At 36.5% G+C, this 57671-nt stretch carries 62 protein-coding genes and 2 pseudogenes; 61 read left to right on the top strand and 3 right to left on the bottom strand.

The genetic code is table 11. The features are described 5' to 3' along the window. Positions 1-11: 11 nt before the first annotated feature. From KI343_RS11130 to KI343_RS11055, 17 genes are all read left to right on the top strand, one after another. The gene (locus KI343_RS11130) at positions 12-263 is read left to right on the top strand and encodes an EsaB/YukD family protein (protein WP_212926497.1); all 252 of its coding nucleotides are present in this window, start codon (positions 12-14) and stop codon (positions 261-263) included. A gap of 64 nt (positions 264-327) precedes the next feature. Continuing rightward, positions 328-1557: a type VII secretion protein EssB gene (gene essB, locus KI343_RS11125; RefSeq protein WP_212926496.1), complete on the top strand. Its 1230-nt coding sequence runs from the start codon at positions 328-330 to the stop codon at positions 1555-1557. Positions 1558-1595: 38 nt separating this feature from the next. Next, complete coding sequence (gene essC, locus KI343_RS11120; protein ID WP_212926495.1) at positions 1596-6050, top strand: type VII secretion protein EssC; 4455 nt, start codon at positions 1596-1598, stop codon at positions 6048-6050. A 12-nt stretch (positions 6051-6062) separates the two neighbouring features. Beyond that, positions 6063-6485, top strand: coding sequence for a YwqH-like family protein (locus KI343_RS11115; protein WP_212926494.1), 423 nt, complete (start codon positions 6063-6065; stop codon positions 6483-6485). Between the two features lie 5 nt (positions 6486-6490). After that, the gene (locus KI343_RS11110; protein ID WP_212926493.1) at positions 6491-6781 is read left to right on the top strand and encodes a TIGR04197 family type VII secretion effector; all 291 of its coding nucleotides are present in this window, start codon (positions 6491-6493) and stop codon (positions 6779-6781) included. Positions 6782-6794: 13 nt separating this feature from the next. Continuing rightward, positions 6795-8483, top strand: a complete 1689-nt coding sequence (locus tag KI343_RS11105; protein WP_212926492.1) for a T7SS effector LXG polymorphic toxin — start codon at positions 6795-6797, stop codon at positions 8481-8483. A gap of 125 nt (positions 8484-8608) precedes the next feature. After that, positions 8609-8917, top strand: coding sequence for a DUF4176 domain-containing protein (locus KI343_RS11100; RefSeq protein ID WP_212926491.1), 309 nt, complete (start codon positions 8609-8611; stop codon positions 8915-8917). A gap of 36 nt (positions 8918-8953) precedes the next feature. Beyond that, a complete protein-coding gene (locus KI343_RS11095) occupies positions 8954-9520 on the top strand; it encodes a hypothetical protein (RefSeq protein ID WP_212926490.1) in 567 nt (188 codons plus the stop codon). A 335-nt stretch (positions 9521-9855) separates the two neighbouring features. Beyond that, positions 9856-10365 (top strand): STM3941 family protein, encoded by a 510-nt coding sequence (locus tag KI343_RS11090; protein ID WP_212926489.1) that lies wholly within the window; start codon positions 9856-9858, stop codon positions 10363-10365. 176 nt (positions 10366-10541) lie between these two features. Beyond that, the gene (locus KI343_RS11085; protein ID WP_212926488.1) at positions 10542-11096 is read left to right on the top strand and encodes a hypothetical protein; all 555 of its coding nucleotides are present in this window, start codon (positions 10542-10544) and stop codon (positions 11094-11096) included. Between the two features lie 462 nt (positions 11097-11558). Then, positions 11559-11810, top strand: coding sequence for a hypothetical protein (locus KI343_RS11080; RefSeq protein WP_212926487.1), 252 nt, complete (start codon positions 11559-11561; stop codon positions 11808-11810). Positions 11811-12016: 206 nt separating this feature from the next. Beyond that, positions 12017-12211: a hypothetical protein gene (locus KI343_RS11075; protein WP_212926486.1), complete on the top strand. Its 195-nt coding sequence runs from the start codon at positions 12017-12019 to the stop codon at positions 12209-12211. Positions 12212-12224: 13 nt separating this feature from the next. Further along, on the top strand, positions 12225-12752 hold the full coding sequence (locus KI343_RS11070; protein ID WP_212926485.1) for a hypothetical protein: 528 nt from the start codon (positions 12225-12227) through the stop codon (positions 12750-12752). 4 nt (positions 12753-12756) lie between these two features. After that, complete coding sequence (locus KI343_RS11065; protein WP_212926484.1) at positions 12757-12900, top strand: DUF4176 domain-containing protein; 144 nt, start codon at positions 12757-12759, stop codon at positions 12898-12900. A gap of 221 nt (positions 12901-13121) precedes the next feature. After that, complete coding sequence (locus tag KI343_RS20610) at positions 13122-13253, top strand: hypothetical protein (protein ID WP_374705431.1); 132 nt, start codon at positions 13122-13124, stop codon at positions 13251-13253. Between the two features lie 98 nt (positions 13254-13351). Then, complete coding sequence (locus KI343_RS11060; RefSeq protein ID WP_212926483.1) at positions 13352-14005, top strand: DUF443 domain-containing protein; 654 nt, start codon at positions 13352-13354, stop codon at positions 14003-14005. A gap of 165 nt (positions 14006-14170) precedes the next feature. Beyond that, a complete protein-coding gene (locus KI343_RS11055; protein ID WP_212926482.1) occupies positions 14171-14710 on the top strand; it encodes a hypothetical protein in 540 nt (179 codons plus the stop codon). A gap of 126 nt (positions 14711-14836) precedes the next feature. Here the strand turns inward: KI343_RS11055 and KI343_RS20705 are convergent. Next, a pseudogene (locus KI343_RS20705) lies at positions 14837-15178 on the bottom strand (IS3 family transposase); the annotation flags it as partial. Positions 15179-15383: 205 nt separating this feature from the next. On the opposite strand from KI343_RS20705, the gene KI343_RS11050 reads away from it, so the two are divergent. From KI343_RS11050 to KI343_RS10995, 11 genes and pseudogenes are all read left to right on the top strand, one after another. Beyond that, a complete protein-coding gene (locus KI343_RS11050; protein ID WP_212926481.1) occupies positions 15384-15809 on the top strand; it encodes a hypothetical protein in 426 nt (141 codons plus the stop codon). Between the two features lie 459 nt (positions 15810-16268). Further along, positions 16269-16654: pseudogene (locus KI343_RS20605) on the top strand (DUF443 family protein). After that, a complete protein-coding gene (locus tag KI343_RS20600; protein WP_212926479.1) occupies positions 16629-16853 on the top strand; it encodes a DUF443 family protein in 225 nt (74 codons plus the stop codon). Before KI343_RS20605 ends, KI343_RS20600 begins: the two are co-directional and overlap by 26 nt. A gap of 276 nt (positions 16854-17129) precedes the next feature. After that, complete coding sequence (locus KI343_RS11030; RefSeq protein WP_212926478.1) at positions 17130-17411, top strand: hypothetical protein; 282 nt, start codon at positions 17130-17132, stop codon at positions 17409-17411. A 26-nt stretch (positions 17412-17437) separates the two neighbouring features. Beyond that, the gene (locus KI343_RS11025; RefSeq protein ID WP_212926477.1) at positions 17438-18046 is read left to right on the top strand and encodes a hypothetical protein; all 609 of its coding nucleotides are present in this window, start codon (positions 17438-17440) and stop codon (positions 18044-18046) included. Further along, positions 18034-18723 carry a DUF443 family protein gene (locus KI343_RS11020; RefSeq protein ID WP_306432568.1) on the top strand — a complete coding sequence of 230 codons (690 nt, stop codon included), beginning with the start codon at positions 18034-18036 and terminating at the stop codon, positions 18721-18723. Before KI343_RS11025 ends, KI343_RS11020 begins: the two co-directional genes overlap by 13 nt. Positions 18724-19024: 301 nt before the next feature. Further along, entirely contained in the window at positions 19025-19678 is a 654-nt protein-coding gene (locus KI343_RS11015; protein ID WP_212926475.1) for a DUF443 family protein, read from the top strand. A gap of 186 nt (positions 19679-19864) precedes the next feature. Beyond that, a complete protein-coding gene (locus KI343_RS11010; RefSeq protein WP_212926474.1) occupies positions 19865-20644 on the top strand; it encodes a hypothetical protein in 780 nt (259 codons plus the stop codon). A 208-nt stretch (positions 20645-20852) separates the two neighbouring features. Then, positions 20853-22436: an ATP-binding protein gene (locus KI343_RS11005; RefSeq protein ID WP_212926473.1), complete on the top strand. Its 1584-nt coding sequence runs from the start codon at positions 20853-20855 to the stop codon at positions 22434-22436. A gap of 20 nt (positions 22437-22456) precedes the next feature. Further along, positions 22457-23155, top strand: a complete 699-nt coding sequence (locus KI343_RS11000) for a response regulator (protein ID WP_212926472.1) — start codon at positions 22457-22459, stop codon at positions 23153-23155. Between the two features lie 99 nt (positions 23156-23254). Beyond that, positions 23255-24931 (top strand): SLC13 family permease, encoded by a 1677-nt coding sequence (locus tag KI343_RS10995; RefSeq protein ID WP_212926471.1) that lies wholly within the window; start codon positions 23255-23257, stop codon positions 24929-24931. Positions 24932-25036: 105 nt separating this feature from the next. Here KI343_RS10995 and KI343_RS10990 read toward each other — a convergent pair whose 3' ends face one another. After that, a complete protein-coding gene (locus KI343_RS10990; protein WP_212926470.1) occupies positions 25037-25435 on the bottom strand; it encodes a hypothetical protein in 399 nt (132 codons plus the stop codon). Positions 25436-26108: 673 nt separating this feature from the next. Between KI343_RS10990 and KI343_RS10985 the strand changes: the two genes are divergently transcribed. From KI343_RS10985 to KI343_RS10830, 32 genes are all read left to right on the top strand, one after another. Next, positions 26109-26780 (top strand): GntR family transcriptional regulator, encoded by a 672-nt coding sequence (locus tag KI343_RS10985; RefSeq protein ID WP_212926469.1) that lies wholly within the window; start codon positions 26109-26111, stop codon positions 26778-26780. A gap of 121 nt (positions 26781-26901) precedes the next feature. Further along, positions 26902-27312, top strand: a complete 411-nt coding sequence (locus KI343_RS10980) for a thioesterase family protein (protein ID WP_212926468.1) — start codon at positions 26902-26904, stop codon at positions 27310-27312. 140 nt (positions 27313-27452) lie between these two features. After that, positions 27453-28589 (top strand): dihydrolipoamide acetyltransferase family protein, encoded by a 1137-nt coding sequence (locus tag KI343_RS10975; protein WP_244856891.1) that lies wholly within the window; start codon positions 27453-27455, stop codon positions 28587-28589. Between the two features lie 202 nt (positions 28590-28791). Continuing rightward, positions 28792-29937, top strand: a complete 1146-nt coding sequence (locus tag KI343_RS10970; RefSeq protein WP_212926466.1) for a Leu/Phe/Val dehydrogenase — start codon at positions 28792-28794, stop codon at positions 29935-29937. Positions 29938-29957: 20 nt separating this feature from the next. Next, positions 29958-31013, top strand: a complete 1056-nt coding sequence (gene pdhA / locus KI343_RS10965; protein WP_212926465.1) for a pyruvate dehydrogenase (acetyl-transferring) E1 component subunit alpha — start codon at positions 29958-29960, stop codon at positions 31011-31013. A gap of 1 nt (position 31014) precedes the next feature. Next, a complete protein-coding gene (locus KI343_RS10960; RefSeq protein WP_244856887.1) occupies positions 31015-32040 on the top strand; it encodes an alpha-ketoacid dehydrogenase subunit beta in 1026 nt (341 codons plus the stop codon). 13 nt (positions 32041-32053) lie between these two features. Further along, positions 32054-33271, top strand: coding sequence for a dihydrolipoamide acetyltransferase family protein (locus KI343_RS10955; protein WP_212926464.1), 1218 nt, complete (start codon positions 32054-32056; stop codon positions 33269-33271). Between the two features lie 85 nt (positions 33272-33356). After that, positions 33357-34331, top strand: a complete 975-nt coding sequence (locus KI343_RS10950) for an ABC transporter substrate-binding protein (RefSeq protein WP_212926463.1) — start codon at positions 33357-33359, stop codon at positions 34329-34331. 72 nt (positions 34332-34403) lie between these two features. Then, on the top strand, positions 34404-35324 hold the full coding sequence (locus KI343_RS10945) for an ABC transporter permease (RefSeq protein WP_212926462.1): 921 nt from the start codon (positions 34404-34406) through the stop codon (positions 35322-35324). 1 nt (position 35325) lies between these two features. Then, positions 35326-36120 (top strand): ABC transporter ATP-binding protein, encoded by a 795-nt coding sequence (locus KI343_RS10940; protein ID WP_212926461.1) that lies wholly within the window; start codon positions 35326-35328, stop codon positions 36118-36120. 400 nt (positions 36121-36520) lie between these two features. After that, a complete protein-coding gene (locus tag KI343_RS10935) occupies positions 36521-37399 on the top strand; it encodes a branched-chain amino acid ABC transporter permease (protein ID WP_212926460.1) in 879 nt (292 codons plus the stop codon). Further along, positions 37400-38407 (top strand): branched-chain amino acid ABC transporter permease, encoded by a 1008-nt coding sequence (locus tag KI343_RS10930; RefSeq protein WP_244856886.1) that lies wholly within the window; start codon positions 37400-37402, stop codon positions 38405-38407. It abuts the gene before it with no gap. A gap of 39 nt (positions 38408-38446) precedes the next feature. Beyond that, complete coding sequence (locus KI343_RS10925) at positions 38447-39226, top strand: ABC transporter ATP-binding protein (protein ID WP_212926459.1); 780 nt, start codon at positions 38447-38449, stop codon at positions 39224-39226. Between the two features lie 27 nt (positions 39227-39253). Continuing rightward, complete coding sequence (locus KI343_RS10920) at positions 39254-40000, top strand: ABC transporter ATP-binding protein (protein WP_212926458.1); 747 nt, start codon at positions 39254-39256, stop codon at positions 39998-40000. 62 nt (positions 40001-40062) lie between these two features. Beyond that, positions 40063-41229: an ABC transporter substrate-binding protein gene (locus tag KI343_RS10915; RefSeq protein ID WP_212926457.1), complete on the top strand. Its 1167-nt coding sequence runs from the start codon at positions 40063-40065 to the stop codon at positions 41227-41229. 456 nt (positions 41230-41685) lie between these two features. Beyond that, the gene (locus tag KI343_RS10910; RefSeq protein ID WP_212926456.1) at positions 41686-42684 is read left to right on the top strand and encodes an NAD(P)/FAD-dependent oxidoreductase; all 999 of its coding nucleotides are present in this window, start codon (positions 41686-41688) and stop codon (positions 42682-42684) included. 19 nt (positions 42685-42703) lie between these two features. After that, positions 42704-42946, top strand: a complete 243-nt coding sequence (locus KI343_RS10905; protein WP_212926455.1) for a DUF362 domain-containing protein — start codon at positions 42704-42706, stop codon at positions 42944-42946. 67 nt (positions 42947-43013) lie between these two features. After that, positions 43014-44339, top strand: coding sequence for a phenylacetate--CoA ligase family protein (locus KI343_RS10900; protein ID WP_212926550.1), 1326 nt, complete (start codon positions 43014-43016; stop codon positions 44337-44339). Between the two features lie 43 nt (positions 44340-44382). Continuing rightward, positions 44383-45363 (top strand): 1,2-phenylacetyl-CoA epoxidase subunit PaaA, encoded by a 981-nt coding sequence (paaA, locus tag KI343_RS10895; protein ID WP_212926454.1) that lies wholly within the window; start codon positions 44383-44385, stop codon positions 45361-45363. A gap of 15 nt (positions 45364-45378) precedes the next feature. After that, a complete protein-coding gene (gene paaB / locus KI343_RS10890; protein WP_212926453.1) occupies positions 45379-45684 on the top strand; it encodes a 1,2-phenylacetyl-CoA epoxidase subunit PaaB in 306 nt (101 codons plus the stop codon). A gap of 11 nt (positions 45685-45695) precedes the next feature. Beyond that, positions 45696-46487: a 1,2-phenylacetyl-CoA epoxidase subunit PaaC gene (gene paaC, locus KI343_RS10885; protein WP_212926452.1), complete on the top strand. Its 792-nt coding sequence runs from the start codon at positions 45696-45698 to the stop codon at positions 46485-46487. Between the two features lie 25 nt (positions 46488-46512). Further along, positions 46513-47037, top strand: coding sequence for a 1,2-phenylacetyl-CoA epoxidase subunit PaaD (gene paaD, locus KI343_RS10880; protein WP_212926451.1), 525 nt, complete (start codon positions 46513-46515; stop codon positions 47035-47037). Further along, entirely contained in the window at positions 47037-47339 is a 303-nt protein-coding gene (locus KI343_RS10875; RefSeq protein WP_212926450.1) for an EthD family reductase, read from the top strand. The genes paaD and KI343_RS10875 overlap by 1 nt, the downstream gene beginning before the upstream one ends. After that, positions 47332-48111, top strand: a complete 780-nt coding sequence (locus tag KI343_RS10870) for an enoyl-CoA hydratase/isomerase family protein (protein ID WP_212926449.1) — start codon at positions 47332-47334, stop codon at positions 48109-48111. The genes KI343_RS10875 and KI343_RS10870 overlap by 8 nt, the downstream gene beginning before the upstream one ends. A gap of 13 nt (positions 48112-48124) precedes the next feature. Next, on the top strand, positions 48125-48898 hold the full coding sequence (locus KI343_RS10865; RefSeq protein ID WP_212926448.1) for an enoyl-CoA hydratase-related protein: 774 nt from the start codon (positions 48125-48127) through the stop codon (positions 48896-48898). Between the two features lie 21 nt (positions 48899-48919). Further along, positions 48920-50434: an aldehyde dehydrogenase family protein gene (locus KI343_RS10860; protein WP_212926447.1), complete on the top strand. Its 1515-nt coding sequence runs from the start codon at positions 48920-48922 to the stop codon at positions 50432-50434. A 105-nt stretch (positions 50435-50539) separates the two neighbouring features. Then, on the top strand, positions 50540-51400 hold the full coding sequence (locus KI343_RS10855; protein ID WP_212926446.1) for a 3-hydroxyacyl-CoA dehydrogenase: 861 nt from the start codon (positions 50540-50542) through the stop codon (positions 51398-51400). Positions 51401-51405: 5 nt separating this feature from the next. Further along, a complete protein-coding gene (locus KI343_RS10850) occupies positions 51406-52602 on the top strand; it encodes a thiolase family protein (protein WP_212926445.1) in 1197 nt (398 codons plus the stop codon). Positions 52603-52621: 19 nt separating this feature from the next. Further along, entirely contained in the window at positions 52622-53398 is a 777-nt protein-coding gene (locus KI343_RS10845) for an enoyl-CoA hydratase-related protein (protein ID WP_212926444.1), read from the top strand. A 22-nt stretch (positions 53399-53420) separates the two neighbouring features. Beyond that, positions 53421-54275, top strand: coding sequence for a phenylacetic acid degradation operon negative regulatory protein PaaX (paaX, locus tag KI343_RS10840; RefSeq protein WP_244856885.1), 855 nt, complete (start codon positions 53421-53423; stop codon positions 54273-54275). Positions 54276-54332: 57 nt separating this feature from the next. Continuing rightward, on the top strand, positions 54333-55304 hold the full coding sequence (locus KI343_RS10835; RefSeq protein ID WP_374705430.1) for an NAD(P)H-dependent flavin oxidoreductase: 972 nt from the start codon (positions 54333-54335) through the stop codon (positions 55302-55304). Next, complete coding sequence (locus KI343_RS10830; protein WP_212926442.1) at positions 55297-55743, top strand: hotdog fold thioesterase; 447 nt, start codon at positions 55297-55299, stop codon at positions 55741-55743. The genes KI343_RS10835 and KI343_RS10830 overlap by 8 nt, the downstream gene beginning before the upstream one ends. 112 nt (positions 55744-55855) lie before the next feature. Here KI343_RS10830 and KI343_RS10825 read toward each other — a convergent pair whose 3' ends face one another. Continuing rightward, complete coding sequence (locus KI343_RS10825) at positions 55856-56386, bottom strand: gamma carbonic anhydrase family protein (RefSeq protein ID WP_212926441.1); 531 nt, start codon at positions 56384-56386, stop codon at positions 55856-55858. Between the two features lie 729 nt (positions 56387-57115). On the opposite strand from KI343_RS10825, the gene KI343_RS10820 reads away from it, so the two are divergent. Continuing rightward, a complete protein-coding gene (locus tag KI343_RS10820) occupies positions 57116-57448 on the top strand; it encodes a helix-turn-helix domain-containing protein (RefSeq protein ID WP_212926440.1) in 333 nt (110 codons plus the stop codon). Positions 57449-57671 lie beyond the last annotated feature (223 nt).

Below are 57671 nucleotides of genomic sequence, written 5' to 3'. Positions count from 1 at the left end.
AGAGATGGGAAATGACGCATAATACGCATGTTAATGTAACAGTAGATTTTACAAAATGGGGGGAGAATACGTATGATTTACGTATTCCCCTCCAAATATCAGTGAAGCAATTATTACTGAATCTCACGGAAACATTAAAAATTGAGCGAAGAGACAGAACCCTTTCTGCATTGAAAATAACAACAAAAGACATATTGTTGACAGATGATGACAGTCTGATAGATTATCCGGTTTCGAATGGTGATATATTAAAGGTTTTATAGACACGTTTACATAACAGATCGACATGTTTCTAAATTGTGAGAAATTACGAAGGAGTCAATGGATATGAAGGAAAAATTAATACAAATGGAAGAACTTTCCCTCCAGTTCACTATAGAAGAGAACAATTGGCAATTACAGTTACCGAAATCACAAACACGTGTAAAAGACATACGCCAATTGGGGCTGATTACTGAGGATAAGGATTTCTTTGTCCCGATGACAGTTGAAGAGGCAGAGGATATGTTTACCTTCATATTTGCTGTTGATCAGGATATGAAAAAATGGGAGGACCTGAAAAGACTTGGACGTAATGATAAATTGCGTTTGTTGTGCAATATTGCCCGTTTGAAAGAATATCTGCCTACAAGAACAACCTTTTTCCTTCATCCAGATAATCTTGTATTTGACGATAACTTAATGCCTGCTATTATTTACCGCGGGATGCGTGACCTTCTTCCACCATATGAAATGGGAGAAGAGAAATTTTTAAAGCAATATAAATGTTTGGTAATAGCCCTATTTTCCAAAACGTATACCTTTGATCAGCTATATCAGGGGTCCCTGCAAAATGCGGATGAAACTGAATTTCAACGCCAAGTGCGAGAGATGGATGACCTTTCCCATTTAATAAGCCTTCTTGAAGACAGCTACAAGAAAGAACAAAAGAAAACAGAAGCAACGATGCAACTTGTACCGGCAAAGCGATTCCGACTATTTAAGGGGCTTTCCATTGGTATGGTCATACTGTCTGTTCTATTGATTATTCCGCTCGCATATTTCGTATTTATAAAACTACCGTATCAAGATAAATTGCATACTTCCCATCATGAATATCTGGCATCTGATTACGGAGATGTTATTTCGACACTACAAGGAGAAGATCCGGAAAAACTCCCTTTTGTAAATAAATATATTTTGGCCGTTTCCTATATTCATGTTGAAACGTTATCTGACGAGGATAAAAAGGTTATTATGCGAAATGTTAGTTTGAATAGCGATGAGAATTATTTATTGTATTGGATTTATAATGGCCGGGGCAATTTTGAAGAATCTGTTGATATTGCGAAGTATATAAATGACCCGAGTCTGATTATGTATGGTTTAATCAAACAGATAGAACAGGCAAGTAATGACCCCGAATTAACTGGTACTGAGCGGGAAGAAAAGATTACTGAGCTGGAAAAAGAGTTAGAGGATTACAGAGAAGAGCATGATTTATTACCTGATGAAAAAGAAACAGATAATGTAACAGAAGATGCTGAGGCAGATGAATCAACAGATGATAAAGAATAAGAGATAAGAAGAGCAGTACTTGTTTGGAGGATAGAAAGATGGCAGAAAATAAACTGACGGTGAGCTACGAGAATGAATTACATACATGCCGTTTGCCATTGGGCGAAGAAAAGGAAATAACAATTGGAAAGGATTGGGCAGATACGATAACATTTTTGCCGTTGAAACAATGTCTTTCGATAGCTTGGAATGGTGAGGCATGTATCATTGCAGATGACGTGCTGTACGCAAATGAACAAAAAATGGTGCATATAGAAGGACGTCCGATGCATTTTTACCTATCGGATGTAAAAGGCGGAGATGCATATGACATAGCAGCAAAGCGTAGTATAACCTTCAGTTCTAACCAATATGATGATGTATGCGTGTCCGGTACATCCGTTGATTTTGTGCTGTTACGCGAGCGTATAGAACGATTATTTAAATTAGAAGTTCATCAAGGAGAAGTTTTCCATAATTACGTACGTATAAGCGGAGATGTAGTTATTGAACCTGGTGATCAACTTTTCTTTGATGGGGTTACGGTTATCATGGGAGAGGAAGATATGCATATTATAGCTCCCGGGGACGGAATTTCATCGAAGCTGGTCTCCTTGGTAGAAGCAGATCATCGTTATAATGCAGAGTATCCCGATTATCACCGTTCGCCAAGAATCATTTACAGAGAACCAACAGATAAACGCATTATTGCGAAACCGGCTAATAAACCGTCCAAGCCGAGTGAACAGCTGGCACGTACCATTGTGCCACCGCTTGTGATGATTGCTGCACTTGTAATTGTATCCATCATTCATCCAAGAGGAATCTTTATTATCGTCATGCTCGCAATGACAGTTACGACCATTATATTTGCAATCACATCATATATAAAAAGTGTGAAAAAGTATAAAGCGAATATGAAAGAGCGTGATAAGACATATAGGGAATATTTACAACGTAAGACAAAAGAACTGTATCATGTAAGTGAAGAACAGCGACATGCTCTAAATTACCATTATCCGAATGTAGCACAAATCCGCCAAATGGCGAAGAATGTAGATGCCAGGATATACGAAAAGACATTATTTCACCATGATTTTCTAAATTATCGTGTCGGTCTGGGAAAGGTTGATTTGAGTTTTGAAATCGACTTTAAGGACGAAGAGTTCGATAAAGAGAAGGATGAACTTATTGATGCAGCACGTGAACTCTATTCCCAATATAGAGAAATCGAACAAGTACCTGTTGTGACATCTCTTATGAATGGGCCAGTTGGCTACATTGGTCCGCGTCACCTCGTCCTGGAGCAGTTGCAATTATTCGTCATGCAGACAGCGTTATTCCACAGCTATCATGATTTACAATTCATTACGGTTTTTCCAGAAGAGGAAAAGAATGAATGGAACTGGATGCGCTGGTTACCACACGCAAGCATGCAGGGTGTAAATGTCCGTGGTTTTGTTTACCATGAACGATCCCGTGATCAAGTGCTCCATTCGCTGTATCAAATTTTAAAAGAGCGCAAACTCGTTTTGGATGAAAAAACAAATAAAAATGAAAAAACATATTTCACACCCCATTATGTCGTTTTGATTACTGACGAAAAAATTATTTTAGATCATACGATAATGGAATTTTTCAATGAGGATCCCAGCGAGCTTGGTGTTTCTCTAGTATTCGTCCAGGATGTGATGCAATCATTGCCGGAACATGTGACAACCGTCATTGATCTTCGGGATGTAAAAAGCGGGAATATTTTACTGGAAGAAGGGGAACTGGTAAATAAGCATTTTGCATTGGACCACTTTCCAAGCGGGTTTAATAAAGAAGATGTCTCCCGTGCACTAGCACCATTAAATCACTTACAAAGCTTGAAAAACTCCATCCCGGAAAGCGTGACATTTCTTGAAATGTATGGGGTAGAAAAAGTGGAGGAACTCGCTATCGCTAGGCGTTGGCAGGTGAATGAGACCTATAAGAGCTTAGCTGTTCCATTAGGCTTGCGAGGAAAAGACGACATTGTAAACTTGAATTTGCATGAAAAAGCACATGGGCCTCACGGTTTAATCGCAGGTACGACTGGCTCCGGTAAATCGGAAATCATACAGTCATACATTATCTCACTCGCGGTGAATTTCCACCCGTATGAAGTTGCCTTTTTACTTATTGACTATAAAGGTGGCGGAATGGCAAATTTATTTAAAAATATGCCGCATTTACTAGGAACCATTACGAATTTAGACCGTACACAATCTATGAGAGCCCTTGCTTCGATCAAAGCAGAATTAAAAAAACGCCAGCGCCTATTTGGAGAGCATGACGTGAACCACATTAACCAATATCAAAAACTCTATAACAAAGGTGAGGCAAGTGAAGCAATGCCACATCTCTTCCTGATTTCCGATGAATTCGCTGAGTTGAAAGCAGAACAACCTGATTTTATGAAAGAGCTTGTTTCTACTGCCCGAATCGGTCGTTCACTTGGTATTCACCTAATCCTGGCGACACAAAAACCAAGCGGTGTGGTAGATGACCAAATTTGGTCGAACTCGAAATTTAAACTGGCACTGAAGGTCCAAAACGCAAGCGACTCCAACGAAATTTTAAAAACACCGGATGCAGCGGAAATCACATTACCTGGACGCTCTTATTTACAGGTCGGTAATAATGAAATCTACGAACTGTTCCAAAGTGCGTGGAGCGGAGCAGACTATGTGCTCGATAAAAATGATCATGAGCTGGTAGACACCACGATTTACGCCATTAATGATTTGGGTCAGTATGATATTTTAACAGAAGACTTGAGCGGATTAGACAAAAAAGAAGAAATTGAAAAAGTACCAACAGAACTTGATGCGGTGATTGATTATATTCATGATTATGCGGAGGAGCAACAGATTGAGCCTTTGCCGAGACCATGGTTACCGCCACTTCCTGAGCGTATCTTTGCCGAAGATTTGCATCCGGTAAATTTTGAAGAAGCCTGGTCAGAGCCGAAGAAACCATTATGTACCACCATCGGTTTGCTGGATCAACCGGAATTACAGGCACAGGAGCCGCTTACACTTAACTTAACTAAAGATGGGCATATTGCGGTCTTCTCCAGCCCCGGTTACGGGAAATCAACGTTCTTACAGACAGTCATCATGGATTTGGTGAAGCAGCATCATCCGGAACACTTGCATGTTTATTTATTAGATTTTGGCACAAATGGACTGTTGCCATTGAAAGACATTCCGCATGTAGCAGATACTATGTTAATGGATGAAGTGGAGAAAATAGGTAAGTGGGTACGTCTTATATCTAATACAATTAAGGAACGTAAAAAGAAGTTAAGCTTACATGGCGTTGCCAATATGGAAATGTATGAAAAGGCGAGTGGAGAAACGGTGCCGAACATTTTTATCGCTATTGATAACTATGACCCCGTTCGTGAAGCGGACTTTGGAGAGGAATTCGATAAGTTAATTACACAAATCGCGCGTGAAGGGGCAAGTATCGGGTTGCATCTCGCTATCAGCGCTGGAAGACAAGGAGCAATGAAAATGCCGCTTGTTACCAACATAAAATTGCAAGTCGCTCTATACTTAATTGAAATATCAGAGATGCGATCGATTATTGGAAGAACAGATTTGGAAACAGAGGAGATTCCAGGTCGAGGGTTGATTAAACTGGAAGAGCCAACTCTGTTCCAGGTCATGCTCCCAGCAGAAGGAACAGAAGCGCTTGATATTATTGATGCTATTCAGGATACTGCGAAACAAATGGATGAACATTGGAAAGGGGAACGTCCAGAGTCTATTCCAATGATGCCTGAAGGAGCAATTGATTTTGAACAGTTTAAAAAGACGAAGAAAACCAGGGAACTTGTTGAGAATCAGCAGCTTCCGCTTGGGCTTGAATTTGAGGAAGTGACGCCGCTCGCGTTTGATCCGGCAAAATTTAGTTTTCTAACTGTCGTCAGTGACCGGAAAGACGGGCTTGATAAATTGACACACGCATTAGCTAAGAACATGACAATGTTAAATGATGCTTACTATACGATGTTAATCGATACGAATGACCAGCCGCTTGCAGACACAGGGAATCAATTAGATGCCTATTTTTCAAATGCAGAGGATATGCGTACAGTAAAAGAAAAGATTACAACAGAAATCCGCAACCGTATGCAAGGAGAAGCAGATCAAACAAAATGGCTAATTATGATCAAGGATTTGAAAGACTTTTCAACCCGAAGCAATTTGGATGATGATGAGCCATTGTTATTATGGGAAGAAGGACCATCTGTCGGTATTCATTTTATTGTGTGCGGTGATAACGGCTTTATCGGCAGCAGTATTGACTCGGCAGCCAAATATATCCGCAGACAGTCAACCATAGGTTTATTCGCAATGAAAATTGGTGATCAGGACATCTTAAACCAGCCGTTTATCCGAAAAGAAAAATATCCAAACGAATATGAATGTTATTACGCAATGGATTATGAGCATATGAAAATAAAAATTCCGAAATGAGGTGGAGTGTAGATGGGAGCAGAAAAATCACTTAGTAGTTTGAAAAAGCAGAAGGAACAAGTCGAGCTAGGAATGGAAAATTCAAGGGACATGATAGCAGATGCAGCAGACAAGGTTCAACGTTTACTAGATGCGTCAAACGCACTGGATACTAAGATTCAGAGTTTAAGAAGCGTCAAGGAAACCATTGATGGTTTTGAAGTGACAAAAGCAAAATGGGAGGGAGAGATAGAGAAACAGTTTGAAGCAAGGTATAATTCCTATGGGGGCTATGTAGGAATCTATGACACGGATACTAGTAATGCAAAACAACAAATTGATGAAGACCTTGAGACGGCAAGACAAGAAAAGGCTCTAGCGGTAGAGGGGTATAAGAATCTTCTAATCCTCATGGACAACATAGAATCTGATATCAAATTAGCGAAGGAGGATTGATGAGGATGGCTGAAGAAGTAAGTATCAACCTAACTGAATTTACCTCGAATATTAACAGTTTGCGGTCAGCTGTTTCCAGTATTAGCAGCAGTATGAAAATAAGCCGGGAATTAGAAAAAACAAACATTGAACCATTTACTAAGGATTTGGAAACAGCCATTGAAGCTATCAAATTGCTAGAAAGATATAAACAGATGTTGGACACCGACATTAATGCATTAGATAATGTCGGAAAAGAAATGGTGGAAAATGATGAACAACTTGCTAGAGTAAGCGGACCACAAATGATGACATAAAGGAGGGTAACAAATGGCGAATAAAGTGGATATATCGGAAGTAACCGATTTTCAAAGTGACCTGCAGGAAGCATCCACCGGTTTTCGATCTCAATTAGACAAGGTAAAAGAAAATATTGAAGCGATTAATGGCATGAGCTCCTTTTCTGGAAAAGCGGCAAAGGAAGCAAAGCAATATTTTAGCGAATTGCATGTCACGATATTAGAATCGTTCAAAGGATTGTTTGATGATCTGGAAGCAAATTTGCAGCAACATATCGAGGCATTCGCGTCCGAAGTAGATAGCAGCGATTCTGCCGTTATTAGGAGTACTTATCTGGAGGAAATAAAAGAAGATATTAATGAGGTATTCGAGGATCTAGAGAAACTAGATGAAGACATCTATGATACAATTCAGGAGGTATCTGATATTTCTTCCGCCACTTCTCCATCTTTTTCGGATGTAGCCGATTATAAAAAACAGACTATCAAGAAAATAAAGGAGTTGGAAGAAGATTTAGATTCCTTCACCAGTAAAGGCGATGAAACAGACGTAAAAGCAATCATGAACCAGATTGAGACAGTAATGAATAATGCGAAATCAAGTGAAGGAGAAGCACGGTTTGCGGATTTTAAAGGAGCGTCTCAAAGCAGTGAATTAGTGAAGTTGCAGGAATATAGTCAAGCCAAAAAAGAGGAACAGATGGAAAAGGCCAAGGATACCAGAGATAGCGTACTTCGGGACCAGGATAAACCCTCGTCAAAAGATGTTATAAATAAAGCTTATCAGGAATTTGAAGATGGGGATATATCGTATGATCAATATATTGCTATAGTCGAAGCGGTTAAAAATACTAGTGGAAATATGAGCGAAGAAAAGATAAAAGAGTATACGACAGAGAGTTTCATAGAATATTTGGAAGACCGTGGCATGCTGGAAGCTTATTTAGAGGAGCATGAAGTAGTTGCGAAAGATGTAGTAGAAAGTATGCCTTCGATGCTTACAAAATACGATAAAGGAAATATTCCTAATTTCCTTAAAAAATTAGTCTATAATGAGCTAAAGACAGCCGAAGCCTTGACGGAAGAAGAACAAAACAAATTATTTAATCAAATTATAGGTGATCTATTAAATAATTTTAAAAATACTACTATAAGCGATGGGATAGCCAACGGCCTGGAAGCTGGAGGAAAACAAGTAAAAAATCTAACTGAGTTAATTAGATACCATGCAGCGACGTGGGGGCCAAATACAGAAAATAGCTTTGTGATGTATTCAAAAAATGCTGCTGACAAGTCTTCGCAGATTATAAAAGGAGCAAACGCTGTTTCAAAGGTTGGGAAGTTTGGGGTCCCTATCATTGGGGGTATAATTGACTTTTCTTTAATGAAAGCACGAGGAGAAGATACCGGTGATGCTGCAATTAAATCGGGTGTACATGTAGGTATAGGATTTGGTGGCGCGGCTGTAGGTGCAACTATGGGTTCTCTAGTCCCTGGTGTAGGTACAGTTGTCGGCGGAGTAATTGGCTTTGTTGGAGGTGCTCTATTAACAGCCGGAGGTAATACATTGTTCGACACCATTTATGATAATCGCGAACAAATTTACGACACTATCTCAGACGTTGGAGAAAATATTATGGATGCAGCGGAACAAAGAGTTAAATCTGTAGGAAATGCTGTAAGTGGGTTTATAAATGGATTGGGAACGGTTTTTAGTTAATAGAAGAGTGTACGAAAAATTTATTTTGTGAAATGATTTATTGAAATAAAAACTTATTAAAAAAAGTGTTTTTGTGGATTGACTAAAATTTTATTAGGTTAACTATAAGGATTGGAGTTGTTAGTATGGAATTATTACCATTAGGTTCAGTAGTTAAATTGAAAAATGGAGAACAGAAAGTCATGATCACGGTTAGATTACCATTGTTTAATAACAATGGAACAATCGGATATTTCCATTATGGATCTTGTCTTTTTCCAAATGGTCAGATTGACCAAAAAACTTACTTTTTTAATAACCCTGATATTGAGGAAATATTTTTTGAAGGATATATCGATGAATCGGAAGAGGATTTTCAAAAGAAATATCGAGAGGAGATAAAGAACATTCAATATCCGCAATTAGAGTTAGTACAGCAAGAAGCAGAAAATTGATATATAATTCTATATTACTTGAAGGGATGTGCGAGAGTGTCAAGATCCTATGTAGCGATTTATCAAAACAAAGAATCAAATTACTTTTTATACTTTGATTTTAAAAAACATGAGTTTTTTTCAGTTGCAGAACGACAAAACCAATCAAAGATACTTTTAATAAGCTTTGTTTCGATTGTTTTCTATGCATTAATGAAAAATGTGTCATTTGGTATGGCCATAAATCCATTGAAAATATTACTTATTGTTAGTATTTTGGGAATAATGCTAGGTTATATAAGTATAAAATTAACAAACAGGGGAATCGAAAAAGGATTAGAACACAGAAAAGAAGTGGTACATCCAACGAATCAGGAGTTGCGTGAATATCTCTTCGAAGGAAAAAAACAATTCAATGTGCTAGTTTTTATCATACTATTTTTATTCCTTTGTGTTTTCTTAAGCGCGGTCTTTCTATATTTTATGCCACAAAGTGTATTAATGTTCCTTGTTAACATCGGGTTCTGGGCGATTAGTATTTTAGTTACCTGGTTAATAAGACCAATAAAGCGAAGTCAAGCCCATAAACAATTGGAGGAAAAACTGGAGAAACACTCAGGTTGAATATGATATACTCCCTTCATAGTAGACAGAGAAATAATAAAAATTCTCTCCTACTATGAAGGGAGTATTTGTTATGTCTAAAAGGACAACGAAGCACACATTGGATGAACTTATTTTTCTGAAACAATTAACTGAAAAGGAAACCTAATAGGGACTAGTTTGTTGCTTGAAATTTAGTTACAATACTTGGAAAGTAATATGGAAGTAAGTCTGATAATTTATAAAAATGTTTCATACAATTACATGTGATGAATTGTTCCAGAATTGAGCCGTTATATTGAATAAGAGGTATATTAATGACAAAAAAGTATTTCTAATTGTAAGGGGTTTTTAATTTGATAGAAAATAAAATAGAGTTTTATCATTCAAAAGGGAAGCTTTTTCTCGGAATCATTTTTTCATTATTACTTGTCGTTTTTGGCACCTTAATAATGTATATTGCATATATAGAAGAAGCTATACTAATTATCGCTTTGGCATTGTTTATTATTGTTTTGTCTAGTTTCTTTACCATTGCTAATATATTGAAAATTATCCGGGGTTATCCTTATATCACGATAACGGATGAATATCTCCAATTAGATTCATCTACGAAAAGTGAAGTAACCATTTATTTTACGGATATTGAATACATAAAGGTATCTGAAGTTTCCTTTCAAAGCATCTTCGAGATTGTTTTATATGACGAAGGTGATTATTTTGCTCAATTGTCCTTTCATAATAAAGCGAGATTATGTATGAATCGAGTAACTGGTTTTTCTCTATTCACGATTAACCCAAAAGCTACACGAAAACAAGATCGCTCTCGATTACTAGAGACGTTAGATCTGATTATGCAACAATAATTTAACAACGAAGCTTCAATCTTTGAAACTACACTGAAGAAGATCTGAAAAAAATGAAAATGATCGCAATAAGCAGAATTATATTTTTGATGGAGGAAACAAGCCAACTGATTAATGATTGAGTATAAAATAGTTATCATGGTAGACAATCAATATTTTAATGAGGAGAGACCTATATGAAGAGAGTCATCAGTTCAATGCTCGTTGTTTTTGCTTTGTCTTTACTTGTATCTTGTAGCAATAAGGATGAAGTGGCAGATGAGATTGTCCAATATTATAATGAAGAGTGGGTTCCTATTAATGCAATGGAGGAAGAAGAAATGCGTCATTTCTTCAATAGTATGTATGAATTGGAAAAAAATAAAAAAGATGAGATTATTTCCCTAATTAAGAATGAACCTTTACCGGTTGTAGAGGAGTCTCTAAAGCGACTTGAGTCTCTAGAACCAAAAAATAAGCAGATTGATAAATTAAATGAAATGCAGATTAACATTGAACATCATGAGCGAGATGGGTTAGAAGCTATTATTGATTATTATGAAGGAGATAAGTCGGAGGATGAGATAGAAAAATTGAGAGAAGAATTAAATGAAAAATACGATGAAATTATCGATTATAGGAACGACTTGATGGAAAAATATAATCTGGAGCAAGATAAAGTTGAGGAAAAAATAGGCGATTTTTATAAACTTAAGCGTGCAGAAGATAATACAGATACTTTAAAAAGATAGATTTGTAAAAATGTAAAATCTGTCTTATCTTTCTACGTTGTCTTAAAACCAGGTTAAAGTTGTTGGGAGAAAATAGATTGAAATACCAAGGTACATAAATTTTTTGAGGTTAAGAGTGGGTTTCATTTATTAATGATATAGTAGGGAGCATATTGCCTAAGCATGATGTTGGCATATATATCATTAACTCTTTCAATAATGACAGAATAGTAAGCTTTCTGTAATTTAAAGCGAAGGGTAGGCAGACAATTGACTTTAACACAAGGAGAAGTCTATGAAGAAAATTATTCGTTGTCTTTGCCTTATTTATACTTGTTTCTTGCAGCAAAAAGGATGAAGTGGTAGCCATGATTCTTCTTTATTACAATGAAGAGTGGGTGGCAGCTATTATTAAAATAAAGAAATGCATCTTTTTCGGATGTAGCCGATTATAAAAAACAGACGATCGAGAAAATACAGGAGTTGAAAGAAGACTTAGCTTCCTTCACAGTAAAGACAAGAACGGACCACGAAAAAGGCGTTCTAGATGGGCAAGCTATGAATCTCTTTTTTCAGGACTTATTCATGGTGGAAAAAAACTATGTTCCAAATCTAGTGAAAAGTAAGTTTAGCAATGAAATTTCGGTAATAGCTACTACAAGTCTTGTAAATTGGTGGAAGCAAAATACAACCTATTTTGTAGATAGAGGACTGACTGACATTATCATTTATTAATGGCGCAGACGTAGCATTACGGGAGGCCCCATCAAAATTAGCAAGTGTACTTGGGACTGGGGCAGAGTATTCTCCAAAGTTTATTGGTGCGGTGCTTGAGTTTTGTTCGCAAGTTCTTAGTGGAGAGGATGTAGGAGAGGCAGCCATTAAAACTGAAGGACATCTTCTTGGTTCTGCAATTGGGACTGGAGTAGTCGCATTAGCGGTTGCAACTGCTCTCTTCTCCATTTCACCTGCTATTTGTGAGCGGTGCTAGTTTTGCAGCTGTTGCCTTGGAATCGATGACATTTGATTGGGCTTATGAAAGTGGCCTGAAAGATGGTATAGAAAAGGTCGGTGATGCAGTTTCAGGTTTCTTCGGTAAATTAGGTTCCGTTTTAGTTAGTAAAATGTCAGATTAACAGGAGTGAAAAGGTGAGAAAAAAACTATTCCCCATCTACCGAGAAGTGGATCAAAAAGCAGAGGGATTTACATTATTATTAGATACCCAGTCTCAACATGTATATAAGGTAACTCATGAGAAGAAAAGTGATTATAAATTTTGGATTGCGTGGGCTTTAGTATTAGCACTTCTCAAGGGTATTGAATCCTTGCATTTATCGATGGGAAGTCCCTTAAATATACTGATTGTAATAGTGCTATTAATAATAAGCGCTGGTATGGGTGTATACAAATATAAAGAAACACATAAGGGAGGAAGAGAAGTATATTATACACAAGATATGTTAGAAGAATATATTGAAAAAGGAAAGAGTACTCTAAAAGGCGATGTTATAGTATCAATCATTGCGTTTTTGGTATTTAGCGCTTTTATGGCATTATTCTTGATTTATCAATGGTTGATATGGTTATTGTTTGCTTTATTTATATTCTATTTGTTTAGTTTACAATTATGCCACTTGTCGCCGGAACGAATTAGACTTTACAGAAGAAGGAGTTAAATTTATGGATATTCTACCATTAGGAAGTGTTGTAAAACTGAAGAATGGAGATGTAAAACTAATGATTATCAGCAGAGTTCCTTTATATGAGCAAGAAGGAAGAATAGGTTATTTTGATTACTCTGCATGCATTTATCCTACAGGTTAAGTAGAGGAACCGACGTATTTCTTCAATAAGGAGAATATAGAAACGGAAAATATTTAAGGGAAGAATCAGGATGGAACAATATTGAAGAAGCATATTAGTGATATGCTGTCTTTTGTATATCAGAAGTACATAAAACGAATGGCGGATATATTGAAATAATAAGGGGTATGAGATCCTTTTCAGGAAAAGCGGCCAAAGAAGCAAAATAGTATTTTAGCGAATTGCATCTGACGTTATTGGGATCGTTCAAAGCATTGTTTGACGACCTGGAAGCCATTCTGGAACAGCATCTCGAGGAGTTCCAATCTGAAGTAGATGTGAGCGATACTGCTATTATCAGAGTGATTTTTTAAATGGAAATATTGCCCGTTGGAAGCGTGTCGTATAATTAAAAGATGGAGATATAAAATTAAAGTACAAATTAGCAAGTTTAAAGAGGAGAGTTTATTTAATGAATTGTGAAGTACGACATTTAGCTAAAAATATGCGGTATCGAATTCTAATTATTGACGGCGAACAATACATCCTGGATATGGAGAGATCATTATGGAAGATTATATTTCCATTTCTCTTTTGGCTGGTACCTAGTCAAATATTTAAAATTGAAGACCAGTCCATTGTTGAACAATTGAAGACGACAAAAAAGGAAAAGGTGGGCAGTTCATCGGTAATATCTTTAGGGGGATTTGCCTATGCAATCGGCATCCTTTTAACACCATTAATGGATTATTTCGAAATTCCAAGTTCACCAGTGGTCAACATTGTACTTCTTATACTTGCGTTAGCATCCGTGGCTTTTTTGTATTTTTCTATCAGTCATAGACGAAAAAAGGCATTGAATAATGTTGTTGAACTTGAAGCACTTCCACGGAATAAGTTATGGATTCAACCAAGCTCAACGAAGCTAGTTATTAAGTTTTTTACGGCTTATATTTTTATTTTAGGATTTATACTATTTGGATTTTTGATGTATATTCAGACGGGGAATATCATGGTATTAATTATTGCATCAGGTTTTTTCTTCGTTTTATTTATTGCCAATCGTGTTACGGTTGATGAAGGTCATACTACTGTGAAATTTAAAGACGAAAAAAAGGCAGTTTAGCCCTCCAAATAAGAAAATGTCGAAAAAGAAAGGAATGTCAAGCTATAAGTTAACAATCAAATATATGGGGATGGTATGACCCGCTGTCAAATGCAGCAAAACAAATATGATAACAAGTTGTCTACAATGTAACAGCTGGCAAGCGTTAATAGAAAGGAGAAGATTATGAAGAAAATTATCAGTATAATACTGGTTATTTTTGCTTTATTTTTACTTGTTTCCTGTAGCAATAAAGATGAAGTGGCAGACGAGATTATTCAGTATTATAATGAAGAATGGATACCTATTAATGATATGAAGGAAAAAGAATTGCGTGACCTTCCCTTTCACTTGAATGAGTTAGAAGAACACCAGCAGTATGAAGAAGCCATTGCTCTAATTAAGGATGAAATGATCCCTGTTGCTGATGAAGTTATCAAGAGACTACAAGCAGTAGAACCAGAAAACGGAAAAGTCAAGAAATTGAATGATCTAGAGATAGAAGCGGAACAATTTGCGAAAGAAGGACTAAACGCTGTTATAATTTATTATGAAGGTGGAGATATTTCAGAAAGTGATGTTAATCAATATAATGAAGATATGCAAGAGAAATATCAGGATTTCTTTGACTATCGGGATAAACTAATGGATAAATATAATCTTGAACAGTTTGATGAAGAAGAAAAAGGTAGCAAGTTTTATAAGATAAAACGTGCGGAAGATTAATACACATACTTTTGGAAGGCAGATTTTCATAGATATGGAATCTGTCTTTATAATCCACTCAACCTTCAAACAAGTTTAAAGGATGACTGAAATACGGAAGTACATAAATATTTGACGTTAAAACAGGCTACCATATCTTCCTTTTGATTCAACAGAAACATGTTTTATTTCTCGAGTAAGCACTTTTTTCTTTTTCTTTTGTTCTCTTTTAGGGCCTTTACGCCAATAGTAATAACCGCTTTTTGTAACACATAATACTTGATACATCTTCACTACACGAAATTCGTGTCGTTATTTTCAGTGAAATCTAGATTACTTCAGTTTTTTGCGAAGATGCCCATAGTCTTTTTTAATGACATTTTCCTCTTCTAGGTAACGTAATCGCTTTTGAAGATTATGCATTTTCCTATCTTCTGACATTAGATTGCCACTACCAACGAAACCTGTCCCGGCTTCATCACGATATTTTTACCTAATTGTACATCGATTGGAGGTCCTATTGGGATATTTATTGGAGCAGGAATTGGTACTGTTGGTAGTTGGGCATTCGACAAGGTTTATGATAATAAAGAGGAAATATTTGAAGGAGCAAAAAATTTCATAGGCGATGCGGTATCAGGGATATCTGATGGGTTAGGTACGATTTTTGGGTGAAATATGTAGGGAGGAAATTATGGAATATAAATTAATACCACTATATAGAGAACAGGAACGTTACACGTTATTTTATGATCAAGAAAATAACCATTTTTATAAGTTTCAGCACAGAAATAAATCCTTTGCGGTATTTTTCCTAGTTATGTTAGCTATTATATATGGTTCAAAGTTTCTTGATAGTATTTATCAAGAATATCAGAGTACATTGCCAAACATTATTCTAATTATTATTGGATTAGGGATAACTTATTATGTCTCTAAAAAATTTTATCGCTCTTATTATCTTACAGAAACAAAACAAGAGATAATTTTAGATAAATATAATTTGAAAAAATATGCCATCAAAGGAATGAAGCAGTTTCGTATTGAATTTTACAGTTCTATTGCTTCATTGCCAATAGGAATTATCTTTTTCATAATTTTTTTGTCACAGGCGAGATAAGGCCTTTGGTTATTGGTTGTATATTTGTAGGAGCAGTCTTTATTATCATTTTTATGAAGCCTCTGGATCGAAAAAGAGTACTAAGAGGTTTTAGAGAAAAAATAATAGATTTAGAGTGAGAGAAAACTGTAATTGCTAAACTATAATAGACCATTTTTGCTAGATAAGAATGGACACTTTTTGCTAATTTTAGAGCGAACACTTTTTTGGAAATTAAGGAATGCCAAGTTACTTTACTTTGAGCTTCTGCAGGAAGGAATAAGAGATTCTATGAATAGGGAAGACCCGATAATATACCTGACTTAAAATTGCAAATGCATAAAGTATATGAAGAAGCTGGGTTGTCGGTTGAGAATAGCGAGTTATATAGTCATCTTACTTAGATTTTTAACTTTGCTATGATAATAATTTCCTTGGCTTACAAAATAGCTTAGATGCAATTAATCCAATGAATTGGGAATGGGGATAGTCATGCAATGTAAAGTACAACGAGTATATAAAAATACAAGATTCCGAGTTTTAAAGGTTGGAGGAGAAGCGTATATCTTGGATTTAAGTCAATCAATATGGGGATTATTCTTTCCGTTTTTAACATGGATTACTCCTAATACAGTTTATAAAGTAGATGAAGAGGAAGCTAACAAATTAGTGCAGGCCAAAAAAAGGCGCAAACAAAAGGTGGAATAGGTATAATTGCAGCAGCTGGCATAGGGATTGTTTTTGCAAATATGATTCGTGCTTTCAATGATTATTTTGATATTCCAAGTACCATATTTGTGAATAGTATTATTGCAGGAATAGCGATGGCATTAGCTATTTTTGTGCGATTTTATTTCAGCTATTAGAAATAAAAAGAAGTTTTATAACTTCCTTTCCAATATAACGAAGACAAAGCGACTTTGGATCAGACCGCAATCATTTAAAAATATTTTGACTACATTTGGTTGTTATTTTATTCTTTTAATGTTTTTTCTTGCAGCATTTATAATGTTTATTATGTATGGTAATGTACTTTCGCTAGTGTGGGCAGTAGTTTTTTCTTAGCTTTATCTATTACTAATTCTACAACAGCAATGGTAGGAAAGACCGCAGTAAAGTTTAAAGAATAAAATATAATGATTAGAATTATTAGATAAATATTATTAAATGATTATTTAACAGCATCTTGAATCTGCACTGAATAATGCAGGGGCTGTGGAAGGGCAAGCGCGTTTTACAGACTTTCAAGGTGCAGGGGGGAGCAATTGGCTGCACTAAATCCGTTTAATAGTGATATAGGTAAGTCGAGGGAAAAATGGTGACAATATTGAACATGTAACTTTGAGTGAGATTGAACAATCGAAGGATCAGATAATACAAGACTTGAATGAGACGGAACAAAAAATCTTAAATGGGGCTTTTGATTCTCTAATCAATGGTGACATTGACCGTACGGAATATTTTGAAGTTGTTTCCCTAGCTCGAAAAGCTAAGGAAGAAAATAGTGAAGTAGAAATATCTGATAATATTTTTCAATATTTATATGATAATAAAGAAAAATTTGGTATTGATGTATCAGTTAATGGTACAGCAACTGCTGGAAAAGTTTTGGTTATGAGCTAGAAGGACTTGGAAAAACATTCAGAGAAATGTCCAAACTAATGGAAGGTACAGGACAAGCCTTAAGTTCTTATAGATCAGGTTTTAAAATTTTTGATACAATATTTAAACCATTTAATATGGCAGGGCATGTTATTCAGTTTACCGGGAAAGTTGGAACAGTAGCATCAAATTTCATAACTAAAACAGGAAAAGCAGTAGGTTGGGCTAGTAAAGCTTTAGGTGGTACATTTTTAGCTGTCAGTTCGGTTGCTGGATTTTTTGAAGATAAGAAAAATGGTAAAACTGTAGGAGAAGCTGTAGCACATAATGGAGCGAGCTTGATAACAGGACTAGGAAGTAGTGCGCTGTTTGGCGCTGCAGGAAAAGCAGCAGCAGGGGCATTAGCATTATCTAATCCAGTGGGATGGGGTGCACTTGCAGGTTTTGCAGTAGGTACAGCGGCTACTTGGACGTTTAATTATATGTATGATAACAATAAATTTGGATTCCAAAGTGGACTAGATAAAGCTGGTAAAGTTTTGAGCAATATCGGGGAGAGTGCATGGAACTTTGGTAAAGATACTTTTAAAAAAGCAGGTCAAGGAGTTATGACTACATTAAATAACACACTTAACCCGATGAAATGGGGATGGTGAAATTAATGAGATGCAAAGTACAGTATATATATAAAAATCCAAGATATAGACTCCTAATAATTGATGGGGATACTTATATCATGGATATAAGCCCATCAATTTGGAAGATATTTATTCCATTTTTAATATGGTTGTTACCGAACACTATTTATAAAATAGATGAAAGAGATATCGAAGAGAAAATAAATACATTTTCGAAACAGTCAACGGAGGGGATGCAACAATCAAAGGAAAAAAATAATAGAGGTACATTGATAATAGGATTGGCAAGTGTATCTACAGGAAGTTTATTGGCTTCTTTGTCCTACTATTTTGAATCAGGACTTTCATCATTGACTAGTTTCTGTCTGAGTCTAAGTGTAATTATATTATTAATTAGTCTCCGTCTCTATTTAAGTAGCCAAAATAAGAAAAAGTTTTATAAGAATATAACCTTAGATAAAGCATCAACAAAATCAATTTGGATAAGGCCAAATACAATTAAGTCGGGTTTTGTTTGTCTGGGAGCTTATTTATTTTCATTGATTGGCGGTATAGTTAGTTCCCTAGTATTTATAGAATCAGGGAATCTATCAATGTTAATTTGTTCAACAGTGTTTTTTGTTTTTTTGGTAATGATTAATATAATTGCAGTGCTAGAAGGAACTACGAAAGTTAAATTTAAAGAAAAAATATAGAGTGTATATTCAAATCCACACAACTAAAAGTATTAAAGAAGATGTAAATATGTTACCAATTGGATATCATGTCTATTTAAATATAATATAATGGATAGCAAAATAGATATAGAATAATTACAACAATCTTTGCGGAAGTTTTTTGGAGGTCTGGTCTGCAATTAATAATATTGAAGATATAACCAGTGCTCCCGTACCAAATTTACGAATCGTTTATGATGCGAAAATGATAGCTGGTGATGCAGTTATGTAGGCTAAGGAGTTAAGCTTAAAGAATAAAATATATGGTTTGGTGAGTTCAATGCAATGTAAAGTACAAAAAATATATAAAAATACTAGATATAGAATTTTATCAATAGAAGGACAAACTTATATATTAGATATGAGCCAGTCGATATGGAAAATATTATTCCCTTTCTTAACATGGTTGCTGCCTAATACCGTTTATAGAGTGGATGAAAAAGAATTTAATGAGAAGATACGAATTTTTCAAGATGAGTCTACCGAAAAACGTAGCCCATTGATAATTGGATTAGCAAGTGTATCTGCAGGCAGCCTATTAACACCATTGTCGATTTATTTAGAATTAGGAACTCCGCCTTTAATTAACTTTTTTCTTAATATAACCGCAATACTATTACTGTTTATATTACGTTCTTATTTAAGTAATCAAAATAAACAAAAACTTAAAGATAAATTGCAGCTTAATAAATCTGCAGAGAAACGTATTTGGATCAGACCAAACACGTTTAAGTCTTGTATGGGCTGTTTAATGTCGTATCTGTTTTTACTATTTATTGGTATATTTAGTTTTCTAGCATTTATGGAATATGGGAATTTAATATTGTTAATTTGCTCTAGTATGATGTTTGGTTTTGTTTTTATAGCTAATGCCGCAACAGTGGTAGAGGGAACTACAAAGATAAAATTTAAAAAAGATGGGTTTTATGGTTGAAGTTTCGATAAAATTTCAAATAAGATACAAGTTAGTTAATAAGAAGACATTGCCGGGAGTTACAAGAGGTTGCAACTCTGCGGGGGCATCCAGAAGCTATCTATCATAGCACAAAGAGAGCGGAGTCAAAAAAAAGGGTTTGAAAAAGTAAAAGGTTGGTTTGGCTATTTGAGAAGGAGAGTAAACATGCTATTAAGTAAGTTAGAGGAAAAAGACTTTCAAGTATTAAGGGGCCCTCTAGAGTCTGGAAGACAGAGTCCAAAATTGAATGGAGTAATGTTATTATTTGCAATTCCTCTTGAAATTTTAACATTTTTCTTAGCCCATGCAGCATTAATGTGGAATTCGAGCCATCCTTATAAAGAACAAATATTTTATATTCATTTAATTGTGGAGATCATAATTATTTTTTTATCCATTATCTATGCTATACCGGCAGTGTATAAAAGAAATGAAAAACTTCAATACTTAATGATTATTATCGTGTCTCAAAATTTATTTGGTATAACCGCGTATTTATTTACACTATATATTGTAGGAAAAAGTAATGCATCAGAAGGATCGTTACTAATGTTCACCTTTATTACATTGTTATTAGGGATATTTGTATTTATTGGAACCTGTGTGCGATTTAATATTTTATTGAAAAAAGGCCAATATAGAAAGGGTTCAAAGAAGGATGAATTAAGAGGCTATTTTGAAAAGAATTCATTTGTATCATTAGGAGTATTTGGAGGTTTAGGAGCATTATATATTATACAATATATAGGAAGAAATTTTGATGGTCTTTCATTGGATTCTATCTTTATAGCTATTCTATGTATGGGAATATTTTATACGATGATATTTGTCTTGCCGGAGCAATTAGTTATCCTGTATTGCAAATACCGGTTTGATAGTCTTAATTTTGAACAAAATGGTAGGATAAAGCCATTTCGAGATGAAAATGGAAATATTATACGATGATTCACTTTTTAGATTTAAATCTAACAGTGCAATAATATTTTACCCGCTTCATTTTGTTATTTTCTTTTTTCTATTTTACAGTTGAGCATTTATCATAGACGGTAATATATTGTTACTTTTTTGCTGCAATGGTATTTGTAACATGGACTGATAATAATGCCATAACGGTGATAGCAGGAAATATGATCAAGAGGGGGGATTAGCCGACATGCGAAAAAAGGACTTGCCTTTCATGTTTCAAATGATGTTGTTCACGAGCGGCTTAATCTGCTTAACATTACTTGTTACAGGCCTGCTGATTGGATATAATCAAGCAGCGGAAACAAAGAAAACGCTCGCTGATAAGGCGATTTTAAGTGCAAGTCATTTTGCTCGTATGCCTATTGTTGGGGAGGCACTTGAAAAAGGAGAGGCTGATGAAAATCTTCGTGCAATTGCTGCAGAGATTCGTGAGGATAATGATTTACAATATATTGTGTTGATGAATATGGAAGGAATTCGCCTGATGCATCCTGTAGCTGAGCGAATTGGAGAGCATTTTGTTGGCGGGGATGTTGATGATGTATTTGAAGGAAAACGGTACACTTCTGAGGCTGTTGGTACGTTGGGTCCGTCGATGCGTGCTTTTGAACCGGTTTATAATCAAGATGGAATTCAGATTGGGGCAGTTTCTGTAGGGATTTCCACAGAGGTGATTCATAAAGCGGTATGGAATAGTGTGAAGGTAACCGTTTTGGGGACAGTTTTAAGCCTTTTCCTTGGTTTAGTTGGATCTTATTTTTTAGCAAGACGATTGAAGAAAACCCTGTTTGATTTAGAGCCTCAAGAGATTGCATATATGATGGAAGAACGGGAAGCAATGCTTGATAGTGTTAGTGAAGGGGTTATTGCAATCGATGCAGACTACAAAATTATAATTGCTAATCCATCAGCAGAGATTAAGCTGAATCGTGCAGGCTATCATGGAGAGATTATCGGTAAGAGAATAATAGATGTTTGGCCTGAACTGTCAGCAGAGGAGTTATTAAATGGTGAAAAGGCAGTATATAATCAATCTATTCGCTTTGCTAATTTGGAAATGATTACAAATAGTGTTTCTTTTAAGGTCAATAAAAATGATGTTGGCGCACTTATCACTTTTCGGGATCGAAATGAATTGGACGCTATGATGAAAAAATTATCCGGGGTAGAGTCCTATGCACACACGTTACGGATGCAGACACACGAGTTTATGAATAAACTACATATTATAGGGGCAATGGTTCAAACGGAATCCTATGAGGAGCTTGCAGAATATGTGGACAGCCTTTCGAGGATTTATCAGCGAGAAACAGGAGTCATTTCCGCGCATATGGAGGATGCAGCTATTGCTGGGTATTTATTGACAAAATTAGAACGTTTGGAACAGCTTCAAATCGATGTTGATATCCGAGGGGAAAATCAGTGGCCAAGCCTTGCTGATCCAATTGTTGTGGACCGCTGGATTACGATTATTGGAAACAGCTTAGAAAATGCAGTGGAGGCAATGATTGGCCAGGAAGAAAAAAAGATAACACTTATTTTTGATGTTGTTGACGGACAGCTATTTTATGAAATTCGCGACAATGGAATGGGCTTTGACGTGAAAGAACTACCTTCTTTATTAGAGAAAGGTTTTTCGACAAAAGGTTTAAACCGTGGATATGGAATGACAATTATGATGAATGCGATAAAAGCAGGAAATGGTAGATATGATATTCAATCGGAAATCGGTGCAGGCACCAGGTTACAAGTGAAGATGCCAAATGAGTGATGAAGAGGGGAATAAAACACATGATACATATAGCCATTATTGAAGACGAACCGCTTATTTCTAAATTTCATCAGAAGTATATCGAAAAAATAGATGGATTTTGCTGCGCAGGAAGTGCGGAAACGGTCGAGGAAGGTTTCGAGCTGGCCCAGCAGCCTAATGTTGATTTGATTTTACTTGATGTGTATTTACAGCATCAAAATGGCCTGGATTTATTAAAACAAATCCGGGCAGAAGAAATTAATGTGGATGTTATTTTAATCACATCTGCCAATGACCGGCAATCATTGAAGACGGGCTATCGCTATGGTGTAATCGACTATCTTTTGAAGCCATTTACTTTTGAACGTTTTCAAGCGTCGCTTCTAGGGTATAAAGAAACAGTGAGAGTGACAGAGGGGAAGGTGCACCAAGCTGCAGTGGATCGTTTATTTCACCCGCATGAACAGCCTATTATAATACCTGAGGACTTGCCAAAAGGAATTACGAGAGAAACTTGCCGTCATATCTTAAATGTGATGAAAGAGCATGAGGATTGGCTGTCTGCGGCAGATTTAAGCTCCCATGCAAAAATTTCACATGTTTCTTTACGTAAATATTTGCGTTTTTTTGAAGAAAAGCAGCTTATTGAAAAAAATGTGGTTTATCATAGCTTCGGACGCCCATTACAACAGTATAAACTCTCCCAAGCAGGAAGAAACAATCTTAGTCAATTTTAGTTTCATTTAGTTAAAAAAACTATACAAACAAAACAAAATAAATGAAAATAAGAATGAATATTATCGGTAAGCGTTTTCAAGGGGAAAGGAGTATGATCGATGAACAATGTGACGTTAGCATGGCACGAGCTTTGGAAGCAACATAAGCGCACAAAGAATTTATTAAATATTTTTGCCATTCATAAAAATGTTGCTGAAAAAGCCAATGATACAAATAATCATAAGGAAGCTTTTGTGGGAAATAAAAAAGGTCAGAAACAGTCTGGAAAAGCAGGGAAAGATCCGGAAAAAGTACCTTATTCCAAGGCGCAAATTGTTGGTTTGATTTTGGGACCGTTATTGTTTGTTCTAACGATGCTGTTTTTTCAGCCAGAAGGATTATCATTTGAAGGAAAAGCTGTCCTTGCGTCTACACTGTGGATTGCGACATGGTGGATTACAGAAGCATTGCCTATTCCGGCTACTTCGCTCTTGCCGCTGATACTTTTACCAATTACAGGAGCAATGGAAGGCGGAGATGTGGCTTCTGCTTATGGGAATGATATTATTTTTCTATTTTTAGGCGGATTTTTTATTGCTACAGCAATGGAAAAATGGAATCTACATAAACGTATTGCTCTCTTCATTATTTCGGTAATTGGAACAAGTATACAGCGGATTTTACTTGGGTTTATGGCGGCAACAGGATTCCTGTCCATGTGGGTTTCCAATACAGCAGCGGTTATGATGATGGTTCCAATGGGACTTGCGATTACTGTTCAGGTAGCAAGTGTTTTAAAAGGAACTCCAGAGGAAAAAGAATTACCAAAGTTTGAAAAATCACTTATATTTGGTATTGGATACGCTGGAACCATCGGCGGTCTTGGAACATTAATTGGAACACCTCCGAATATTATCTTGGCAGGACAGCTTAATGAATTATTCGGTGTAAGTCTTTCTTTTGCAACTTGGATGTTATTTGCCTTCCCGGTTGTGATTCTTATGACTGTCTTAACCTGGCTATATTTAGGGAAGATTGCATTTAAAACGAGTATTAAGCAGCTCCCGGGCGGAAAAGAATTGATTCAAAATGAAAGAAGGAAACTGGGCAAGACAGGACATGAAGAGAAAATGGTTGCCGTTGTGTTTTTCTTTGCCGCTTTTATGTGGATTACCAGAGATTTCTTATGGACAGGCGGAATTATTAATATTCCAGGAATATCTGATGGAATGATTGCGGTAATTGCTGCCATATTATTATTTGCTATTCCAGCTAAGCAAGAAGCACGTATCCTGTCCTGGAAAGATTCCCGTGATATTCCTTGGGGCGTACTCTTACTGTTTGGAGGCGGACTGGCGATTGCAGCAGGCTTTACGCAGACAGGTCTATCTGACTGGCTGGGGCAGCAGCTAACCGTTTTAGATGGTTTACATTTACTTATTATTATTGCAGCATCTACTTTGCTGATTATGGCTTTAACCGAGCTTACGTCCAATACGGCAACAGCAACCATGATTTTACCGGTAGTTGGAGCATTGGCAGTTGCTTTAAACATCCATCCATTTGCCTTGATGATCCCATGTGCGATGGCAGCAAACTGTGCCTTTATGCTGCCGGTTGGAACGCCGCCCAATGCCATTATTTTCGGTACTGGGAAGCTGAAAATTATCGAGATGATTAAAACGGGATTCTGGGTGAATATTGTAGCGACAGTTATTATTATTCTAGGTGTCTATTATTTTGTTCCGTTAGTTTGGGGTATTGATTTAACTTCTGTTCCGAGCGGATTTTTGTAGGAATAAGGATGACATTGCTTTAGCAGTCTATTTGATTTTTACACGTCTATAGGCAATCTAATCAAAAAGCCTCTTGGGAAGATATAATCCCTAAGAGGCTTTAATTCACAATCCAAATTCAGCAGGATAGTCATCACGGTTCATGGTATAGACAACTTCTCCTGCCATATCTTCAAAATCATCTGCAATGTTGGTTTGTTTTACAAGGTGTGCATTCTTTTCGTCATCTTTATCCTCAAAAATGACATAATAATTTGATCCATCAACGACAACTCTATAGTATCTGGTAGAATTCATAATGCCAGCAACATTCTGATTGATTTCAAATGTTTCTTCATTGCCGCTCTCATCAGTGAAGGTCATCGTTTTTTCTTTTGAAAAGTGAATCATTGCCTGCTCCCCTGTATCAGAAAGAGCATACCAATCGCCAGCATACTTATCTGATGGTTTACAGCTTGCTAATAGAATAAGTCCAAATAAAATGATTGCTGCCTTGCTTGTCATGTGTATGTTGACCACCTTATTAAATGTTATTATTAGCAGTTCTTTCTATTATAGGTAATGTTTTCACACGGAACAAGGAAAAGTAGAAATTAAGGTTAGGAGATTATTGTTGAGCATCTTTGTGAATCGTATTTTGGTATAATTAGATAAAACTAGCTGAAAAGAGGCATGGGGAGCTATCCGTACTCATCATTGGAAAGAGGGACAAATGAGTACGTCACTGTGGTCGGAAATTTGTTGAATGCACTTCCGCGAAAACATTAGATTTAAGCCCTATATAAATGAACCACGTTGGGGCTGCATTTACTATTGCGATTTAAATAACTATTCAGATTAACGTGATAACTATCTTTTGAAACTTAAGAATTTTTTGTGTACAATACAAAAAACAGTTCTTATTTTTCACAATAAAATGTGTGCGATGAAGGGAAAAAATAATTGAAGAAGCAGATGTGTGTGAAATCGTGGGTTAACCGACGAGAAATACTATTGAGAAAGCATTGATAGATATGAAATAACAATAGGATAATAAGGAAACGAATTTTTCTTTAGATGCTACTTATTGAACATCTACTATAAGTAAGGTGCTATACATTTTATCAGTTTTACTGCTTTGCATCTTTCGTTTAGAAGAGAAGTGGCTATCATAGAAGATAAAAAGGAGTATTTGATAATGGGAAGAATTATAAAAACGGAATCACTTCATTTGCAAGCGTATAATTTAATCAAAGAATCAATCATGGAGGGTGAACTCCAACCGAATGAACGGGTGATTGAAGCGAAAATTGCAGCAAAGCTGGGGGTTAGTAGAGGAACAATTAGGGAAGCTATTCGTATGCTTATCCAGGATGGATTATTGATATATAATAATGGATTAGTTCGGGTTTATCAACCTACTGTCCAGGATATTGTGGATATTTTCCAGTGCCGTGAAAGTCTGGAAACTTTAGCTGCCCGTCTTGCTTTAAGAAACTTTTCGGAAGATATAAAAAATCAATTAGCTGAGAATCTAAAAGAAACAAAAGAAGTAGAAAAAGATTCTCGAAAATTAGGACAACTTGATCAACAGTTTCATACCATTATTATTGAAGCTTCAAAAAATAAACAGCTTATCGAACTCCTAGAAACAATAAAGTCGAAAATACATTATATGCGTAAAAGTATGGTGGGCGGGGAGTTTTATCCTGCTTTTATTGAAGAGCATGAACGGATTTATATGGCACTTATAGAAGGAGACGAAGAACGATTGCTGCGAATTATAAGCCGTCATATAAAGAGAGCGTTAGGAGGAGTGATGAGACATATTAATTCTAAATCCAAAGAAGAATACAGATTTTTATTTTAATACATGGTTGACAGTCAACAATATGCAGAATATAATGTAAATGAATTATTATCAAAATATTCAAAAGGTGTGTTGTTGTAGAAACTAAATCCGAATTTATGATGGAAAGGAGAAAATATAGATGAAGGATGGGTTAAAAGTTGGTAATTCCACCTCATTTTCAGTAGAAGTAACCAAAAATATGTTTGCGCAATTCGAAGGGGATGTAATTCATCCAGCTTATTCAACTGTTTCAATGGTTTATCACATGGAATGGATATCAAGGCAGCTGCTTGTCCCATATTTAGAGGATGATGAAGAAGGGATGGGGTCTGCTGTAACCATTAAACATATCGCTCCATCCGGTTTGGGGACAACAATCGAAGTAAAAGCTGTTGTCACGGAGGTAAGTAAGAGGGAGTTGATTACAGAAGTAAAGTTGAGTAATAAATACGGCTTAATTGGAATTGGAGAAGTCAAACAAACGATTTTACCTAAAGAACTCATTAAAGAAAATCTAAAAAAGGTAAGTGTAAGCACCAATCTTACTTAATTGGAAGCAGTTTTGACATATGAAAGAATCAAATGAATATATTCTATATACCCCTTGATAAATTTACTTAGGATAGTCTTCGTTTTCCATTAATAACTTATATAGTGTTCTAGTCTGGGAGGCTGATTATATTGGTTGAAGTGAAACTTCATGATACTGGGGAAGGAATGTCAGAAGGAGTTATACAGTCTTACTTTATTAAAGAGGGTGATTTTGTTGATGCAAATCAACGGATTGCTGTTGTACAAACAGAAAAGATGCCTGTGGAGATAACAGCGCCTGTTCAAGGTGTGGTGAGAGAAATTCTGATTCAAAAAGATAGAACCTTTCCAGTAGGTACTGCCATTTTAATAATAGATGAACAATTAAAAGCAAAAGGGCCCCAACGGATCAAAGCTGCTCCATCAGTACGAAAGATTGCAAGAAAAGAGAATGTGGACCTTACTTTAGTGATAGGAACTGGGGTTTCTGGACGGATTACACGAGAAGACGTGTACTATTATTCTAAAAATAAAAGAGTAGATAAGACTCCTGCGCTGGACGCTATAAGCAACAGTCTACAAACAGATGTGAATAAAACGAAGATTGATTCAGATAGCCAAAAAGAAGTTCTCCCCTTAAGAGAAAAATACAAACAGATTACAGCTTCCAGATATACTATACCGCTCGTATCTCATTTTGAAGAAATTGATGTAACGAATTTATTAAGGTTTCAACAAGAAATGACCTCAAATGTAAGCGCATCCATAACTGCATATTTAATAAAAGCACTTGGTATAGCATTGAAAGATTACCCAATATTCAATGCTCATTTAGGTGAAGAAGGAGATAGAATTAAACTTATAAAAAAGATTAATATCGGCTTGAAAAATGACTCAGATAACGGAACAACTGTTGCAGTATTAAAAAATGTAGTGGAAAAGTCTTTAAAGGAAATTGATGCAGAAATGAAAGAATTGAGAAAAAAAGCTTTGGAAAATACATTACAGCCAAATGAAATGCAAGGTAGTACCTTTACAATAAGTAATCTAGAACAAGTCGGGAGTACGAGCTCGAATACAATGATTAATTATCCAGAAACCGGGTTTATGACGTTTCATAAAATGAAAAAGATACCCGTGGTGAACGAAGATGATGAGATAGTAATCCGTTCAATTATGAAAATTAGCTTAAGTTTTGATCATCGTGTAACTGATGGAGGGAACGCTGTAGCTTTTACAAATCATCTTAAATCATTAATAGAAAACCCACACCAGTTACTGTTTTGTTTAGCTTGAAAAAGTTTCTACCTGATTTCATATTTATGGAAAGTACTGCAGTAGATGGTTGACTGTCTACTGTTTACATTGTTCAGTTTGAAATAACCCGCAATAACAAAATGTAAGCGAATACATTTGTTGTTTTGCGATGATTTTTAGTAGTAAATGGATTCCGTGGTTTAATAAAATTGTTTACTCAAAATTTTTAGGAGGCGGAAAAATGGAGCGTTTTAAAGAGTCTACTATCCAAATAAATAATGATTTTGAAATAATGGATAGAATGTTAGAACATGAGCAAGTAATATTTTGTAGCGACCCTTCTACAGGGTTGCGGGCAATTATAGCTATCCATGACACTACCCTTGGTCCAGCTCTTGGCGGTTGCCGAATGAAGCTGTATGAAACCTTCGATGACGCACTTGATGATGCATTGCGCTTATCTAAAGCTATGACTTATAAATGTGCAGCTTCTAATGTTGACTTTGGAGGGGGAAAAGCGGTAATCATAGGCGACCCGATGAAAGACAAAACGCCCGAACTATTCCGTTCATTCGGCCAGTTTATAGAATCGCTTGGTGGAAGGTTTTATACTGGCACAGACATGGGAACCACAATGGATGACTTTATCCATGCATCAAGAGAAACGTCTAATATTGTAGGCATTCCGGAAGAATACGGAGGAGGTGGAGATTCTTCTTACCCTACCTCGATGGGCGTAATATACGGTATCAAAGCGACAAATAAAATACTTTTTGGTACGGAGGACATTAGAGGTGTCACGTATGCTGTGCAGGGGTTAGGAAAAGTAGGATTTAAAGTAGCAGAATCTTTACTCAATGAAGGGGCGGACGTATACGTATCTGATCTTGATTCTAATAATATATTAGCTCTTCAGGAGAAAGCAAAAACAGCACTTGGTTCAGTAAAATCAGTGGAAAGCAATGATATCTACTCGCAGGAGGCAGATATATTTGTTCCATGTGCTGCAGGAGGCGTTATCAATGATGAGACGATTCAGCAGCTAAAGGTAAAAGCAGTAGCCGGCTCTGCAAATAATCAGCTGCAAGCAGATGAACATGGCGACAAGTTAGCAGAGCTAGGGATTCTTTACGCACCGGACTATATTATTAATTTTGGCGGACTTATTCAAGTTGCAGATGAGCTATATGGGTTTAATAAAAATAGAGTACTGCGTAAGACAAAAGAAATCTATCATACGTTATTAAAAGTATATCAGCTGGCGGAATTGAACCAAATATCTACGGTGAAGGCTGCAAACCAGATGTGTGAACAAATCATATCAGACAGGCAAAAAAGAAACAGTTTTTACACTCGTTCAATGAAGCCGAAGTGGGATATACGTTAAAAAAGTTGGGAGGTACTTAAATGGAAAACAAATTTCCTGTGAAAAAGGTAATGGATGATGAGGGGAACTTTGTGGATAATTCATATGAAAAAGCTATTAATACAGAGCTTGTTTGGAAATTATACTATCATATGCACAGAATAAGGTCCTTTGATAGAAAAGCAATCAATTTACAGCGTCAGGGGCGTATAGGCACTTATGCACCATTCGAAGGTCAAGAAGCATCCCAAGTTGGAAGTGCACTTGTATTTGAAGAGGATGACTGGATTTTCCCAACTTATCGCGACCATGGCGCAACTTTAACATTTGGAGCAGATATGGTAGAAACATTGCTATATTGGAATGGAAGAGTAGAAGGAAGTCTTCCGTCCAAAAGTAAAAATATATTTCCCCCGGCAGTGCCAATTGCAAGCCAGATTCCGCATGCGGTAGGTGCATCATGGGGGGAGAAAAGAAAAGGGAATTCCAATATTGCAATTGCTTACTTTGGGGATGGGGCAACATCAGAGGGTGACTTTCATGAAGGTCTCAATTTTGCAAGTGTATTTCAGACACCAACCATATTTTTTAATCAGAATAATGGATATGCCATATCAGTTCCAATCGAAAAGCAGATGAATTCGAAAACCATTGCCCAAAAAGCCCTTGGCTATGATATTCCAAGTAAACGGGTCGATGGAAATGATTGCTTCAGTGTCTATTTTGAAACAAAGAAGGCAGTAGATCGGGCACGAAAAGGAAAAGGGCCATCGCTTATCGAAGCAGTAACTTGGAGAAAAGGGGCGCATACAACTGCTGATGATCCTTCGAAATATCGGCCTGAAAATCAAGGGAAAAACATCATAGATCCTATTACTCGTCTCGAGCGTTTTATGAAGAATTATGGGTATTGGCAGGAAGAAAAGGTATCTGCTATGCAAAAAGATATCATTACTGAATTAGAGACTGCTGTGAAGGAGATGGAAGCATATAAACATTCGAGTGTAGAAGATTTATTTGATCATGTTTATTCAGAACTGCCTGCACACTTAACGGAACAAAAAGTAAATTACTTTGAACATATAAGGGGGGTATAAGATGACTATTGATATTGAAATGCAAAGCTTATCTAAAAAAAGAACTGGTTACAAAATTTTAACGATGGTTCAAGCTATTAATGATGGAATGAAAACGATGTTAGAGGAAGATGATACAACGATTATTATGGGAGAGGATGTCGGGAAAAACGGAGGTGTTTTCCGGGCGACAGAAGGACTTCAAGAGCAATTTGGTGAGGAACGGGTAGTAGACACCCCACTTGCTGAGTCTGGGATTGTTGGTACAGCTCTCGGTCTTGCGGTAAATGGATTTAAACCTATTGTAGAAATTCAATTTATGGGTTTCATTTATCCAGCTTATAATCAAATAATGACACATGTATCCCGTATTCGAATGAAAACAATGGGCAGATTCAACGCCCCAATGGTAATAAGAGCCCCATATGGTGCTGGCATTCGTGCACCGGAGATTCACTCTGACAGTGTTGAAGCAATTTTCACGCATATGCCAGGATTGAAGGTTGTTTGCCCATCGAATCCATACGATGCGAAAGGAATGTTGATTTCAGCTATCCAAGATCCAGACCCTGTGTTATTTATGGAACCAATGCGGATTTACCGGTCGATGAGAGGAGAGGTGCCAGATGAAAAATATTCGGTAGAACTGGGAAAAGGCGTAAGGGTGCAAGAAGGGGGCGATATGTCTATTTTTGCGTGGGGAGCAATGGTTTCCATTGCAGAAATAGCAGCAGAGCAGGCTAAACAAAAAGGAATTCAGTGTGATGTGATCGATTTACGTACACTATATCCTTTGGACAGGCAGATAATTGCTGCGTCAGTTCAGAAGACAGGAAGAGCTGTTGTAGTACATGAAGCCCATTCTACCGGAGGGCTAGGGAATGACATTGTTTCAACGATAAATGATACTTCATTTCTTTATTTAAGAGCTCCAATTGAGCGAGTTACTGGCTTTGATGTTCCTGTACCTCACTTTGCATTGGAGGAACACTATTTGCCAACACCTAAGAGAGTATTAGAAGCTATTCTAAAAGCAGTTCAATTTTAGGAGGTGATCCGGATTGTTAGAAGTAAAACTTCATGATATTGGGGAAGGAATGTCAGAAGCGGAAGTAATCAGTTATCTTGTAAGAGAAGGCGATCAGGTTATGGAGGATCAGCCGCTTGTCGAAGTGCAGACAGACAAAATGGTGGCCGAGCTTCCCTCACCGGGAACTGGGAAAATCAAAGAAATTGTTGTTCAAACAGGTGAAACGGTTTCGGTGGGAACCACATTAATGTACATTGATTCAGCAGTAGAAACTATTAAAAATAATAAACAGAATAAAGATAATTCAGTTCCCGTTCTCCCATCTGAGAAAAGGAATGGAGAATCTGTATCTACTATTGAGCGGGTTCTAGCAACTCCATATACTAGAAAGATTGCCCGTGACCATCAAATTGATATTGAAAAAGTAAGGACTACAGATCCTTCTGGCAGAGTAAGAGAAGAAGACGTATATATGTATATAGAGAAGAATGAGAAGCCGAATTTAGAAAAACAACCCAAAACAGATAATGTATCCACATCAGTAACGAATCATTTAGATTTTGAAGAAGTGCCTTTTCAAGGTATCCGTAAACAAATTGCTAAAAAGATGACCAAGTCTTTGTTTACGATTCCGCATGTTACTCATTTTGATGAAGTAGACATGACAAATCTTTTTAAACTCCATGATAATCTTAAAAAAGAAGATATTTCAGTATCCGTAGTTGCCTTCTTTATTAAGGCACTCACCATTACTTTAAAAGATTTTCCGGTCTTCAACGCAACTTTAGATGAGGAAAGAGAGAAAATCATTTTAAAAAAGTACTATAATATCGGCATTGCTGCAGATACACCTGAAGGACTAATAGTACCCGTTGTACAAGATGCTGATAAAAAATCAATTCAAACAATTCATGATGAAGTGAAAAGCCTTACAAATAAAGCCCAAAATAATAAGTTGAAACCATCCGATATAAAAAACAGTACTTTTACTGTAAGTAATGTTGGACCGCTTGGAAGTACAGGAGCTACACCAATTATAAATTATCCGGAAACAGCAATTATCGCCTTTCATAAAACAAAGAAAATGCCAGTGGTTACTGAAAAAGATGAAGTAGTCATACGTCGTATCATGTCGATATCCATGGCTTTCGATCATCGAGTTGCTGATGGTTCAAGTGCTGTAAGATTTACAAACCAATTTGCGGACCTGATCGAGAATCCTGAAAAACTGATGTTGAAGATGGTATAATTAACAAGGAAATCATAAGAATTATTTGAAAAAAATGAATAGTTTTAGTAATATTTATCTAACAAATCGAAAAGGAGTGAATAAAATGAAAAAATGGTTTCGAATGGTGGTCGCTTTCACTGTTTTAAGTGTGTTAGCGGCGTGTGGGTCGGAGAATGCTTCTTCGGAAGAATCTGCCACAGAAGGATATCGAATAGGTGCTACACAAATTGTTGAACATCCATCATTAGATCAAGCATATGAGGGGTTCAAGGATGCTTTGGAAGATTTGGGATTAGATGTTGAATATGATTTTCAAAGCGCGCAAAATGATCAAAATAATGTAAAACCTATTTCTGATGGTTTTGTTTCTGATGACGTTGATTTGATTTTTGCAAATTCAACGCCGAGTGCACTTGGGGCGCTACAGGCAACAAATGATATTCCAATTGTTTTCACATCTGTAACAGATGCGGAGGAGGCAGGATTAGTAGAAGCTGGTGATAATATTACTGGTGTACTTGACCTTCATCCGGATGCAATTAAAAAAACAGTAGAGTTTATCGATACTAATTTCCCAGATGCTGTTGTGGGCACAGTCTATAATTCTGGAGAACAAAATTCCGTTAAACAAGTAGAAGCGGTAGAGCAAGCGATGGAAGGTACAAGCTTGAGTTTAGCCGAGCGGACAGTAGGTAATTCATCAGAGGTACAACAAGCTGTAACAACATTAAGCGGGGAAGCAGATGTTCTCTATATTTTAACAGATAATACAGTTGTATCTGCCATTGATAGCGTTATAGGTGTTGCCAATGAACAAGGTATACCTTTAATGGTTGGAGAGCCTGAATCTTTGGAGAAGGGTGCATTTATGACCTATGGTATTGACTACCACACGATTGGTTATCGAGCGGGCGAAATGGCTGCGGAAATATTAGAAGGAAAAAAAGCCGTAAATGATATCCCAATCGAGGATCCTCCTGAAATTCAATTATTTATCAATAAGCAAGCGGCTGAAGAACAAGGTGTTGAATGGGACGACTCTTGGAACGAAGAGACAGAATTTATTGAAACGGAATAAGGAATGGGAAGAATTTTAATTTTAAAGCCATCAACGTTTCATTAAAAGTAGTCCTACAAAAGGAGGTTAGTCATGCTTATATCATTATTTGGAGCTTTTGAATCGGGAATAATTTATGCCATCATGGCGCTTGGCGTCTATTTGTCCTTTCGTATTCTAGATTTCCCGGATTTAACAGTTGATGGAAGTTTTGTTACCGGTGCGGCTGTTGGAGCTATTGCAATAATAAATGGAGTTCCTCCGATTATCGCATCTATTATGGCTGGTGCTGCTGGTTTCATAGCAGGATGTTTGACAGGTTTTCTGCATACAAAAGGAAAAATTAACGCTTTATTAGCGGGGATTATTATGATGACTGCGCTCTATTCCATTAATCTACGAATATTAGGGCAACCAACAGCATCAATGTTAAATGAATCTACTCTATTTACACAGTTGAAAAGTTTACCATCAACATGGGCTATTGTTCTTGTTATGATTTTAGTTATACTTTTCATCAAGTTTTTAATTGATTATTATTTGAAAACAGAAGTTGGCCTAGCATTAAGGGCAACAGGTAATAATAAAATAATGATTCGAAGTCTATCGGCTAATACGGATTTCCTGATCATTACAGGTATGGGGGTGTCGAATGCCCTTGTAGCCTTTTCAGGAGGACTGATTGCCCAATATGGCGGTTTTGCTGATGTGAATATGGGAATAGGAATGATTATTATTGGTTTGGCCTCTGTTATTATTGGAGAGTCGCTATTTGGTACAAAGACGATTGTTAGAGCAACGTTTGCTGTTATCGGCGGGGCGATTATTTATCGTATTTTTGTGACCATGGCGCTCCGTGTAGATTTCTTAGATACTGGTGATATGAAACTCATTACAGCGATACTTGTAATAACAGCATTGGTTGCTCCAAGAATGATAAATGCACGTAAAGAGAAAAAACGTAAAATAAGAAAACGTTCCGAATTAATGCAGCGGAAAGCAGGGGAGGCTTAAAATGCTTCAGTTACAAGATATATCGATTACGTTTAATGAAAATACCCCCGATGAAAAGAAGGCGTTACAATCGATCAATTTTGAATTGCAAAAAGGAGAATTTGTAACGGTTATTGGAAGTAATGGCGCGGGTAAATCTACGTTAATGAATATTATTTCAGGAAATTTGATTCCAGATGTAGGCAATGTCATCATAAACGACAAAGAAGTTGTAGACTTACCTGAATATAATCGTTCCAAATTCATAGGCAGGGTGTTTCAAGATCCAATGGCTGGAACGGCTCCCTCTATGACGATAGAAGAAAATTTAGCAATGGCATATGCAAGGAACAAAAAAAGAAAATTAAAACCCGGGGTAACGAAAAAGCGAAGAATCATTTTTAAAGAGTATTTAGAAACGCTGAATTTAGGACTTGAAAATCGTTTGAGCGCAAAGGTAGGCCTGCTTTCTGGGGGAGAACGTCAGGCGCTTTCTTTACTGATGGCTACTTTTACAGAGCCAGATATTTTATTACTGGATGAACATACGGCAGCATTGGATCCATCACGCGCTGAATTGATTATTGATATTACTCGCGATGTAGTAAATAAATATAATCTTACCACACTCATGGTTACACATAATATGCAACAGGCATTAGATTTAGGAGATAGGTTGTTTATGATGGATAAAGGAGAAATTATTCTTAATGTCTTCCAAGAAGAAAAAGATAATCTTACCATTAAGGATTTAATGAATGAATTCCAGAAGAAAAGTGGTAGTCAATTTGAAAGTGACCGGGCAGTTTTGGTATAAAATATTTCATATAAAAAAATTCTATAAGATGACAGCGATTATAATTAGGTTTGGTCGTGATAGAACTAAAGAACCTGTACTCGAATAGAGAGTGCAGGTTCTTTAGCTTTCGAGAAATATTTTAAATTTAAAAATATTAAAAAATATTCATGCTGCCATATTGATAATAGGAAGATAGTTATATAGTATATAATTAATTATCGTATTGCGTAATTTTATTGTTATACTTTTTTGTGTAATGCCCTTAGGGAGTAGCGATTGGAGGTGAAACAATACGTAAAATCTGATATTCACAGGATATTTCCGTCAATATTTTTCGCAATATTAAATATTATTTAAAAATTTTGTTTGGTTTTAATAGTAAAATATTTCGTTAATTTTAGGGATCGGGAGGTTACTGATGGGAGATTTACTTCAATTTTTAGTTACTGGTATAACGATTGGGAGTATATACGCAATTGTTGCTCTAGGGTTAGTTACAATATATAGCGTGACAAAAGTAATTAATCTTGCTCAGGGTGAATTTGTTATGCTTGGCGGTATGTTAATGTTTACTTTCCTAAACTTCAATATTCCATATTGGTTCGCTATTCTATTTACGTTAGTATTGATAATTATTGTAGGTTGGATGATGGAATTAACTTTAATTCGACCGGCTAAAGGAGCTAATCCTATTAGTTTAATTATTCTAACCCTTGGTGCTTCTTTGTTTATACGGGGGATTGCTAGTATGATATGGGGAAAAGATTCGGTAAGAGTGGAACCATTTACAGCAAATGATCCAATTAATATAGCTGGTGCTGCGATAACACCACAATCTATTTGGGTTATTCTGCTTATGGTTTTGATAGTTTTTGGTTTATATATATTAATTGATAAGACAATTATAGGGAAAGGCTTTCAAGCGTCTTCTGCAAATCCCAATGCTGCTAGATTAATGGGCATAAGTCCTAAAAAGATGTCATCGTTCTCCTTTGTTTTAAGTGCAGGTTTAGGTGCTTTGGCAGGGATGGCTATTGCCCCTATAATGTTTCCAGCTTATGACACTGGCCTTATGTTAGGAGTTAAGGGGCTTTCGGTAGCAATTCTGGGTGGATTAGGAAGCGCTCCAGGAGCAGTTCTTGGAGGATTGATTCTAGGACTCATTGAATCATTAGGAGCAGGTTACGTTAGTTCAGGATTTAAAGATGCTATCGCATTTGGATTTGTACTCCTAATTCTCTTCATTCGTCCTAGTGGTTTACTTGGTGAAAAAAGCGTGGGGAAAGGAGGTTTATAAGTGAGAGGTGTAAAAAAAACAAATTGGTGGGGAGTAGCCAGTTTCATTGTAATAATGCTATTCTTTCCTTTAATTATCAATGGTTCCTATTATGTAACTCAAGGTACTTTTGCAGGTATATATACCATTGCAGCGATAGGTTTAGGGTTACTAATGGGTTATGCGGGACTTATCTCGCTAGGACAAGCAGCTTTTTATGGTGTTGGAGCATATACAACGGCTATACTAACTACGTCCTTTGGATTTAGTCCCTGGCTAGGTTTAATCTTTTCTATTTTAGTTTCTGCTCTATTGGCCCTCATTATGGGTTATACAATGGCAAAGCTAAGCGGCTATTATTTAGCAATGGCTACATTGGCTTTGGGAATGATCGTCAACGTAATATTCGTTGAATGGAAATCAGTAACTCAGGGTGCACAAGGTTTATATGGTATACCAAATCCGGAGTTGTTTGGTTTTCAAATAACTCAAGGTGTCCCTTACTATTATTTAGTTTGGGGAATTGCTACCTTAGTAATTATTGTCTCAATGAACATTGTCCATTCTCGTGTAGGTAGAGCATTACGATCGATTCATGATAGCGAGACTGCAGCCAGTTCAATGGGAGTAGAGACAGGAAAATATAAAATGCAAATTTTTATATTTAGTGCAATATTAGCTGGTATTGCTGGTTGGCTATTTGCTCATATGAATTATAGTATTTCTCCTTCTTCCTTTACTTTTGATACTTCTATTTTATTTTTAGCGATGGTAGTACTAGGGGGAGCAACGAGTATTTGGGGGGCGGTTTTTGGTACGATTCTTATTACGGCAATTAGTGTAACTGTGCATGAATTGGGGCAATCTTTTTCATTTATTACAACAGATTTTGAACATGTTCTATATGGATTTATCTTGATGATGGTGGTTATTTTTCTTCCGCGTGGATTATTCCCTAGTTTTGTCAGTTTTTTAAAGAATTTTATTTCTTCTAATAAGAAATCTAATTCAAAACGTATCGTCTCCTGATAAAGATCTAAGAGAAGTTAAAGAGAGGGGAGAATAAATATGCTTGTAATTAACAATGTTACAAAATTATTTGGCGGTATTATAGCAAATCATGATATTTCATTTCGTTTTGAAAAGGGAAATATTGTTGGATTAATTGGTCCTAATGGGGCCGGAAAAAGTACCCTTTTAAATATGGTCTCTTCCGTTTTTCCACCTAGTAAAGGAGAAATTTTATTTGAAGGAGAACGTATTGATCAATTGCCTGCTTTTCGTATGGCTCCTTTAGGTATCTCACGTACATTTCAAAATTTGCAAATTTTTAAACAAATGTCGGTGCTTGAAAATGTAATGGTAGGGCACCATGCTAAAAAAAAATCAGGAATATTTCAAGCTGCTTTAAGACTTTCTCAGTCAAGAAAAGACGAAAAAGATATCTATGAACAAGCAATAAAACATATAAAATTTGTTGGGCTAGAGAATGAGATGGAATTACAAGCAGGAAATCTTTCGCTTGGAAAACTTCGACTTTTAGAATTGGCGAGAGCCTTGTGTTCAGAACCTAAACTCTTATTATTAGATGAAATAGCAGCGGGGCTAAATCATAAAGAAACTCGTGAGATGAGTGATTTAATTCAAAAAGTGAAAGATATAGGTATTGCTGTACTTTTAGTAGAACATGACATGGATATGGTAATGAAAATTTGTGACCATATTATTGTACTTGATCAAGGAGAAAAAATTGCAGAAGGGACACCTGAGGAAGTTCAAAATAATGAGCGAGTGATTACTGCTTATTTAGGAGAGGAGGTAGAAGAAACAGCTGAAGAAGCTTCATAATTTTCAGATATATATGGGAGGGGCAATATGGTAAATCAGGCTGAAGTTCAACTTAGTATTAATAATTTATCTGTAAGCTATGGACCGATACGTGCACTTAAAGGTGTATCGATAGAAGTAAGAAAAGGAGAAATTGTTGCTTTACTGGGTGCTAACGGTGCTGGTAAAACGACATTGTTACAAACGATTTCTGGATTGTTGAAGCCGATATCAGGTAATGTTTATTTTAAACACTTAGAGATAACACGTAAAGAGCCAGAAAAGATTGTTAGGGAAAAAATCATTCATGTACCAGAGCATCGCCAAATTTTTGGAACACTAACTGTCTTGGATAATCTTTACTTAGGGGCATACCACCACTATAGAAAATCAGGTAAGAAAAAATTAGAAGAACAGATTATACAAGTATTTGAATTGTTTCCTATTCTTCAAGAAAGACAGAAACAATTAGCTGGAACATTATCTGGAGGCCAACAACAAATGTTGGCAATTGCTCGCGGGGTAATGGCTAATCCGCAAGTATTACTACTGGATGAACCGACATTAGGTTTAGCTCCTATTATTGGAAAGGAAGTTTTGGAATTGGTTACAGAATTAAATAAAACATTAGGAACGACAGTCCTTTTAGTAGAACAAAATGTAATCGCTTCCTTAAAGGCTGCTGATAGAGGTTATGTAATATCTAACGGAGAAGTAGTCAAAGAAGGCAGTTCGAAAGATCTACTACTAGACGATGAAATTAAGGAAGCATATCTAGGCCAAGCAATATCTTAACGTCTGCAATTATGATACAAAAGCTAAATAAACTTTTAATAAAACTAAGGGGGAAAGGTTTTATGAAAAAATGGTTAATCATTTTAGTAATATTGAGTATAGGGGTATTCCTTACTGCTTGTGGCAAAGAAGAGGCATCTGGTGATGAGCCAGTTTATAAAATTGGAGCAATTTATTCTAGTACTGGACATAATAGTCCTTTAGGTGAACCTCAGTCGAATGCTACACAAATGTTGGTAGATGAAATTAATGATAATGGTGGAATAAACGGAACACCGTTAGAGATTGTTTTAGCTGATGATGAGTCATCTCAGGAAAAGGCAACGCAAGAAATGAACCGTTTGATTAATGACGAAAATGTTTTGGCGGTACTAGGTACGTCAGGAACGGGAGAAAGTATGGCAATGAAAGGGATAGCAACACAAAACGAAGTACCAATGGTTGCTGCTGCTGCAAGTGCACAACTTGTAGAACCAGTTGAAGATTCTCATTGGGTGTTTAAAACACCTCAATCAGACGTACTGGCTGTTGAAAAAGTTTACACGTATCTTCAAAGTGAGGGGATTACCAAAGTAGCTACATTAACGGATTCGAATGCATTTGGAGAAACAGGCCTGGAACAGTTGGAAGAAGTTCAAGGGAATTATGATATAGAAATCGTAGCAAAAGAAGTTTATAACACAGAAGATACAGATATGAGTTCACAACTGACTAAAATAGATAGTTCTGAGGCAGAAGCTCTTATTGTTTGGGGGACCAATCCAGGTCCTGCAAATATCGCCGTTAATATGCAAGTACTTGGAATGGATATACCTTATATTGGAAGCCATGGAATAGCAAATCAGACCTTTATAGATTTAGCCGGTGACGCTGCAGAAGGTATTGTTATACCTACTGGGAGATTGTTATTTCCTGATGAAATTCCAGAAGATGATGCAAATTATGAGGCTTTGGATAGTTTTTATACAAATTATACAGAACAATTCGATGGCGAACCAGGAAACTTTGGATCATATGGACATGATAATCTGATGCTGGTGGTTGAAGCTTTAGAAAATGGTGCTACGGATCGGGAATCCATCCGTGATTATTTGGAAAATGAAATTAATGATTGGGTAGGAACTACTGGAACTTTTAATATGAGTCCAGAAGATCATAATGGATTAGATATAGATAGTTTAGTAATGGCAGAAGTTAAAGAGGGAGAATGGGTGCTATTAGAAGATTAACAGTGGATTTCTTAAGAGAATTTTTTTCGATTAAAGGGTAGAGCACTTTCTATGGGCTAGGGTAAAATCTAGCCCTTGATCAGCAAATCAATTAAACGACAAGATAATATTTTGAAAACTTTTGTGTATTTAACTAACTGAAATATTGAAAGACTAATAATAGGGTCAATTTAACGCTTCTCTGCCACTAAACAGAAAAATCTGCTTAGTGGCAGAGAAGCGTTTGTTTTGTACCATTAAAATTTATTGATGTTTTAAAATATCACATTTAAGTAATTTGGCAGTAAACAACGGTTAATACAATGAATTTTTAATTTTAGATAAATTTAATAAGTTTTAATGTTGACATAATTGTAACCACCTGATACTATACATATAACGAAATAATAACAACCGTTTAAATAACGTAATATTATAATTTGTCATATGGTGGATTGAAAGTGGAGGTGTTGCAAAATGGAAAAAGAAATGTATGACGTAACAATTATCGGTGGAGGACCTATTGGGCTCTTTGCTGCGTTCTATGGAGGTATGAGGCAGTTAAAAGTGAAGATAATTGAAAGTTTGCCACAGCTCGGCGGGCAGCTTACAGCACTTTATCCTGAAAAGTATATTTATGATGTAGCTGGATTCCCAAAAGTAAAGGCGCAGGATATGGTTGACCAGCTGGTTATACAAGCAGAACAATTTAACCCAACTGTGGTGTTGAACCAAACTGTAGAAAACTTGGTTAAAGTGAATGATGAATATTTTCAAATTGTTTCGGATAAAGAAATACATTATTCCAAAACAGTCCTTATAACTGCAGGAAATGGAGCTTTTAAACCTCGCAAACTCAATCATGAAAACGCTAAAATGTATGAGGGGAAAAATCTACACTATTTTATCAACGACCTAGAGTATTTTGCTAAAAAGGAAATCTGTATCTTGGGCGGTGGAGATTCTGCAGTGGATTGGGCCTTAATGATGGAGCCAATTGCAAAGAAAGTAAACATTATTCATCGCAGAGATAAATTTAGAGCGCATGAAGCTAGTGTGAAAAACATGGAGGATTCGGCTATTAACGTATTTACCACTTGTAACATTGTTGATATTAATGGAAACGAGGATAGAATTCATTCCATTAGTATAAAAAAAGATAATGATGAAATCGTCCAATTAGAATTAGATGAATTAATTACCAACTACGGTTTCGTATCTTCACTAGGACCAATTAAAGAATGGGGGTTAGAATTTTCGAAGAACTCGATTGTTGTTGATTCTAAAATGCGCACTAATATTGAAGGAGTTTATTCAGCAGGAGATATTGTAACTTTTGATGGGAAAGTAAAATTGATCGCTACCGGTTTCAGCGATGCTGCTACTGCAATAAGCAGTATAAAAACATATGTTGATCCTAAATCACGTCAGCAGCCACAACACAGTACTACTTTATTTGAAAAAATAAAAATTTAAAAGGAAAAGGAGTGAAACGATGGCATTTGTCATAACGTCACCTTGTCATAATGAAAAATCTGCTGAATGCGTAGAAGTATGTCCTGTAGATGCTATCCATCCTGGAAAAGATATGTACTATATAGACCCAGACGTTTGCATAGACTGTGCGGCATGTGAAACAGCGTGTCCTGTGCGGGCAATTTATCCAGAGGAAGAAGTACCTGAAGGGGAAGAAAAGTATACTTTATTGAATAAGGAGTTTTTCAGTCAAACATTTTAACCAAAGGACGTTCCTAGTAAAAGTTGAAATAACCAAATCATTATCGTAGGGGGGCACTAAAAACGTGATATTTAATGAGGAAATGGAAACCTTATCAATTGGTGAGAAAGAAAACTTACAATTAAAACGCCTGCAACAAACAGCTAAATTAGTATATGAAAATGTCCCATTTTACAAAAACAAATTTAATACGAATCATGTTGAACCAAAGGATATTAAATCCCTGGGAGATATTCAAAAACTTCCTTTTACTGTCAAGAAAGACCTTCGTGATAATTATCCATTTGGTTTATTTGCAAAACCTGTTGGAGAAACGAAACGAATACATGCTTCCAGTGGAACAAGCGGAAAGCCTACAGTTGTTGGATTTACAGGGAACGACCTTGGAGTATGGCAGGAAATTGTAGCAAGAGCGATTGCTGCTTGCGGTGGGGAGCCCGGAGGAATATTGCATAACGCGTATGGATACGGACTTTTTACTGGCGGTCTAGGCATTCATTATGGTTCTGAAAAACTTGGTATGGTCACTGTTCCTATTTCTGGCGGGAATACCGATCGTCAGATTACTTTAATTGAAGATTTCCGGCCAACTGTCATTACAGCAACACCGTCTTATGTCTTAAATATTATCGAACAAATGGAGAAAATGGGTAAGAACCCACGGGAAACAAGTTTGAAATACGGGATTTTTGGTGCTGAAACTTGGTCAGAAGAAATGCGCAAAACCTTGGAAACGCGTTTAGGGATCAAAGCGATGGATATTTACGGTTTAAGTGAAGTAATGGGTCCTGGAATTGCTATCGAGTGTAAAGAAGCACAAGATGGTTTGCATATTGCGGACGATCATTTCTTGGTAGAGGTTATTGATCCAGATACATTAGAACCTGTTCGTGAAGGCGAAGAAGGGGAACTTGTTTTTACCAGCTTAACCAAAGAAGCTTTACCAATCATCCGGTATCGAACAGGAGATATTGCGTCTATTTCGAAAGATCCGTGCTCGTGTGGAAGAACTTCCATCCGTATGTCCAGGGTGAAAGGGCGTATTGATGACATGTTAATAATAAGAGGGGTAAATGTTTTTCCTTCCGAAATTGAAAGCGCTTTATTGGAAGTTCCAGAACTTGTGCCACACTATCAACTAGTTATAAAAAATAACGGGGCAATGGATCAAGTAACATTGAAAGTAGAAATTAATGATCAATTTTACCAATCCATTAATGAAAATATGGAGCACGAACATATAAGATTTCTTTCAGAGAAAATCTGTAAAAAATTAAAAAATAGCTGCCTCGTTACGATAGATGCTGAATTTGCAGCTCCTGGAAAGATACATCGATCGGAAGGAAAAGCAATTCGTATTGTAAGAGAAACTGAGGTTTCTCTTAGTCATTAAATATGATTATTGCCTTGTAATTAATAAAAGGAGGGGTTATAGAATGGTAACTGTTCGTTTTTCCGAACTTACGGAAGAGGAAAAATATAATCATTTTATGGAAAGGATAGAAAACGACGAAAAAATTGAAGCGGATGATTGGATGCCGGACGAATATAGAAATGCTTTAATAAAACTGATTTCTTCCCATGGTATTAGTGAAATTATGGGAGCATTACCTGAAAAAGAGTGGGTTCCTAAAGCTCCAACAATAAACAGGAAATTATCCATTATGGCAAAAGTTCAAGATGAGATGGGTCATGGACAATTGCTTCTAAGGGTAAATGAAGATTTAATAAAGCCACTTGGCAGGAACCGCGAGAATGTGATGAATGATTTATTTACAAAGAAACTAAAGTTTCACAACGTGTTTCATATGCCATCACCCACTTGGGCAGATGCAGCTATCATTGCATGGCTGGTAGATGGAGCTGCTATTCTTACGCAAACAATGATGTTAAAAACTTCGTATGGTCCATACGGAAGAGCGCTAAAAAGGATTTGTCAAGAGGAGTCATTCCATGCCAAACATGGAGAAAGTTTGACTTTAGCACTGGCATCAGGGACTTCGAATCAAAAGCAAATGTTACAAGAGTCCTTGAACAGGTGGTGGGAATCTCTATTAATGTTCTTTGGTCCTAAATCAAAAAAAGATATAGGCAGTTCTAGTGTAGATATAAATATCAAATATAAACTTAGAACAAAGACAAATGAGCAATTGCGTCAGGAGTTTTTAACCAAATATGTTCCAAAAATCAAACTTCTTGGCCTAACGATTCCAGATGAAACATTACGTTTTGACGAAGAAAAAGAAGAATGGATTTACAGAGAACCAGATTGGAAAAAGTTCAAGCAGGTTGTATCCGGAAATGGACCAAAATCAGAGGAAAGAATCGCTTTAAGAAGAGATTCTTATAAAAATAATGAATGGGTCCGTAACGCACTAGCAGCATATCATCAAAAAAATAGAGTATTTGCAGGTTAATAAGGGGGCATTTAAATGTCTGAAGAAAAATTTTATGAAGAATTTGAAGTATTCAGCAGAAAAAAAGATGGGCTTGCATTGGAGCATAAGTTTAGTCTATTAGCTCCAAATAGGGAAATGGCTTTTGTTATGGCAAAAGAAAACTTTTTTCGCCGCGAGCCTATCAAAGAACTTTGGGTTGTGAAACGTTCAGAAATTAGAATGATGGGGCAAGAAGAAAGAGAAGGGTTTAAAAAATTGGATAATAAACATTATCGTGAAACAAAAGGATATACAGATTTACCCAAAAAGTGGAAGAAGTTCCAAGAGAAAGCGAAATAGGAGGGGCGTCCATGACCAAAGACAATAAATACATTTCTGAATTAATCTACCAATTAGCAGATGATAATTTCATCCATTCTTATCGTGGTTCTGAATGGCTTGGATTAGCCCCTCATATAGAGGAAGATGTAGCTTTTTCTTCAATCAATCAGGACACAATGGGCCATGCATCGATGTATTTTGAACTCCTGGAAACGTTAGGAGAAGGATCCGTAGATGAACTTTCTCACAATAGAAAGCCAAAAGACTTTAGAAACGCCATTATTTTAGAAGAAGCAAATGGTTCTGGAACATATTTGGATCAACCCGAATACGATTGGGCCTTCACTGTTATTCGTCACCTATTCTTTGGTGTACTGAAAGAAATACGTTTAGAGTCTCTTAATCAATCAAGCTATGAACCGTTAATCCATACTTCAAGAAAAATACAAACAGAACAATATTATCATTTGATGCATTGGAAAACATGGTTTACGCAATTGATGTTAAGTACCCAAGAGGCAAGAGATAAGATGGAACAGGCAATCAGTCGTGTTTGGAGAGATTTTGGAGGAGTCATTTCTTTAGGTAAATATGGAAAAGAAATAAGTGATCTAAAGCTGATTGCTTCTGAAGATGAACTTAGATCAGAATGGCTGCGCCGAATTCATCAGATATTCGACCAAGTGGGTTTTTCAATCGAAGGAAACCCGGGAATGGAACAGGGCAATGGAAGAAATGGCGAGCACACAGAGGATTTGACATCAGCATTGAATATTTTAAGTGAAGTCTATCATTCTGATATTGATGCTGTTACATGGTAATGATCTATATGAAGGAAGTGGGAGAATGAATAATATTTCTGACTTAGAATTAGAAATTTTTCGGACCTTAGAGAATGTGACAGATCCAGAAATGCCATATATAAATGTGGTCGAGCTAGGTATGGTTGAAGAAGTGGAAATCGATGACAATCAAGTGTTTATCAAGCTATTACCTACTTTTAGCGGTTGTCCCGCCTTGGATATGATCAAAGGGGATGTGCTACGTAAGATAAAAGAAGAAATCAAGCGTTGGAATGCCTCCCTGGATATTGAGGTGAAATTTAGTTTTAACCCCCCATGGACGACAAAACGGATAAGCGAGGAAGGGAGAAGAAAACTGAAAATGAACGGTATCGCCTCGCCGGATTCAGAACATAAACATGGGCATAGCTGGGAAATAGATTGTCCTTATTGTGATTCGACGCATGTAACGATGGAGAATATATTCGGACCTACTGCATGCCGTAGTATTCTTTACTGTAATGAATGCAAAAACCCATTTGAAGCGATGAAACCAGTCGCTAATTTATATGAAAAGGTGGATTTATAATGGTAAAATTAATCGCTTTATACAAACAACCAAAAGATAGGGAGGCTTTTGATGAGCATTATTTTAATGTTCATTCTCCAATCACTGCAAAAATTCCGGGGTTAAGAAAAATGGAAGTGACAAAGATTGTGGGTTCTCCAACTGGGGAAAGCAAATTCTATCTTTTATGCGAAATGTACTACGATGATCATGAATCACTGAAACAAGCCATGAAAACAGATGAATCTAAGGCTTCTGGAAAGGATTTAATGTCATTTGCTGGTGATATTGTGACAATGATGATAGGTGAGGAAGTTGAGTGACTATCAATATATTAATACTTGGATAGAAGACAGTATTGGCAGAATGGAATTAAATCGACCCAAAGTATTCAATGCATTAAATCGTGCAATGGTTAGAGAAATCGTGCACTGTTTAACTACTTTCGATCAATCTGAAGAAGTAAAAGTTATTATCATGTCTGGAGCTGGCAAAGCCTTTGCGGCAGGAGCTGATATTAATGAGATGATAGAAGATACTCCAATTTCGTTGGAAAAATTAAACCAATTTGAAGATTGGGATAAAATTTCCTTTATAAAAAAGCCTATCCTTGCGGCAGTTCAAGGTTTTGCTTTAGGAGGCGGGCTTGAATTGGTATTATTTGCAGATATTGTTTTTGCAACGGAAAATACGAAAATCGGATTTCCAGAAGTAAACTTAGGTGTTATGCCAAGTGCTGGCGGAACAGTAAAACTAACAAAGACACTTGGCTATCGAAGAGCTCTTGAATGGCTCTGGACTGGTGAACAAATGGATGTCCGCCAAGCTTATCAGTGTGGGTTAATTAATCGGATTATTCCGTCCGAACTTTTAATAGAAGAGACAATGAACTTTGCTAAAAAGCTTTCTAAGCAGCCTCCTCTTTCCTTACGTTTAATCAAGGACACAGTGGGAAGAGCACAAGATTTATCAGTACATGAATCTATGCTCGTAGAAAGGAAAAATTTTTACTTGCTCTTTGGTTCAGAGGACCAAAAAGAAGGTATGCGGGCATTTATGGAGAAAAGACCCCCTGCTGCTTTTAGAGGGAGTTAGGAGTGTAGTTTAAATGTACGAGACAATTAATTATGAAATAAAAGAACAAGTAGGATGGATTATTTTAAATCGGCCTGATAAATTAAATGCATTTACAAGCCAAATGAACCAAGAGATGATAAAAGCATTAAAAACCTTTCAAAGGGATGCTGATGTTCGTGCGATTGTAATTACAGGAGAAGGCAAAGCATTCTGTTCAGGGGAAGATTTGAGCGGTTTGCGTGCTGATGCGGACCATCGTCATATGATTATTACCCGCTATAAACCAATGATGGAGACGTTGGCAAAAACTGAAAAACCTACTATTGCAGCAATAAATGGAGCTGCAGCTGGGGCTGGATTTAGTTTAGCTTTGGGTTGTGATTTCCGAATAGTGTCGGAAAAAGCTTCATTTATCCAAGCTTTTATAAATATTGGGCTCATACCAGATTCAGGAAGTTTATATTATCTTCCGAGAATTGTAGGAATGGCAAAAGCTCTAGAGCTGACCATTCTAGGTGAAAAGATCAAGGCACATGAGGCAAAAGATTATGGTTTAGTGACGAAAGTAGTCTCACCAGATAATTTGAATGTTGAAACACAAGAATTTGCTGAAAGACTTGCTAATCTGCCTACAAAGGCAATTGGTTTAATTAAACGTTATATGCAGCAGTCTTTTGAAACATCTTTAGAGCAAATGCTTGATTTAGAAGCATATGGTCAGAAAACAGCTGGATTAACGGAAGACTACAAAGAAGGGGTGCAGGCCTTTTTTGATAAAAGAAAACCTGAATATAAAGGATATTAATAAAAAGAGGAGAGATAGCATATGACAAAAACATTAGAAAAACAATTCGAAGCAGAAGTGAAACGGGGCACGTATCAGATGATTATCAATGGTGAACCTGTAAAAGCAAAATCAGGCGAAATAATGGAAGTATTTAATCCTGCAACAGGTGAAAAAATTGCAGAGGTTCCAAAAGCTGGAGCAAAAGATGTCGATTCCGCTGTGGAAGCAGCCCGTAATGCCTTTGATTATGGAAAGTGGAAAAAATACCCTGTTGGTAAACGTGCGCGTGTTTTGAATAAGATTGCTTCTATTATGAGGAGCCGTTTTAAAGAATTAGTTGAAATGGAAGTAATTAATAGTGGTAAAACACTTAGCGCTGCTCAAGGGCAAGTATCACAGGCTATTGAGAATTTTGAATTCTATGCTGGTGCAATAGTTGGTCATCGTGGAGAAGTGAATAATGTGCCGGGAAGATTCTTTAACTATACACAAAAAGAGCCTGTTGGTGTGGCAGCGCAAATTATTCCTTGGAACTATCCGATGATGATGGCAGCATGGAAAATAGCGCCTGCGATTGCAGTTGGGTGTTCAGTTGTGCTAAAGCCAGCGAGTTTAACACCGATTACTGCAATTTTATTAACAGAGATTTGCCATGAAGCTGGTGTGCCTGAAGGAGTTGTAAATGTTGTTACCGGTCCAGGCGCATCGATTGGCTCTTATTTAACAGAACATGAAGGCGTCGATAAAGTTGCCTTTACAGGAGAAACAGCTACAGGGAAGGATATCATGTCAAAAGCTTCTCAAACTTTAAAGCGGGTAACATTAGAATTAGGCGGGAAATCTCCTAATCTTGTATTCCCGGATACAGATATGGAAGCGGCTGTTAATGGTTCTGTATTTGGAATCTTTTACAATACGGGGCAATCTTGTGAAGCGAGATCACGCTTATTTGTTCATGAAGATATCTATGATGAATTTTTAGAGAAGTTCTTAAACCAAACAAAACAATTAGTATTAGGAGATCCGCTTTCAGATAAAACGCATATTGGAGCAATTATTAGCCAATCTCAGTTGAATAAAATCGATCAGCATGTACAAGATGCAGTAAAAGAAGGAGCAACTATCGTAGCTGGAGGTGAACCAATAAAAGTGGAAGGTTTTGAAAATGGATACTGGTATGCTCCTACTGTGATTACCAATGTAACCAATGATATGAAAATTGCACAGGAAGAAGTATTTGGCCCTGTGGTTGTAGTAATGAAATTTAGCGATGAAAAAGAAGCGATTAAGCTTGGAAATGATACCAATTATGGGTTGGCAGCAGCTATTTGGGCGAAGGATCAAGGTTTAATCAAACGTGTTTCCGACGGGTTACAAGCTGGCGTGATTATGGTAAATTGCCCGTTCTCGGCAATGCCTGGCACTCCTTTTGGAGGTTATAAACAATCTGGATTTGGACGTGAGCTAAGTATTGAGAGCCTTGATCTCTATACAGAAACAAAAAGTATTCTTTCTTATGCAGGTTCCAAACCACTTAATCCTTTTAACCTGTAAGAAATAGAAAAATATGAAATATAAAAAAGATAAAGGGCGGACTAAAATACTAGCAGTAAAAAGGTTCGCCTTTTATCATCCTATAAACAGCAGGAGGACTGGAATATGAAAGAACAATTGGTAGTTATTGGTGGAGGTGTGATGGGACGCGGGATTGCCTATGTCAGTGCATTAGGAGGATACAATGTAAAGCTAGTGGATGTCAGCACAAAAGTCCTTGAAGATGCCAAGGAGGAAATAGATAAAAACTTTACTAAAGGAATTTCCAGAGGAAAGTTAACCTATGAAGAAGCTAATAATGCAAAACGTAATTTGAAATTTCTTGATGACGCGGAAGAAGCAGCAAAAGATGCGGGTTTAATTATAGAAGCTGTGCCCGAGAAAAAAGAATTAAAGAAAAATATATTTGAAACCATTGATAAGGCAGCACCAGAAAATTGTGTGCTTGCAACAAATACTTCTACAATGAGTCCAACTGAAATGGGCTCTTATACGAAACGCCCATCATCAGTAATTGCGATGCATTTTTTCAATCCTGCTCATAAAATGCCCCTTGTTGAAATCGTTCGTGGCTTAGAAACAAGTGATGAAACTGCTGATTTTGTAGAAAATGCTGCGCGTCGGATGGGGAAAGAGACAGTAGTTGTGAATGAATTCCCGGGATTTGTGACAAGCAGAATCAGCTGTCTTGTTGGAAACGAGGCTTTTTATATGCTGCAAGAAGGTTTAGGTACAGCAGAAGATATTGATAAAGCGATTAAACTGGGATTGAATTATCCAATGGGACCATTTGAATTAGCAGATTTAGTTGGATTAGATGCTCGTTTAAACAATCTCCGCTACCTACATAGTATGTTAGGAGAAAAATATAGACCAGCTCCATTGCTTGAAAAATATGTGAAATCAGGCAGACTGGGGAGAAAAACGGGCAGAGGAGTTTATGACTATACGAACCAAGGGGAGTGAAAAGGATGAGAGAAGTTGTTATTGTTGACGCAGTAAGAACTCCGATTGGCCGTTATAAGGGAGCCTTAAAAGATGTAAGGCCAGATGATTTAGCTGCGTATGTTATTAAAGGTATAGTAGATCGACAATCTAATCTGCCTGTAGATGATATCGAGGAAGTTATTTTAGGAAATGCAAATGGTGCCGGGGAGGAGAATAGAAACGTAGCAAGAATGGCAGTCTTACTTGCAGGACTCCCAACTAATATTACGGGTACAACGGTCAATCGTCTATGCGGATCGGGGCTTGATGCTGTTAATATGGCAGCAAGGGCGATTATGGTAGGAGACGGTGATATTTATATTGCGGGTGGAACTGAAAGCATGACAAGAGCTCCGTTTGTCATGGCAAAACCTTCAAAGGAATTCCCTCGGGGGAACATGGAACTTATTGATACAACGATTGGGTGGCGTTTTACGAACCCTAAATTAGAAAGCATGTATGGATCGGATAGTATGCCACGAACTGCTGAAAATGTTGCCCAAAAATATAAGATATCTAGAGAAGAACAAGATGAATTTGCGTATGATAGTCAAATGAAAGCAAAAGAAGCGATGAAAAGGAATCGTTTTAAAGATGAAATCATTCCGGTAACTTATGAAATAAAAGGAGAAATAATTACAGTAGATACTGATGAGCATCCGCGTCCGAATACAAATCTTGAAGCACTTTCTAAATTAAGACCGATATTCAAGGAAGGTACAATCACTGCCGGAAATGCATCAGGTGTAAATGATGGGGCCTCTGCTCTATTGCTAATGAGTGCTGAAAAGGCTAAAGAACTTGGTATTAAACCATTGGCTCGCTACGTATCTAGTGGAACGGCAGGGGTAGAACCTGCGTATATGGGTCTAGGACCGATCAAAGCTTCCCAAAAAGCAATGAAACGTGCCGGAATTACAGTCAATGATATCGATTTAGTAGAATTAAATGAAGCATTTGCTTCGCAGTCCCTAGAGTGCATAAATCAGCTTAGCCTAAATAAAGAAATCGTAAATGTGAATGGTGGAGCAATTGCTTTTGGTCATCCGTTAGGAGCGAGCGGGGCCAGAATTTTAACCACTCTTGTTCATGAAATGAAAAAAAGAGATGCGAAGAAAGGGCTGGCGACAATGTGTATTGGTGTTGGTCAAGGTATTGCAACAATAGTGGAAAACATGTAAATTGAAAGGAGGGGATTACTTGGATAATATATTATTTAAAAGAAAAGATAAAACCGCCTATATAACAATAAATAGACCTGAAGTTCTGAATTGTTTTGACTATCAAACATTAAAGGATTTAGAAGATATAATTCAAAAAATATATGTCGATAAAGAAATTCAGACTGTGATTATTACTGGTGCAGGGGAAAAAGCTTTTAGTGCCGGAGCAGATTTAAAAGAAAGAAAAACGTTAAATGATAAAGAAGTAAGAAGAAATGTCAGAAAGATTAGTGATGTTTTCAATCAAGTTGCCGAACTTCCCCAGCCAACTATTGCAGCAATAAATGGGCATGCTTTTGGAGGCGGTTTCGAATTGGCCCTTGCGTGTGATTTCCGTTTTGCTTCATCTAACGCGAAGATGGGTCTTACAGAAACAAGCATGGGTATTATACCCGGGGCCGGAGGGACGCAGCGTCTTCCTCGTTTAATTGGGACGTCAAAGGCAATGGAGCTAATATTGACTGCTAAACGATTAGGGGCTGATGAAGCTTTTCAATATGGGATTGTCAGTCAAGTCGTTGACCAATCACAACTGATTGCTGTTAGTGAAGAGTTAGCTAAGAAGATGATGAAAAACGCTCCAATCGCAGTTAAGCAGGCTAAATTTGCGATACGAAATGGAACAAATACAGATATAAAGACAGGTTTGCAGATAGAAGAAAAAGCATACGAACTGATTATCCCAACGAAAGACAGAATAGAAGCTTTGGAAGCATTTAACGAGAAGAGACCCCCTGAGTTTATAGGCGAGTAATAGATGTTAAGGAGCAAAGAGTATGATTAAAAAACCGAAAACCCGGTCGATGATTTTTACATTATACGGAGACTATATTCGCCGATATGGGGATGAAATTTGGATTGGAAGTCTTATCGAATTACTGGAAGCATTTGATCATAATGAGCAAGCAGTAAGAGCTGCTATTTCAAGAATGAGTAAACAAAATTGGATTGAAAGACGTAAGGAAGGAAATAAAAGTTATTATTCCCTTACGAAACAAGGGATTAAACGTATGGACGAGGCAGCAGGAAGAATTTACAGGGTAGAACCTGAAGAATGGGATGGAAAATGGAGAATGCTTCACTATACAATCCCGGAAGATAAACGCCAAATTAGAGATGAACTAAGAAAAGAATTAACCTGGAGTGGTTTTGGTTCTTCCTTAAATAGTGTGTGGATTACCCCTAATGATTTAATTCCTCAAGCACAAGATATTATTGAAAAGTATAATCTTGAGGATTATGTTCATTTATTTATATCAAAAAACATTGGCCCGCAATCAAATGAACAAATTGTCAGGGAATGCTGGGATCTTGATTTTATCAATCAGCGATATGAATTGTTTATTAATGAAAATAAAGAGAGATATAAAAAAGATAAAGTAAAAATTGAAGCAGGGGAATATAATGAAAAAGATTGTTTTGTAAAACGTACATTATTAGTACATTACTACCGGAAATCTCTTTTTATTGATCCAGGACTGCCAAAAGAATTATTACCGGAAAAATGGGCCGGAGAAGAAGCTGCTAAACTATTTGACAGTTATTATCGAATTCTTTCTAAACCGGCTAATATTTTCTTTGAAGAGGTTTTTTCTAAAGGCTATGAGATTTCTGAGAAAATTAGTGATTAAACCATTCGTATAAAAGATAGTCACCTCACCAGATTATACTAGATTGGAAGTGATATGTTGGGAAATAAGATAACGGATATATTAAATATTAAGTACCCAATTATTCAAGGTGGAATGGGGAATATTAGTGATCCTGAATTGGCAGCAGCTATTTCCAATGCTGGTGGATTGGGAACAATCGGTGTAGGGACACTTTCCGCACTTGAAGCAGAGAAGAAAATAAAAATAATGATGAAACACACAACAAAAGCTTGTTGTGTGAATATCCCTATTTCTGTAAACCCTGAAACGAAACAGATTGTAGAAGCAATTATTAGACAGAAAGTACCTGTTGTTTCGCTATCTGCTGGTAATCCTTCCATTATCATTCCACAGTTAAAGAAAAATAATAGGAAGGTCATTTGCGTTTCTGCTACTGTCAAACAAGCAAAAAAAGCAGAAGAGGCTGGAGCCGATATAATTGTTTGTGAAGGGTATGAAGCTGCAGGAATAAACGCTTTAAACGAAAGTACAACGATGACATTAATTCCACAAATATCTAAAAATGTATCTATCCCTGTAGTTGCTGCAGGAGGAATTGCAGATGGCAAAGGAATGGCGGCGGCATTTTCACTGGGAGCATCAGGTATACAAATGGGGACTCGATTTGTGGCAACAAAAGAAGCTTCTTTTCATAAAGCCTATAAGCAAGCAATTATCGATTCTACGGATGAGTCTACGGTGATTGTCGGACGGGAATTTAATAAAATACGAAGAATAATAAAAGGAACATATTCTGAAAAGTTATTGGATTTGGAAAACAGAGAGGGTAGTATAACGGAATTCATAGAAAAAACGGATGAAGTATATCATAAAATCGGTGCTGTTGATGGCGATTTGGTTAATGGGTTTATCAATGGAGGCCAGATAGCTGGATTTATAGATGACTGTCCTTCTGTAGCTCATTTGATGGAGAGGATGATGAAGGAAGCGAAAGATGCATTAAATGGAAGTAAGGAAATGTTAAAAGAGGAGGCAAGACATGGTTAAAATGATGGACGAAGTAGAGATTCATAAGAATTACTATAAAGAGATATTAAATCAAATCAAAAATGATAGTTTTGCAGAATATTTAGGAGCTGAAATTATTAATTTTGCTGCAGGAGAAGCGACTGTCCAATTAACCGTCCAAGATTACATGTTAAATGCCCACTCCACTGTTCATGGAGGCCTGATGTATACTTTAGCAGATGCAGCTTTTGCGCTTGCTTGCAATTCATATGGTAAGACAGCGGTCGGTCTATCTACCACTACAAACTTTATGAAAAGTGCCACAGTTGGTGATAAGATAACCGCCAAAGCTACGGAAATAAGGAGAAATCATCGGATTGGTTTTTATCGGATAGAAGTTGAAACGAATAATGAGGTTATTAGCTCCATGGAAGCAATTGCCTACCGAAAACAACAGTACTTTATAGACATCGATTAACCACTAAGCTGTGTCTGAATAATTGGACATAGCTTTTTCTATTTGAAGAGAAAAAGAGATAGATAGTGAAACCTCCCCATTCAGAAGACATTCGGTAGGGAGGTTTACAATTCTACTCTTGATGACTAGCTCTTTTTAAAATTTCTTTGAATTCCTTGCCTTTTTGAACATAGGTATTGATGGAGAGCTCAATTAACTGATCATCTTTATCTGCCAATTCTCTCACTACCTTGCCTGGTGATCCAACGACTAAAGAACGCGGTGGAATTTTCTTTCCAGGGGGAATCAGCGTATTTGCTCCAATGATACATTCTTCTCCAATTTCTACATGGTCAAGGATTGTTGCTCCCATACCAATAATAGAACGTTTGCCGATTTTACATCCATGTAAAATCACGTTATGTCCTACAGTTACTTCATCCTCGATAACTACTGGACTTTCATCATATAAATGAATCGTTGAATTATCTTGAATGCTACATCTTTCTCCAATGGTGATAGAATTTTCATCTCCTCTTAATACTGCGTTAAACCAAATGGAAGAATCTTTTCCTATTGTAGTATCTCCTATAATATAAGCACCTGGTGCTATAAATACTGTTTCATGTACCTTAGGTTGGTTATTATTATATGGTATTAACATGATATACCTCCTCCAAGTGTATGTAACCTAAATTTGATAATAATAATTAGGGCTTATCATTATTAGACGTTTTACCGAACTAAATCCCCTTGCTTTTAATTCAATGGTAAATTTTTCCCAATTGGTTGGGAATTCCTCCAAACTAGAATTTTTAGAATATAAACTTTATATATTTTATTGTAAACTTTAAAGTCTATGATTTCAATTGACAAGTCTTCATACTATCATTTATGCGTACCTTACAGATATATCGAAGTTATGGAAGTTAATGTTAATTAAATTATAATGAAACGCTCGGAGTTTTCCGAGTTGACTCCGAGCGTCTTTATCTATAACCGTGATTTACAGTCTAATCTAAGAACGATTTCTGCGATGCCTTTCTTTTCCGCCCTTCATGGCATTTAACTCTTCTTTATTTTTGTTCTTTTTCTTTTTACCCTTATTTACACTCATTAAAATACCTCCTTTTTCATTAGTATGAGCTAAATGTTTAAAATAATGTAAGCAGGCTTTACGCTCCCAGAATGAAATGTGTCGTATATTTTCCATTTCAATTTGCATAATAAAAATAAGGATTATTATGGCGATGGAGGGGATAAACAAGGAATTTCAGTTCAAAAGGATTGCTGCCTAGGTTGAATAGTTTTTTAATTGTGAATTTCCTTTTAATAATATTAGAATACTTCACCAAAATTATGCTATAATTCGCATGGAAAGTAGGTGAAGAACTTGATTGGTGAAAAAATCAAGCAATTACGAAAAGAAAAGCAGATGTCACTTTCCGAGCTTGCTGAAAAGGCAGGAGTGGCCAAGTCCTATTTAAGTTCCATGGAACGAAACCTTCAAACAAACCCTTCAATCCAGTTTATTGAGAAAATCAGTCAAGTATTAGAGGTTCCTGTGAATGAATTGATCACTGAAAATAATACGACAGTGGAAACAGATTTAGATAGTGAATGGCTGGATCTTGTTAAAGAGGCAATAGAATCAGGCGTATCAAAAGAAAAATTCAAAGAATATTTGGAGTTTAATAAATGGCGGCAAGAACAAGAAGATAAGTGAACCTAACCGTTGTTTTGATATACGAAGTAAAGTAAAATTTTATTGGACGAGATAACCGGGCTGATAGAAATTAGTAATACTTATTTTTTAGAAAGAGGATGACGTAAAATAGTTTGTGTAAAATAGTTGAGATAAAAAAAGAGGTAGGGTACCCTCGAAATTGGACAAAAAATCAAGAAAGGAGACCCTACCATGTCTCAAAGTATAAATCAAAATACCTTTA

It is taken from the genome of Oceanobacillus sp. J11TS1 (assembly GCF_018333215.1).
In the GTDB taxonomy this organism is placed as follows: Bacteria; Bacillota; Bacilli; order Bacillales; family Amphibacillaceae; genus Oceanobacillus.
The sequence above is the reverse complement of the archived record's forward strand: the minus strand, read 5'-3'. Positions and strand labels throughout refer to the sequence as shown.

What these genes read in the sequence shown, in the direction of transcription:
- KI343_RS11130 (WP_212926497.1), top strand. Translation starts at nt 12, where the DNA reads ATGACGCATAATACGCATGTTAATGTAACAGTAGATTTTACAAAATGG.
- essB (WP_212926496.1), top strand. Translation starts at nt 328, where the DNA reads ATGAAGGAAAAATTAATACAAATGGAAGAACTTTCCCTCCAGTTCACT.
- essC (WP_212926495.1), top strand. Translation starts at nt 1,596, where the DNA reads ATGGCAGAAAATAAACTGACGGTGAGCTACGAGAATGAATTACATACA.
- KI343_RS11115 (WP_212926494.1), top strand. Translation starts at nt 6,063, where the DNA reads ATGGGAGCAGAAAAATCACTTAGTAGTTTGAAAAAGCAGAAGGAACAA.
- KI343_RS11110 (WP_212926493.1), top strand. Translation starts at nt 6,491, where the DNA reads ATGGCTGAAGAAGTAAGTATCAACCTAACTGAATTTACCTCGAATATT.
- KI343_RS11105 (WP_212926492.1), top strand. Translation starts at nt 6,795, where the DNA reads ATGGCGAATAAAGTGGATATATCGGAAGTAACCGATTTTCAAAGTGAC.
- KI343_RS11100 (WP_212926491.1), top strand. Translation starts at nt 8,609, where the DNA reads ATGGAATTATTACCATTAGGTTCAGTAGTTAAATTGAAAAATGGAGAA.
- KI343_RS11085 (WP_212926488.1), top strand. Translation starts at nt 10,542, where the DNA reads ATGAAGAGAGTCATCAGTTCAATGCTCGTTGTTTTTGCTTTGTCTTTA.
- KI343_RS11065 (WP_212926484.1), top strand. Translation starts at nt 12,757, where the DNA reads ATGGATATTCTACCATTAGGAAGTGTTGTAAAACTGAAGAATGGAGAT.
- KI343_RS11060 (WP_212926483.1), top strand. Translation starts at nt 13,352, where the DNA reads ATGAATTGTGAAGTACGACATTTAGCTAAAAATATGCGGTATCGAATT.
- KI343_RS11055 (WP_212926482.1), top strand. Translation starts at nt 14,171, where the DNA reads ATGAAGAAAATTATCAGTATAATACTGGTTATTTTTGCTTTATTTTTA.
- KI343_RS11050 (WP_212926481.1), top strand. Translation starts at nt 15,384, where the DNA reads ATGGAATATAAATTAATACCACTATATAGAGAACAGGAACGTTACACG.
- KI343_RS11025 (WP_212926477.1), top strand. Translation starts at nt 17,438, where the DNA reads ATGTCCAAACTAATGGAAGGTACAGGACAAGCCTTAAGTTCTTATAGA.
- KI343_RS11020 (WP_306432568.1), top strand. Translation starts at nt 18,034, where the DNA reads ATGGGGATGGTGAAATTAATGAGATGCAAAGTACAGTATATATATAAA.
- KI343_RS11015 (WP_212926475.1), top strand. Translation starts at nt 19,025, where the DNA reads ATGCAATGTAAAGTACAAAAAATATATAAAAATACTAGATATAGAATT.
- KI343_RS11010 (WP_212926474.1), top strand. Translation starts at nt 19,865, where the DNA reads ATGCTATTAAGTAAGTTAGAGGAAAAAGACTTTCAAGTATTAAGGGGC.
- KI343_RS11005 (WP_212926473.1), top strand. Translation starts at nt 20,853, where the DNA reads ATGCGAAAAAAGGACTTGCCTTTCATGTTTCAAATGATGTTGTTCACG.
- KI343_RS11000 (WP_212926472.1), top strand. Translation starts at nt 22,457, where the DNA reads ATGATACATATAGCCATTATTGAAGACGAACCGCTTATTTCTAAATTT.
- KI343_RS10995 (WP_212926471.1), top strand. Translation starts at nt 23,255, where the DNA reads ATGAACAATGTGACGTTAGCATGGCACGAGCTTTGGAAGCAACATAAG.
- KI343_RS10990 (WP_212926470.1), bottom strand. Translation starts at nt 25,435, where the DNA reads ATGACAAGCAAGGCAGCAATCATTTTATTTGGACTTATTCTATTAGCA.
- KI343_RS10985 (WP_212926469.1), top strand. Translation starts at nt 26,109, where the DNA reads ATGGGAAGAATTATAAAAACGGAATCACTTCATTTGCAAGCGTATAAT.
- KI343_RS10980 (WP_212926468.1), top strand. Translation starts at nt 26,902, where the DNA reads ATGAAGGATGGGTTAAAAGTTGGTAATTCCACCTCATTTTCAGTAGAA.
- KI343_RS10970 (WP_212926466.1), top strand. Translation starts at nt 28,792, where the DNA reads ATGGAGCGTTTTAAAGAGTCTACTATCCAAATAAATAATGATTTTGAA.
- pdhA (WP_212926465.1), top strand. Translation starts at nt 29,958, where the DNA reads ATGGAAAACAAATTTCCTGTGAAAAAGGTAATGGATGATGAGGGGAAC.
- KI343_RS10960 (WP_244856887.1), top strand. Translation starts at nt 31,015, where the DNA reads ATGACTATTGATATTGAAATGCAAAGCTTATCTAAAAAAAGAACTGGT.
- KI343_RS10950 (WP_212926463.1), top strand. Translation starts at nt 33,357, where the DNA reads ATGAAAAAATGGTTTCGAATGGTGGTCGCTTTCACTGTTTTAAGTGTG.
- KI343_RS10945 (WP_212926462.1), top strand. Translation starts at nt 34,404, where the DNA reads ATGCTTATATCATTATTTGGAGCTTTTGAATCGGGAATAATTTATGCC.
- KI343_RS10940 (WP_212926461.1), top strand. Translation starts at nt 35,326, where the DNA reads ATGCTTCAGTTACAAGATATATCGATTACGTTTAATGAAAATACCCCC.
- KI343_RS10935 (WP_212926460.1), top strand. Translation starts at nt 36,521, where the DNA reads ATGGGAGATTTACTTCAATTTTTAGTTACTGGTATAACGATTGGGAGT.
- KI343_RS10925 (WP_212926459.1), top strand. Translation starts at nt 38,447, where the DNA reads ATGCTTGTAATTAACAATGTTACAAAATTATTTGGCGGTATTATAGCA.
- KI343_RS10920 (WP_212926458.1), top strand. Translation starts at nt 39,254, where the DNA reads ATGGTAAATCAGGCTGAAGTTCAACTTAGTATTAATAATTTATCTGTA.
- KI343_RS10915 (WP_212926457.1), top strand. Translation starts at nt 40,063, where the DNA reads ATGAAAAAATGGTTAATCATTTTAGTAATATTGAGTATAGGGGTATTC.
- KI343_RS10910 (WP_212926456.1), top strand. Translation starts at nt 41,686, where the DNA reads ATGGAAAAAGAAATGTATGACGTAACAATTATCGGTGGAGGACCTATT.
- KI343_RS10905 (WP_212926455.1), top strand. Translation starts at nt 42,704, where the DNA reads ATGGCATTTGTCATAACGTCACCTTGTCATAATGAAAAATCTGCTGAA.
- paaA (WP_212926454.1), top strand. Translation starts at nt 44,383, where the DNA reads ATGGTAACTGTTCGTTTTTCCGAACTTACGGAAGAGGAAAAATATAAT.
- paaB (WP_212926453.1), top strand. Translation starts at nt 45,379, where the DNA reads ATGTCTGAAGAAAAATTTTATGAAGAATTTGAAGTATTCAGCAGAAAA.
- paaC (WP_212926452.1), top strand. Translation starts at nt 45,696, where the DNA reads ATGACCAAAGACAATAAATACATTTCTGAATTAATCTACCAATTAGCA.
- paaD (WP_212926451.1), top strand. Translation starts at nt 46,513, where the DNA reads ATGAATAATATTTCTGACTTAGAATTAGAAATTTTTCGGACCTTAGAG.
- KI343_RS10875 (WP_212926450.1), top strand. Translation starts at nt 47,037, where the DNA reads ATGGTAAAATTAATCGCTTTATACAAACAACCAAAAGATAGGGAGGCT.
- KI343_RS10865 (WP_212926448.1), top strand. Translation starts at nt 48,125, where the DNA reads ATGTACGAGACAATTAATTATGAAATAAAAGAACAAGTAGGATGGATT.
- KI343_RS10860 (WP_212926447.1), top strand. Translation starts at nt 48,920, where the DNA reads ATGACAAAAACATTAGAAAAACAATTCGAAGCAGAAGTGAAACGGGGC.
- KI343_RS10855 (WP_212926446.1), top strand. Translation starts at nt 50,540, where the DNA reads ATGAAAGAACAATTGGTAGTTATTGGTGGAGGTGTGATGGGACGCGGG.
- KI343_RS10850 (WP_212926445.1), top strand. Translation starts at nt 51,406, where the DNA reads ATGAGAGAAGTTGTTATTGTTGACGCAGTAAGAACTCCGATTGGCCGT.
- paaX (WP_244856885.1), top strand. Translation starts at nt 53,421, where the DNA reads ATGATTAAAAAACCGAAAACCCGGTCGATGATTTTTACATTATACGGA.
- KI343_RS10830 (WP_212926442.1), top strand. Translation starts at nt 55,297, where the DNA reads ATGGTTAAAATGATGGACGAAGTAGAGATTCATAAGAATTACTATAAA.
- KI343_RS10825 (WP_212926441.1), bottom strand. Translation starts at nt 56,386, where the DNA reads ATGTTAATACCATATAATAATAACCAACCTAAGGTACATGAAACAGTA.